At 72.4% G+C, this 53,027-nt stretch carries 58 protein-coding genes and 1 other RNA gene (1 of these 59 running past the window's edge); 21 read left to right on the top strand and 38 right to left on the bottom strand.

What is annotated here, in order from left to right:
- Together ACK8OX_RS17775 and ACK8OX_RS17770 are read right to left on the bottom strand one after the other, a co-directional pair.
- On the bottom strand, nt 1-99 hold the 5' portion of the coding sequence (locus ACK8OX_RS17775) for a hypothetical protein (protein ID WP_430665565.1). It extends 222 nt beyond the left edge of the window; only the first 99 of its 321 coding nucleotides appear in the window; the start codon lies at nt 97-99; its stop codon lies beyond the left edge, outside the window.
- Nucleotides 100-197: 98 nt separating this feature from the next.
- On the bottom strand, nt 198-1,745 hold the full coding sequence (locus ACK8OX_RS17770) for a UxaA family hydrolase (RefSeq protein ID WP_430665564.1): 1,548 nt from the start codon (nt 1,743-1,745) through the stop codon (nt 198-200).
- A 155-nt stretch (nt 1,746-1,900) separates the two neighbouring features.
- Here ACK8OX_RS17770 and ACK8OX_RS17765 point away from each other — a divergent pair, with 155 nt between their 5' ends.
- Both ACK8OX_RS17765 and ACK8OX_RS17760 read left to right on the top strand, forming a co-directional pair.
- Nucleotides 1,901-3,121, top strand: a complete 1,221-nt coding sequence (locus tag ACK8OX_RS17765) for an MFS transporter (protein ID WP_430665563.1) — start codon at nt 1,901-1,903, stop codon at nt 3,119-3,121.
- 56 nt (nt 3,122-3,177) lie between these two features.
- Entirely contained in the window at nt 3,178-4,155 is a 978-nt protein-coding gene (locus ACK8OX_RS17760) for a Bug family tripartite tricarboxylate transporter substrate binding protein (protein ID WP_430665562.1), read from the top strand.
- A 43-nt stretch (nt 4,156-4,198) separates the two neighbouring features.
- Here the strand turns inward: ACK8OX_RS17760 and ACK8OX_RS17755 are convergent, their stop codons facing one another.
- From ACK8OX_RS17755 to ACK8OX_RS17725, 7 genes are read right to left on the bottom strand one after another with little or no spacing between them, the layout of a single operon-like run.
- Nucleotides 4,199-5,203 (bottom strand): TRAP transporter substrate-binding protein, encoded by a 1,005-nt coding sequence (locus tag ACK8OX_RS17755; protein WP_430665561.1) that lies wholly within the window; start codon nt 5,201-5,203, stop codon nt 4,199-4,201.
- 20 nt (nt 5,204-5,223) lie between these two features.
- Nucleotides 5,224-6,543, bottom strand: coding sequence for a TRAP transporter large permease (locus ACK8OX_RS17750; RefSeq protein WP_430665560.1), 1,320 nt, complete (start codon nt 6,541-6,543; stop codon nt 5,224-5,226).
- A gap of 12 nt (nt 6,544-6,555) precedes the next feature.
- Nucleotides 6,556-7,092, bottom strand: coding sequence for a TRAP transporter small permease (locus tag ACK8OX_RS17745; protein WP_430665559.1), 537 nt, complete (start codon nt 7,090-7,092; stop codon nt 6,556-6,558).
- Nucleotides 7,093-7,097: 5 nt separating this feature from the next.
- On the bottom strand, nt 7,098-7,409 hold the full coding sequence (locus ACK8OX_RS17740) for a DUF4387 domain-containing protein (RefSeq protein WP_430665558.1): 312 nt from the start codon (nt 7,407-7,409) through the stop codon (nt 7,098-7,100).
- A gap of 4 nt (nt 7,410-7,413) precedes the next feature.
- Nucleotides 7,414-8,787: an acyclic terpene utilization AtuA family protein gene (locus tag ACK8OX_RS17735; protein ID WP_430665557.1), complete on the bottom strand. Its 1,374-nt coding sequence runs from the start codon at nt 8,785-8,787 to the stop codon at nt 7,414-7,416.
- Nucleotides 8,788-8,793: 6 nt separating this feature from the next.
- Nucleotides 8,794-9,396, bottom strand: coding sequence for an HD domain-containing protein (locus tag ACK8OX_RS17730; protein ID WP_430665556.1), 603 nt, complete (start codon nt 9,394-9,396; stop codon nt 8,794-8,796).
- A gap of 11 nt (nt 9,397-9,407) precedes the next feature.
- The gene (locus tag ACK8OX_RS17725; RefSeq protein ID WP_430665555.1) at nt 9,408-10,292 is read right to left on the bottom strand and encodes an isocitrate lyase/PEP mutase family protein; all 885 of its coding nucleotides are present in this window, start codon (nt 10,290-10,292) and stop codon (nt 9,408-9,410) included.
- A 186-nt stretch (nt 10,293-10,478) separates the two neighbouring features.
- Between ACK8OX_RS17725 and ACK8OX_RS17720 the strand changes: the two genes are divergently transcribed.
- Nucleotides 10,479-10,880, top strand: a complete 402-nt coding sequence (locus tag ACK8OX_RS17720; RefSeq protein WP_430665554.1) for a hypothetical protein — start codon at nt 10,479-10,481, stop codon at nt 10,878-10,880.
- Between the two features lie 7 nt (nt 10,881-10,887).
- On the opposite strand, the gene ACK8OX_RS17715 is transcribed toward ACK8OX_RS17720, so the two are convergent.
- A complete protein-coding gene (locus tag ACK8OX_RS17715) occupies nt 10,888-11,382 on the bottom strand; it encodes a Pvc16 family protein (protein ID WP_430665553.1) in 495 nt (164 codons plus the stop codon).
- A gap of 219 nt (nt 11,383-11,601) precedes the next feature.
- Here ACK8OX_RS17715 and ACK8OX_RS17710 point away from each other — a divergent pair, with 219 nt between their 5' ends.
- The 4 genes from ACK8OX_RS17710 to ACK8OX_RS17695 are packed head-to-tail and all read left to right on the top strand — an operon-like array spanning nt 11,602 to nt 15,363.
- Complete coding sequence (locus tag ACK8OX_RS17710) at nt 11,602-12,516, top strand: branched-chain amino acid ABC transporter permease (RefSeq protein ID WP_430665552.1); 915 nt, start codon at nt 11,602-11,604, stop codon at nt 12,514-12,516.
- A complete protein-coding gene (gene livM / locus ACK8OX_RS17705) occupies nt 12,513-13,796 on the top strand; it encodes a high-affinity branched-chain amino acid ABC transporter permease LivM (RefSeq protein ID WP_430665551.1) in 1,284 nt (427 codons plus the stop codon). Before ACK8OX_RS17710 ends, livM begins: the two co-directional genes overlap by 4 nt.
- Nucleotides 13,796-14,647 carry an ABC transporter ATP-binding protein gene (locus ACK8OX_RS17700; RefSeq protein WP_430665550.1) on the top strand — a complete coding sequence of 284 codons (852 nt, stop codon included), beginning with the start codon at nt 13,796-13,798 and terminating at the stop codon, nt 14,645-14,647. The genes livM and ACK8OX_RS17700 overlap by 1 nt, the downstream gene beginning before the upstream one ends.
- An 8-nt stretch (nt 14,648-14,655) precedes the next feature.
- Entirely contained in the window at nt 14,656-15,363 is a 708-nt protein-coding gene (locus ACK8OX_RS17695; RefSeq protein WP_430665549.1) for an ABC transporter ATP-binding protein, read from the top strand.
- Nucleotides 15,364-15,376: 13 nt separating this feature from the next.
- On the opposite strand, the gene ACK8OX_RS17690 is transcribed toward ACK8OX_RS17695, so the two are convergent.
- From ACK8OX_RS17690 to gluQRS, 9 genes are all read right to left on the bottom strand, one after another.
- Complete coding sequence (locus ACK8OX_RS17690; protein ID WP_430665590.1) at nt 15,377-16,186, bottom strand: aspartate/glutamate racemase family protein; 810 nt, start codon at nt 16,184-16,186, stop codon at nt 15,377-15,379.
- Nucleotides 16,187-16,191: 5 nt separating this feature from the next.
- The gene (locus ACK8OX_RS17685; RefSeq protein ID WP_430665548.1) at nt 16,192-17,181 is read right to left on the bottom strand and encodes a Bug family tripartite tricarboxylate transporter substrate binding protein; all 990 of its coding nucleotides are present in this window, start codon (nt 17,179-17,181) and stop codon (nt 16,192-16,194) included.
- A 30-nt stretch (nt 17,182-17,211) separates the two neighbouring features.
- Nucleotides 17,212-17,793, bottom strand: coding sequence for a cysteine hydrolase family protein (locus tag ACK8OX_RS17680; RefSeq protein ID WP_430665547.1), 582 nt, complete (start codon nt 17,791-17,793; stop codon nt 17,212-17,214).
- Nucleotides 17,794-17,878: 85 nt separating this feature from the next.
- Nucleotides 17,879-18,856, bottom strand: a complete 978-nt coding sequence (locus tag ACK8OX_RS17675) for a Bug family tripartite tricarboxylate transporter substrate binding protein (protein ID WP_430665546.1) — start codon at nt 18,854-18,856, stop codon at nt 17,879-17,881.
- A 13-nt stretch (nt 18,857-18,869) separates the two neighbouring features.
- The gene (locus ACK8OX_RS17670) at nt 18,870-19,838 is read right to left on the bottom strand and encodes a Bug family tripartite tricarboxylate transporter substrate binding protein (protein ID WP_430665545.1); all 969 of its coding nucleotides are present in this window, start codon (nt 19,836-19,838) and stop codon (nt 18,870-18,872) included.
- Nucleotides 19,839-19,871: 33 nt separating this feature from the next.
- Nucleotides 19,872-20,699 (bottom strand): aspartate/glutamate racemase family protein, encoded by an 828-nt coding sequence (locus ACK8OX_RS17665; protein WP_430665544.1) that lies wholly within the window; start codon nt 20,697-20,699, stop codon nt 19,872-19,874.
- 1 nt (nt 20,700) lies between these two features.
- Nucleotides 20,701-21,441 carry an SDR family NAD(P)-dependent oxidoreductase gene (locus ACK8OX_RS17660; protein WP_430665543.1) on the bottom strand — a complete coding sequence of 247 codons (741 nt, stop codon included), beginning with the start codon at nt 21,439-21,441 and terminating at the stop codon, nt 20,701-20,703.
- Nucleotides 21,438-22,892: an FAD-binding protein gene (locus ACK8OX_RS17655; RefSeq protein ID WP_430665542.1), complete on the bottom strand. Its 1,455-nt coding sequence runs from the start codon at nt 22,890-22,892 to the stop codon at nt 21,438-21,440. The genes ACK8OX_RS17660 and ACK8OX_RS17655 overlap by 4 nt, the downstream gene beginning before the upstream one ends.
- A 265-nt stretch (nt 22,893-23,157) precedes the next feature.
- Nucleotides 23,158-24,012 carry a tRNA glutamyl-Q(34) synthetase GluQRS gene (gene gluQRS / locus ACK8OX_RS17650; protein ID WP_430665589.1) on the bottom strand — a complete coding sequence of 285 codons (855 nt, stop codon included), beginning with the start codon at nt 24,010-24,012 and terminating at the stop codon, nt 23,158-23,160.
- Nucleotides 24,013-24,053: 41 nt separating this feature from the next.
- Between gluQRS and ACK8OX_RS17645 the strand changes: the two genes are divergently transcribed.
- On the top strand, nt 24,054-24,716 hold the full coding sequence (locus ACK8OX_RS17645; protein WP_430665541.1) for an alpha/beta hydrolase: 663 nt from the start codon (nt 24,054-24,056) through the stop codon (nt 24,714-24,716).
- A gap of 153 nt (nt 24,717-24,869) precedes the next feature.
- The gene (locus ACK8OX_RS17640) at nt 24,870-25,457 is read left to right on the top strand and encodes an HNH endonuclease (RefSeq protein ID WP_430665540.1); all 588 of its coding nucleotides are present in this window, start codon (nt 24,870-24,872) and stop codon (nt 25,455-25,457) included.
- A 12-nt stretch (nt 25,458-25,469) separates the two neighbouring features.
- On the opposite strand, the gene ACK8OX_RS17635 is transcribed toward ACK8OX_RS17640, so the two are convergent.
- The gene (locus tag ACK8OX_RS17635; protein ID WP_430665539.1) at nt 25,470-26,027 is read right to left on the bottom strand and encodes a demethoxyubiquinone hydroxylase family protein; all 558 of its coding nucleotides are present in this window, start codon (nt 26,025-26,027) and stop codon (nt 25,470-25,472) included.
- Nucleotides 26,024-26,497: a disulfide bond formation protein B gene (locus ACK8OX_RS17630; RefSeq protein WP_430665538.1), complete on the bottom strand. Its 474-nt coding sequence runs from the start codon at nt 26,495-26,497 to the stop codon at nt 26,024-26,026. Before ACK8OX_RS17630 ends, ACK8OX_RS17635 begins: the two co-directional genes overlap by 4 nt.
- An 86-nt stretch (nt 26,498-26,583) precedes the next feature.
- Here ACK8OX_RS17630 and ACK8OX_RS17625 point away from each other — a divergent pair, with 86 nt between their 5' ends.
- Complete coding sequence (locus ACK8OX_RS17625) at nt 26,584-27,210, top strand: glutathione S-transferase family protein (RefSeq protein ID WP_430665537.1); 627 nt, start codon at nt 26,584-26,586, stop codon at nt 27,208-27,210.
- A gap of 127 nt (nt 27,211-27,337) precedes the next feature.
- Here ACK8OX_RS17625 and ACK8OX_RS17620 read toward each other — a convergent pair whose 3' ends face one another.
- The 5 genes from ACK8OX_RS17620 to ACK8OX_RS17600 all read right to left on the bottom strand — a co-directional run bounded on the left by ACK8OX_RS17620 (nt 27,338) and on the right by ACK8OX_RS17600 (nt 34,413).
- Nucleotides 27,338-27,898 (bottom strand): cob(I)yrinic acid a,c-diamide adenosyltransferase, encoded by a 561-nt coding sequence (locus ACK8OX_RS17620; protein ID WP_430665536.1) that lies wholly within the window; start codon nt 27,896-27,898, stop codon nt 27,338-27,340.
- Nucleotides 27,892-28,869, bottom strand: a complete 978-nt coding sequence (locus tag ACK8OX_RS17615) for an energy transducer TonB (protein WP_430665535.1) — start codon at nt 28,867-28,869, stop codon at nt 27,892-27,894. Before ACK8OX_RS17615 ends, ACK8OX_RS17620 begins: the two co-directional genes overlap by 7 nt.
- Nucleotides 28,866-29,753, bottom strand: a complete 888-nt coding sequence (locus ACK8OX_RS17610) for a cation diffusion facilitator family transporter (RefSeq protein ID WP_430665534.1) — start codon at nt 29,751-29,753, stop codon at nt 28,866-28,868. The genes ACK8OX_RS17615 and ACK8OX_RS17610 overlap by 4 nt, the downstream gene beginning before the upstream one ends.
- 189 nt (nt 29,754-29,942) lie before the next feature.
- A complete protein-coding gene (metH, locus tag ACK8OX_RS17605) occupies nt 29,943-33,446 on the bottom strand; it encodes a methionine synthase (RefSeq protein ID WP_430665533.1) in 3,504 nt (1,167 codons plus the stop codon).
- Between the two features lie 16 nt (nt 33,447-33,462).
- On the bottom strand, nt 33,463-34,413 hold the full coding sequence (locus tag ACK8OX_RS17600; protein WP_430665532.1) for an ArsR/SmtB family transcription factor: 951 nt from the start codon (nt 34,411-34,413) through the stop codon (nt 33,463-33,465).
- A 93-nt stretch (nt 34,414-34,506) separates the two neighbouring features.
- Here ACK8OX_RS17600 and ACK8OX_RS17595 point away from each other — a divergent pair, with 93 nt between their 5' ends.
- Nucleotides 34,507-34,839, top strand: a complete 333-nt coding sequence (locus tag ACK8OX_RS17595) for a hypothetical protein (RefSeq protein WP_430665531.1) — start codon at nt 34,507-34,509, stop codon at nt 34,837-34,839.
- A gap of 12 nt (nt 34,840-34,851) precedes the next feature.
- Here ACK8OX_RS17595 and ACK8OX_RS17590 read toward each other — a convergent pair whose 3' ends face one another.
- From ACK8OX_RS17590 to ACK8OX_RS17570, 5 genes are all read right to left on the bottom strand, one after another.
- Nucleotides 34,852-35,553: a hypothetical protein gene (locus ACK8OX_RS17590; protein WP_430665530.1), complete on the bottom strand. Its 702-nt coding sequence runs from the start codon at nt 35,551-35,553 to the stop codon at nt 34,852-34,854.
- Nucleotides 35,553-36,968, bottom strand: a complete 1,416-nt coding sequence (locus ACK8OX_RS17585) for a TRAP transporter large permease (RefSeq protein WP_430665529.1) — start codon at nt 36,966-36,968, stop codon at nt 35,553-35,555. The genes ACK8OX_RS17590 and ACK8OX_RS17585 overlap by 1 nt, the downstream gene beginning before the upstream one ends.
- Nucleotides 36,969-37,102: 134 nt before the next feature.
- A complete protein-coding gene (locus tag ACK8OX_RS17580; RefSeq protein WP_430665528.1) occupies nt 37,103-37,876 on the bottom strand; it encodes a TRAP transporter small permease subunit in 774 nt (257 codons plus the stop codon).
- A 73-nt stretch (nt 37,877-37,949) separates the two neighbouring features.
- Nucleotides 37,950-39,089, bottom strand: a complete 1,140-nt coding sequence (locus ACK8OX_RS17575) for a TRAP transporter substrate-binding protein (protein WP_430665527.1) — start codon at nt 39,087-39,089, stop codon at nt 37,950-37,952.
- Between the two features lie 114 nt (nt 39,090-39,203).
- A complete protein-coding gene (locus tag ACK8OX_RS17570; protein ID WP_430665526.1) occupies nt 39,204-40,019 on the bottom strand; it encodes a ferredoxin--NADP reductase in 816 nt (271 codons plus the stop codon).
- 114 nt (nt 40,020-40,133) lie between these two features.
- Between ACK8OX_RS17570 and ACK8OX_RS17565 the strand changes: the two genes are divergently transcribed.
- From ACK8OX_RS17565 to ACK8OX_RS17550, 4 genes are all read left to right on the top strand, one after another.
- Nucleotides 40,134-40,835 (top strand): GNAT family N-acetyltransferase, encoded by a 702-nt coding sequence (locus ACK8OX_RS17565; protein WP_430665525.1) that lies wholly within the window; start codon nt 40,134-40,136, stop codon nt 40,833-40,835.
- 63 nt (nt 40,836-40,898) lie between these two features.
- Entirely contained in the window at nt 40,899-41,075 is a 177-nt protein-coding gene (locus tag ACK8OX_RS17560; RefSeq protein WP_430665524.1) for a hypothetical protein, read from the top strand.
- A 180-nt stretch (nt 41,076-41,255) separates the two neighbouring features.
- The gene (locus ACK8OX_RS17555) at nt 41,256-42,452 is read left to right on the top strand and encodes an amidase (RefSeq protein ID WP_430665523.1); all 1,197 of its coding nucleotides are present in this window, start codon (nt 41,256-41,258) and stop codon (nt 42,450-42,452) included.
- A gap of 52 nt (nt 42,453-42,504) precedes the next feature.
- Nucleotides 42,505-43,026: an N-acetyltransferase family protein gene (locus tag ACK8OX_RS17550; RefSeq protein WP_430665522.1), complete on the top strand. Its 522-nt coding sequence runs from the start codon at nt 42,505-42,507 to the stop codon at nt 43,024-43,026.
- 30 nt (nt 43,027-43,056) lie between these two features.
- Here ACK8OX_RS17550 and ACK8OX_RS17545 read toward each other — a convergent pair whose 3' ends face one another.
- On the bottom strand, nt 43,057-43,440 hold the full coding sequence (locus ACK8OX_RS17545) for a hypothetical protein (RefSeq protein WP_430665521.1): 384 nt from the start codon (nt 43,438-43,440) through the stop codon (nt 43,057-43,059).
- A 116-nt stretch (nt 43,441-43,556) separates the two neighbouring features.
- Nucleotides 43,557-43,967, bottom strand: coding sequence for an Rrf2 family transcriptional regulator (locus ACK8OX_RS17540; protein WP_430665520.1), 411 nt, complete (start codon nt 43,965-43,967; stop codon nt 43,557-43,559).
- 143 nt (nt 43,968-44,110) lie between these two features.
- Here ACK8OX_RS17540 and ACK8OX_RS17535 point away from each other — a divergent pair, with 143 nt between their 5' ends.
- On the top strand, nt 44,111-44,635 hold the full coding sequence (locus ACK8OX_RS17535) for an MmcB family DNA repair protein (RefSeq protein WP_430665519.1): 525 nt from the start codon (nt 44,111-44,113) through the stop codon (nt 44,633-44,635).
- 8 nt (nt 44,636-44,643) lie between these two features.
- Here the strand turns inward: ACK8OX_RS17535 and ACK8OX_RS17530 are convergent, their stop codons facing one another.
- Together ACK8OX_RS17530 and ACK8OX_RS17525 are read right to left on the bottom strand one after the other, a co-directional pair.
- Nucleotides 44,644-45,804 carry a hypothetical protein gene (locus ACK8OX_RS17530; RefSeq protein ID WP_430665518.1) on the bottom strand — a complete coding sequence of 387 codons (1,161 nt, stop codon included), beginning with the start codon at nt 45,802-45,804 and terminating at the stop codon, nt 44,644-44,646.
- Nucleotides 45,801-46,721: a hypothetical protein gene (locus ACK8OX_RS17525; protein ID WP_430665517.1), complete on the bottom strand. Its 921-nt coding sequence runs from the start codon at nt 46,719-46,721 to the stop codon at nt 45,801-45,803. Before ACK8OX_RS17525 ends, ACK8OX_RS17530 begins: the two co-directional genes overlap by 4 nt.
- Nucleotides 46,722-46,785: 64 nt before the next feature.
- On the opposite strand from ACK8OX_RS17525, the gene ACK8OX_RS17520 reads away from it, so the two are divergent.
- The 5 genes from ACK8OX_RS17520 (at nt 46,786) to ACK8OX_RS17500 (ending at nt 51,866) form a co-directional block, all read left to right on the top strand.
- Nucleotides 46,786-47,499, top strand: a complete 714-nt coding sequence (locus tag ACK8OX_RS17520; protein ID WP_430665516.1) for a metallophosphoesterase — start codon at nt 46,786-46,788, stop codon at nt 47,497-47,499.
- Nucleotides 47,500-47,575: 76 nt separating this feature from the next.
- Entirely contained in the window at nt 47,576-49,066 is a 1,491-nt protein-coding gene (rfaE1, locus tag ACK8OX_RS17515) for a D-glycero-beta-D-manno-heptose-7-phosphate kinase (protein ID WP_430665515.1), read from the top strand.
- Nucleotides 49,067-49,114: 48 nt separating this feature from the next.
- Nucleotides 49,115-50,407, top strand: coding sequence for a family 1 glycosylhydrolase (locus ACK8OX_RS17510; protein WP_430665514.1), 1,293 nt, complete (start codon nt 49,115-49,117; stop codon nt 50,405-50,407).
- Between the two features lie 40 nt (nt 50,408-50,447).
- Nucleotides 50,448-51,080: a histidine phosphatase family protein gene (locus ACK8OX_RS17505; protein WP_430665513.1), complete on the top strand. Its 633-nt coding sequence runs from the start codon at nt 50,448-50,450 to the stop codon at nt 51,078-51,080.
- Nucleotides 51,081-51,191: 111 nt separating this feature from the next.
- Complete coding sequence (locus ACK8OX_RS17500) at nt 51,192-51,866, top strand: lipid-binding SYLF domain-containing protein (protein ID WP_430665512.1); 675 nt, start codon at nt 51,192-51,194, stop codon at nt 51,864-51,866.
- Between the two features lie 183 nt (nt 51,867-52,049).
- On the opposite strand, the gene ssrS is transcribed toward ACK8OX_RS17500, so the two are convergent.
- The 3 genes from ssrS to ACK8OX_RS17485 form a co-directional block, all read right to left on the bottom strand.
- A non-coding RNA gene (ssrS, locus tag ACK8OX_RS17495) (6S RNA) lies at nt 52,050-52,207 on the bottom strand.
- Nucleotides 52,208-52,216: 9 nt separating this feature from the next.
- Nucleotides 52,217-52,549: a cell division protein ZapA gene (locus tag ACK8OX_RS17490; protein WP_430665511.1), complete on the bottom strand. Its 333-nt coding sequence runs from the start codon at nt 52,547-52,549 to the stop codon at nt 52,217-52,219.
- Nucleotides 52,549-52,695: a hypothetical protein gene (locus ACK8OX_RS17485; protein ID WP_430665510.1), complete on the bottom strand. Its 147-nt coding sequence runs from the start codon at nt 52,693-52,695 to the stop codon at nt 52,549-52,551. Before ACK8OX_RS17485 ends, ACK8OX_RS17490 begins: the two co-directional genes overlap by 1 nt.
- Nucleotides 52,696-53,027: the final 332 nt, after the last annotated feature.

Below are 53,027 nucleotides of genomic sequence, written 5' to 3'. Positions count from 1 at the left end.
CAGCGCCGCCGTCAGCAGCGTCCCCAGCCCGAAGCCGACCAGCGCATGGATGACGAAGAAGCGCACCGCGATGGGAATGCGCCGCCAGGTCCGCCTCATCGCCGCCCCTCCTCCGTCACCGGCCCGCGGTTCGTCCCGCCGGCGCAGGGTGGCGGGGCCGGGCGGCGCCGTCCTTGATGCGCGTCAACGCATCCGCCTCATCCCGTGATGCCGATCTGCCAGGGCGCGAATTCGTGCTTGCCGAGGCCGAGTTCCTCGCTCTTCGTCCGCTCCCCCGACGCCACGCGCAGCATCAGGTCCAGGATCCTCTCCCCCATCTCCGCCAGGGTCGCGGTGCCGTCCAGGATCTCGCCGCAGTTGATGTCCATGTCGTCCATCAGGCGGCGGTACATCGGCGTGTTGGTGGCCAGCTTGATGGAGGGCACGGGCTTCGCCCCGTACATGCTGCCGCGGCCGGTGGTGAAGGCGATCATGTTCGCGCCCCCCGCGACCTGGCCGGTGGCCGAGACCGGGTCGAAGCCCGGCGTGTCCATGAACACGAAGCCCTTCGCCGTCACCGGCTCGGCATAGCGGTAGACGCCCATCAGCGGCCCGGTGCCGCCCTTCATCATCGCGCCGAGCGACTTCTCGAGGATGTTGGCGAGCCCGCCGGCCTGGTTGCCCGGGCTGACCACGCCGTTGATCTGCGTGTCGCGACCCGCGGCGTAGACATCCTTCCACCAGCGGATGCGCTCCAGCAGCTTCTCGCCGATCTCGCGGCTGGCGGCGCGGCGCGTCAGCGTGTGCTCCACGCCGTAGATTTCCGGCGTCTCGGACAGGATGCCGGTGCCGCCGTGGCGCGCCAGCAGGTCGATCGCCGCACCCAGCGCGGGGTTGGCGGTGATGGAGGAGAAGCCGTCCGAGCCCCCGCATTGCAGCCCGACGCAGAGATGCGAAGCCGGGACGGTGCTGCGCGTCGCGCGGTTGGCCTCGGGCAGCATCTCCCTCACGGCGGCGATGCCGGCCTCGATGGACTTCTTCGTGCCGCCGACCTCCTGCATCACCATGGTCCGCAGCAGCGGGCCGGGCGAGAGGCCCTGTTCGGCCAGCAGGCCGGCAATCTGGTTGCGCTCGCAGCCGAGGCCCACCACCAGCACGCCCGCCACATTGGCATGGCGCATGTAGCCGCCGAGGGTGCGGCGCAGCAGCTGCATCGGCTCGCCCGACAATTCCATCCCGCAGCCGGTGGAATGGGTGAAGGCCGCGACGCCGTCCACGTTCGGCCATTCGGCCAGCCGTTCCGGCGTGAACCAGTCCGCCACCGCATGCGCCACGGTGGCGGAGCAGTTGACGGTGGAGACCACCGCGATGGTGTTGCGCGTGCCGACGCGGCCATCGGCGCGGACGAAGCCCTGGAAGGTCTTGCGTTGCGCGTCGGGGATGGGATCGACCGGGCGGTAGTCGCGGCCGATGGCGGGGTCGCGGTCGAATTCGCGGAACTCGATGTTGTGGCCGTGCAGCATCGTGCCCGCGGGCATGTCCTCGGCCGCGAAGCCGATGGTGACCTGGTATTTCAGCACCGGGTCGCCCTTGCGGAGGTGCCGGGTCGCGATCTTGTAGCCGGCCGGCGCCTTCTGGCGGGCCACCACGTTCTCCCCGGGGATGGAGGTGCCGGGCTCGACGTCGACGCGGGCGACGACGACGTTGTCCTCGGGGTGCAGGCGGATGACGGGCCCGTTCATCTGCTTGGCGTGAAGATCGATCATCGGGCCCTTCCCCCTGGCGTCACCGCGGGACTTTGCCCCGACGGGGCCGGTCCGGGCCAGCCCCCCGGCCGGGCGTTTCCGCCGGCGGCAGCCAGGCCCTATGCTGGGCCGGCCGGCGCCGCGGGCGCGATCCGGCGGGCCTGGAAAGGGGCGGGATGCGAAGCAAGACGGCCAACCTGCTCCTTCTCGTCCTCGGCGCGATGTTCCTGCAGCAGACGGTGGCCACGGTGGGGCGGAACCTGCCTTCCGTCATCGCGCCGGCGATCCTGGACGATCTGCGGCTCGACCCCGCCTGGCTCGGCATCTATGTCGCGATCGGGGCGGCGGCGTCGCTGGTGTTCCAGCTGGGCTGCGGCGGGTTCATCCTCCGCCACGGCGCGATGCGGCTGAGCCAGGCGGCGCTGGCGATGCTGGCCGTGGCCTCGGTGGCGGCGGTGGCCGGTCCGCTCTGGCTGTTCGCGCTGTCCGCGATCATCGGCGGCGGCGGCGGCGCGGTGTCCACCCCGGCGAGTTCCCACCTGCTCGGCCGCTATTCGCCGCCGCGCTACGCGCCGCTCGTCTTCTCGCTGAAGCAGACCGCGGTGCCGGTGGCGCTGCTGCTGGCCGGGCTGCTTGGCCCGCTGCTGACGCAGTGGTGGGGCTGGCGGGGCGCGATGCTGGCCACGGCCGCTGCCTGCGCCGCCCTCGCCCTCGCGCTCCAGCCGCTGCGGCGGGAATTCGATGCGGACCGCGTGCCCACCCATCCGATCCGCCTGTCGGATTTCCGCACCACCCTGCTGGCCGTGACGCGCGGGCGGGAGTTGCGGCGCCTGTCGCTGGCCTGCTTCGCCTGCAACGGGCTGCAATCGGTCTTCATCGCCTATTTCGTCGTCTACCTGACGGCACTGGGGCATGGGCTGGCGACGGCTGGCTTCGTCTTCTCGATGGCGTCGCTGATCGCGGTGCCGGGGCGGGTCTTCTGGGGCTGGGTCGGCAGCGTGCTGGTCCCGCCGGGGGTCCTGATCGCGTCGCTGTCGATCGGCATGGCGGTGGGCGCCGCGCTGCTCGGCGTCGTCGGCTCGATCTCGCCGACGCCGGTGCTGTGGGTGCTGGCCGCCTGCCTCAGCATGACGGCGCTGTCCTGGAACGGCGTGCTGCTGGCCGAGGCCGCGCGCCTGGCGCCGCCGGACCGGCGCGGCGCGGCGACCGGCGGCGTGCTGTCCTTCGGCCAGATCGGCGGGCTCGGCCTGCCGTTGCTCTACGCGCTGACGCTCGGCCTAACGGGCAGCCACGGCGCGGGCTTCGTCGCCTGTTCGGTTCCCTCCCTGCTGATCGGCGTCGCGATGCTGCGCGATGCGCGGGCCGAGGCGGCGCCGGCGGAGCATGACCGCGGCTGACGGCTTGCGCTTCCCCTGCCCGCCGCATCACCCTGCGCGCAGGAGGAAACCGAACCATGACGACCATCGCCCTCGGCCGCCGCGGCCTGCTCTCGCTCGCCGCCGGCCTGCCTGCCTCCGCGCTGGCGCAGCAGCCGGCCTGGCCGCGCGGGCCGGTGCGCTTCATCTTCCCCTTCACCCCCGGTTCCGCCGTCGATGTCGTCGCGCGGCTGGTCGCGCAGGACCTGTCGGAACGGATGGGCGCCAACTTCTTCGTCGAAAGCCGCACCGGCGCGGGCGGCAGCATCGGGACCGAGGCGGCGGCGCGGGCCCGGCCGGATGGCGACACCTTCCTGGTCGGCTCGCCGGGCAACATGGCGATCAACCCCGCGGTGATGCCGAACCTGCCCTTCGACGTCGCGCGCGACTTCGTGGCGGTGACGCACATGGTCAGCTTCCCGCAGGTGCTGGTCATCTCCCCCACCCTGCCCGCGCGCACGCTGGCGGAGCTGGTGGAGCATTCCAAGGCCAATCCGGGGCGGCTGAACTACGCCTCCTCCGGCGTCGGCGCGACCAACCACCTGGCGATGGAGATGATCCGCGCGGCCACGGGGCTCAACGCGACGCATGTGCCCTATCGCGGCGGGCTGGTGACGGTGCAGGCGATCCTGTCGGGCGAGGTGCAGATGTGCATCGAGGGCATCCTGACCCTGCCGCCCTTCCTGGCCGACAACCGCGTGCGCGCGCTGGCGATCACCGGGGCCGAGCGGTCGCCCCTGCTGCCCGGCGTGCCGACGGTGGCGGAGACGGTGCCGGGCTTCGATGCCGGCGCCTGGGTGATGTTCTTCGCCCCCGCCGGCACGCCCGCGCCGATCATCGAGCGCCTGTCGGCCGAGACGCGCGCGACGCTGGCGAAGCCCGCGATCCGCGCGCGGCTCGCCGAGCTCGGCGCGACGGTGACCGGCACCACCCCGGCCGAGGCCGCGGCCTTCCATGCGAGGGAGCTGGTGAAGTGGCGCCAGGCGGTGGAGGCCGCCGGCGCGCGGCAGGGATGAAGCGGCCGCCCGCCCCCTTTCAGGAAGGGGGCGGGCGGGACGCTCAGCTCGTCGCCTCGCCGATCTGCGCCAGGCGGCGCATCACCGCCTCTCCCACCAACGGGTTGCCGACGCGGCTCCAGGTCGGCTTCATCGCCTCCTTCCACTCCGCCAGCTGCGGCGGGGTCAGGGTGTGGATGGTGGCGCCGAGCTGGGCCATGCGTGCGTAGCTTTCCTCGTTCACGCGTTCGGTGTTGGTCCAGTTCCACTCCGTCGTGCGCTGCATCACGCGGCGCATGACCTCCTTCGTCGGCGCCGGCAGGCGGTCCCACCAGACCTTGTTCGTGGCGACGACGTAGAAGTCCAGCACGTAGCCGACGCGGGTGATGTGGTTCGCGATCTCGTAGAGGCGGCTGCCGAGCCAGGCATTCGCCACCGGCTCCACCGCGTCGATCACCCCCTGGGACAGCGCGGCCGGCACTTCGCCCCAGTCGATCGTGACGACATTGGCGCCGAGCTGGCGGAACGCCTCGACATAGCCCGGCCCGGGCGGGACGCGGATCTTCACGCCGCGCATGTCGCCCGGGCGCAGGATGGGGGTGCGCGGCCGGCCGACGTCGCGCGCGCCGTTCAGCCAGAAGGCCACCGGCTCCATCGCCTTCGACCGCAGGTCGCCGAACAGGTTGCCCGCCAGCGTCTCGTCCTCGGTCACCGCCTGCACCGCGCGCGCGGTCGGCAGCAGGTAGGGCAGGCCGAGCACCGCGAGCTTCGGCGCGGTGGCGGCGTAGACGCCGGTGACCGGCGAGATGAACTGGATGGCGCCGAGCTGCAGCGCCTGCACCTGGCTGCGCTGGTCGTAGAGCGTGCCGGAATGATGCACCTCCACCCGCACGCGGGGTCCCATCTCGGCTTCCAGCTCGCGCTTGAAGTAGTCCCAGGACTGTCCCTTCAGCGTGCTCTGCTGCGTCTCGTTGGTGATGATGACGCGCAGCGGCTGCTGCGCCCGCACCACCGCGGGCGCGGCCAGCGCCGTGCCCAGGGCGGCGGCGAGGGTGCGTCGGTTCAGCATGGTCGTTCCTCCCTTCTCGTTCAGAACAGGATGCCAGGAAGCCAGGTGGACAGCCAGGGAACGTAGGTGACGATCACCAGCATCAGCGCCACCACCGCCACCCAGGGCAGGCAGGAGACGACGACCTCGTGGATCGGCACGCGCGCGATGGTGGAGGAGACGTAGAGGTTGATCCCCACCGGGGGCGAGATCAGCGCCAGCTCGATGTTCACCACCACGATGATGCAGAGATGCAGCGGGTCGATGCCGAGCGAGACGGCGGCGGGGAAGATCATCGGCATGAACAGCAGGATCATCGGCACCCCGTCCATGAAGATGCCGGCGACGATCAGCACCAGGTTGACCAGCAGCAGGAACAGCCATTGCGGCATCTGCATCTCGACCAGCCACTCGGACAGCGCGGCCGGCACGCCTTCCTGCGTCAGCAGGAAGGAGAACAGGATGGCGTTGGTGGTGATCCAGAAGATCATGCCGACGCGGGGCGTGACGTCGAGCATCGTGCGGATCAGCCCGGGCAGCGTCACCTCGCGGTAGACGAAGATGCCGATGATCGCGGACAGGGCGGCGCAGACCACCGCCGCCTCGGTCGGCGTGAAGATGGCGCCGCCCGTCACCTTCAGCGGCCCGAGTTCGAAGGCGGGGAAGCCGTAGATGCCGACCAGCAGGAAGGCCGGCAGGCTGAGCGCGGGCAGCGCATCCACGAAGGCGCGGCGGCGCTCCGCCCAGTCCTGCTGCGGCGCCGGCGGCACGCCCTCGCGGATCGCGAGGTGGCGGGCGAGGACCATCAGCATCAGCCCCAGCACGATGCCGGGCAGGATGCCGGCCACGAACAGCTTCGGGATCGAGGTCTCGGTGAGGAAGCCGTACAGCACCATGGGGATCGAAGGCGGGATGAGGATGCCGAGCGACCCGGCCGTGGTCATCGACCCCACCGCGTAGCGCTTGGAATAGCCATGCGCGATCATTGCCGGGATCATGATGCCCCCCACGGCCGCGACGGTGGCGCCGGAGGAGCCGGAGATGGCGGCGAAGAACATGCAGGCCAGCACGCCGGTCATGCCGATGCCGCCGCGCAGGTGGCCGACCATTGCGGTGGCCAGCCCGACCAGCCGCCGCACGATCCCGCCCGTCTCCATGAAGGCCGCCGCGAGGAAGAAGAAGGGCACGGCCATCAGGGTGGTGTTGTCGATGTTGGCCAGCAGCTTCTGGCCGAGCAGCGGCAGCGGAATGGGGTCGAACAGCGCCAGCGCGACCATGGTGGCGGCGCCGAGCGTCACCGCGATGGGCAGGCCAAGAAGGGTGAGGAGGGTGAAGATCGTCACCGCCGCGATGGTGGCCATGCGCGCCGCCCCTCAATGCACCGAGGGGGCGGGCGGCGCGCGCTCGCCCGGCGCCACGTCCGGCTTCCACGGGTCCCCCGACCGCGACCGCGCCGAGACGGGGATGAGCGCCGCGTAGCGCAGGCACATCAGCGCCAGGAAGGTCGGCGTGATGAGGAAGGCGATCCATTCGGGAAGGCCGCTGTCGATGTTGGTGGTGCCGACCATCATCAGGAAATCCGTGTAGCCGATGGCGGCCCACAGCATGGCGCCGCAGAAGGCGATGTTGACGAGGAGGCCGAGCATCTCGACCGGGCGGCGCGCGGCGGGCGGCAACTGGTCCAGCACCACGTCCACGCGCACATGCAGCCCGTCCCGCACCGCGCGGGACGCGCCGAACAGCGCCGCCCAGATGGTGAACTTCACGAAGGCCTGGTCGGACCACATGACGCCCGTGTTGAAGACGTAGCGCGCGACCACCTGCCCCGCCCCCACCAGCAGGGCTGCGGAGAAGAAGAAGGCCATCGCGAAGGTCTCGATCCGGTCGACCAGCCGCAGGATCATGCTCATCGCGGTCAGCCCGGCACGTCGAGGTCGACGAGCGGCGCGTGCTGCTGCCCGCCATAGGCGTCGCCGTCGTCGAGGTCGCATTGCACCGTCGGGCGCGGGATCGAGATCTTGATGGCGCGCGCCTGGTCGTGCTCGAAGAACATCACCTCCGCCGGGGGCAGGCGGTAGATGCGCGCGAAGACCTCCTTCGTCAGCACGCCGCTGGCCAGCACGCGGCGATAGGTCGCCTCGTCCTCGAACATCACGTCGAAGGTCAGCACGAAGGGGCCCGCGTTCTTGCTGCGGATCAGTCGCGCGAGCTCGCCGAGTTTCGCCATGCGCTCAGACCTCCAGCATCTCGGTGCGGAACATCTCGGTCGGGCCGTCGGGCACGACGACGTGGTGCAGGTTGAAGCGGTAGACCGGCCCGCGCTCGATCTCGGCCGGGGTGAAGGGAAAGGCGAGCCCGCTGATCAGGCCGCGCCATTCCGGGATGGGGTAGTGCAGCGCGAAATGGCTGAAGGACTTCGCGATGGACCTCGACACCGCCTGCGTCTGCGCGGTGACGGAGAAGACCAGGCAGGCCTCGTGCCCGATCTCGTGCGCCAGCGGCTCCAGCGCGCCCATCACGCCGTCGCGTCCGTAGATGCGGACGCGGATCGCGTAGTCTCCCGGCCCGACGCGGCCGCCGAAGATCTCCCCCACGCGGTCGGCGAACTTCGCGAACATGCCCTCCAGCCAGGTGTCGACCTGGCGGAGGATGTAGGGCTCCCGCACGCCAGCCACGATGATGGTCTGGTAGCCCGCGAGCTCCGCCCCTTCCAGCTTGATGGTCACCCGGTCCGAATGGCGGAAGGCCGACCCGCTGACGCGCACCGTGCGGTCGTCGAGCGCGGCGTAGACCGCGGGCTCGGTGTCGATGACGCCCGAGGGCTCGATGATGCGGAAGGGATCGGCGTTCTCGTAGAGCGTGTGGGAGGCGACGCTCTGCGGCGAGCAGCGGCTTTCCGGGTCGAGCGGGGCCACGTCGAAATGATCGTCGCGGATCCAGGCAAAGAGGCTGTCCGGGCGCTTGCGGCTGACCGTGGCGGCCGTGCCGCATTCCAGCGTCTTTGCGGCATGCCAGGCCGGGCCCGCGCCGGCGCCCCGCATCAGCGGCACGGCGGCGTAGAGCGCGGTGTCCGTCGCGCGGCCGGTCAGCACCACCTCGGCCCCCTGCCCGAGCACCTCCTGGATCGGCTCCTGCCCCATCACCCCGACGATGCGGGCACTGCGGTCGATCACGCCCTCGTCGAGCGGGGGCGCGGGGCTGAGCGGCAGGATGCGCCCTTCCCCCAGCCGCCGCTTCAGATACGCCTTGTCCTGCTCGCTCCGGATCAGGCCGAGGCGGAAGCGCAGCCCCTCCTCCCGCGCGATCTCGAGCACGATGTCGCGCATCCATTCGAGGCCGGGATCGCTGCCGGAGAAGCCGGCGGAGCCGACGATCATCGGCGCCTTCGCCCGATTCCGCCCCAGCAGCATCAGCCGCAGGTCGCGCTTCGTCGCCTCCTTCGAGAAATAGGGCAGCCCGGTGCCGAGATAGGACGGGCCGCCATCGGACGACCCGGCATCGCAGGCGATGACGTGGGGCTGCAGGTCGATGCCGCGCATGAAGCTGGATTCCAGGAAGCCGGACCCCAGCATCCCGGTGGCGGCGATGACGCGGACCTCGGCCATCGCGCGCTACTCCATGTGCCAGCGGCTGACGAACCCCTTGCCGGTGGCGGGCACCAGCACGGCGTCGCTGTCGGCGTAGTCGGCGTAGAACACGTAGGCGCCCTCTACCGTGATGCTGCGCACGGCGGACTGGTGTGTGTGGGTGTTCACCACATGCGCGACCTCGAGCGGCAGGCCGTGGGCGAAGCACTTGTGGGTCGCGTAGACGGCATGCTGGATCATTTTGCCCAGCTTGCTCTTGCGCCCCGCCAGCACGCGGTCGCTGCCGGGCCTGCCATCCGGGTCCGGCTCGCATTCCAGCGGCTTGCTGACATCGTGCAGCAGGCACATGGCGATCAGCGCGTCGCGGTCGTACTCCGTGCCGCTGTGGTCCTTCGCCGTCTCCGCCATGGACAGCGCGATGCGCGTGACGCCGCGCACATGGTCCACCAGGCGGCGACCCTTCTCGGCCTCCAGGTTCTTCGGGATGTCCTCCAGCCGGGACCAGGCGCATTCCTGCGCGATCTCCAGCCAGATCGCGACCACGCCGCGGCGCAGCGCAGGGTCGCGGATCCCTTCGATCTCGGGGAAGATGGTGACGAGCCCGGCCTCGTCGATGTTGATCGGCATGGTGCGTCCCCTCAACGGCCTTCGACCGTCTCTTCCTCGATGCGGTAGAAATCCTCGAGCCCGATGATGTCCTCCACCGCCTTGCGCGCGGTGCGGAACCCGGCCTCGTCCATGCCCGTGAATTGGCCGGTCTCGCGCAGTTCCGTCAGCATCCGGCGCTGCGCCTCGAAGGCGGGCAGCAGCATCACCTGCGCGTCGATGCAGGCGACGTAGCCCATCCGCTTCAGCTCCGAGATGGGGAAGATGGGGCGGCCGTCGCGGTTGCCGCGGCTCATCACATAGACCAGCGGCAGGCGGCATTCGCGCACCGCACGCTCCGCCTCCTCCGCGTTGCGGGGGAACAGCAGGCCGAGATCGGCGCCCTCCTCCGCCGCGCGGTTCAGCCGCGGCACCGCCTCCTCCAGGCCGTGCTCGCGGCAGGTGTCGGTGCGGGCGATGATGACGAAGTCGCGGTCCGTCTCGTCCCGCGCGCGGCAGGCGTAGCGGATCTTGAGGGCGAATTCCTCCATCGGCACGCCATGCACCTGGTATTTGTGGTAGTGCGCGCGCTTCGGGTAGAGCTGGTCCTCGATGTGGATGCCGGCGATGCCGGCGCGGGCGAATTCGCGCACCGTCCGCATGGTGTGCAGCGGGTCGCCGAAGCCCGCCCCCGCATCCGCGACGAAGGGGATCGGCACGGCAGCGGCCGCGAGCCCCGCGATCTCCACCTGTTCCGTCATGGTGATCAGCGGTTCCGACACGGCGCGCGAGGCGCCGCTGACATAGCCGCCGACATAGGCCGCCTCGAACCCCGCTGCCGCGACCAGGCGGGCGCCGAGCGGGTCGTAGACCGCGGGCATGTGCAGGAAGGTCCCGGAATCCAGCAGGGCGCGCAGCGCCGAGGTCCTGGCTGCCATCTCTCGTCCCATCCCCCGTCGGCGCGGCCTGGCGGCGCCGTTCCGGCGAGAGTGCGGTTACCGGCGAGTAAGTGTCAATATCGGCCGGTCGGCACCTCCCCCTCGACAGCCGGCGAAACCCGCGCGCAGTGATGCATCCGCAGGGCGCCTCGCGCGCTCCCGCCGCGTCACCACCGGAGAGCCGCCATGTCCGACAGCGCCGCCAGCCCCGTCTCCATCGCCGTCACCCCGATGCACCGGACCGAGGAGGGCCAGTGGGAATCCGGCCCGCGGGAGGGTGCGAACTTCTTCCTCGTCGAGGTCGTCCAGGGCGACGGCGAGGATGCCGAGATCGTCGTCGAGTGCCGGGACGAGCGCGCGGCCGCCCTGTCCGCCCGCGTCGCGGCCGCGACCGTCGCGGCGCTCGGCATGGCCACCCCCGGCCCGGATGGCGCCGAGGTCGTGCCCGCCTTCGACGAGCAGACCGCGGCCATCCTGGCCGAGAACCCGACGCCCGAGGTGGAGTTGGCCGCCGGCGAATGGCGCGAGGAGGACGAGGACGAGGACGAGGAGGACGAACCCGGCGAGGGCGCGCCCGGCCGGGCCTGACCGCCGTTCATCCCCCCGGCGGGCGCAGGCGCACGCTGCGCACCAGGTAGGGGACGACCAGCGGCGGCGGGTCACCGCAGGCCTCGGCAAGGCGCAGATACGCCTCGTCGGACGGCGCCTCGGTCGTCAGCACCAGCGCCTCGGCCATGATGTCGGCCGGGTCGCCGGCGCCGCCCACCACCGGATTGGCGTCCAGCAACGCCATGCAGCGGCCGAGCAGCGCCTGCTCGGCCGGGCCGTCCTGGCCGCGGACGGTCAGCAGGTAGCGCAGCCGCAGCCCGCCCCCGTCCGGCGGGTCGCCCTTCGATGCCTGGCGCTGCGGGAATGTGTCGCCGGCGGACTCGTCCGGCTGCACCCGCCACAGCACCAGGGCGATGCCGTGGCCCGGCCGGGTCCTCGCCTCGGCCAGGGTCATCACTTCCACCCCGCCGCCATCCCCGCCCGGCCCGAGCAGCGACTGGAGGTGGCGGCGGATGGCCTCGCTGGCGGCTGCGATGGGCATGGGCGTCTCCTCGCTGGAGGTCCGCCAACGAACCGGAGGGGGCAGGCGTTGCCGGCGGTCCGCGGCGGCCGGCGCCGGGGACGCGCCGCGCGGGGTGGGCATGACGCCTTCTTCACTGGGGGCGGCCGGGCCGGGGCGGGGGGGGTGTCCATCTCGGCCCTTGCACCGGCGGTCGGGTTAGGTGACCGTCACGGTGCCACCCGGGAAGGACATTCGCGCTTGGCCTATGCGCTGCAGCAGCTGATCAACGGCATCAGCCTCGGCATGATCTACGGCCTGATCGCCGTGGGCTACACGATGGTCTACGGCATCATCGGCATGATCAACTTCGCCCATGGCGACATCTTCATGATCGGCGCCTTCGTGGCCCTCGTCTCGATCGTGATGCTGCTGTCGGGCGGCTTCATGGACGGCCCGGCGGGGATCGTGCTGGTGCTGGCCATCTCCATGGCCTTCACCGCGCTCTACGGCTGGTCGGTGGAACGCATCGCCTACCGCCCGCTGCGCGGCAGCTTCCGCCTGGCGCCGCTGATCAGCGCCATCGGCATGTCGATCGTGCTGCAGAACTTCGTGCAGATCAGCCAGGGCGCCCGGGTGAAGCCGCTGGAGCCGCAGGTGCGCGGCGGGATCGAGCTGATGCGCGAGGGCGACTTCGTGGTCCAGCTCTCCTACATGCAGCTGCTGATCATCTGCACGACGCTGGCGGTGCTGGCGGTGTTCACCTGGCTGGTGACGCGCACGCCGCTCGGCCGCGCCATGCGGGCCTGCGAGCAGGACAGGAAGATGGCGTCCCTGCTCGGCGTCGACACCGACCGCACCATCAGCCTCACCTTCGTCATCGGCGCGGCGCTGGCGGCCTGCGCGGGCACGATGTACCTGCTGCGCTACGGCGTCATCGACTTCTACATCGGCTTCCTCGCGGGGGTGAAGGCCTTCACCGCGGCCGTGCTCGGCGGCATCGGGTCGCTGCCCGGGGCGGTGCTCGGCGGGCTGCTGATCGGGCTGATCGAGACCTTCTGGTCCGCCTATTTCAGCGTGCAGTACAAGGACGTCGCGGCCTTCTCCATCCTCGTGCTGACGCTCATCTTCCTGCCCACCGGGCTGCTCGGCCGGCAGGAGGTCGAGAAGGTATGACCCCTCGCCTCGTTGCATCGCTGAAGGAGGCGGGGGTCGCCACCCTCGTCGCCCTCGGGCTGTTCGTCGTGATGGTCGGGCTGCGCACCGATGTCGGCCCGACCGGCGCGCTGTTCCTGCGCACCCGCTGGGCAGAGGTGGCGGGGCTGTGCGGCCTGGTCTTCGCCGGGCGGCTGGCCATCTCGCTCTGGGGGTTGCGGCCGCAGGGCGGCGGCGCCTCGCCCCGGCGCGCGGCGGCGCTGGCGCGGCTGGGCGCGGTCTTCGCCCCGGCGCTGCTGGCGGCCGCGCTGGTGCTGCCCTTCGTCCCCGGCGTCAACCGCTACGAACTCGACCTCGGCATCCTCGTGCTGACCTATGTGATGCTCGGCTGGGGGCTGAACATCGTGGTCGGCCTCGCCGGCCTGCTCGACCTCGGCTATGTCGCCTTCTACGCGGTCGGTGCCTATTCCTATGCGCTGCTGGCGCAGTATTTCGGGCTGTCCTTCTGGATCTGCCTGCCGCTGGCCGGCATCCTGGCGGCCTTCTGGGGCGTGCTGCTGGGATTTCCCGTGCTGCGCCTGCGCGGGGACTACCTGGCCATCGTCACGCTCGCCTTCGGCGAGATCATCCGCATCGTGCTGCTGAACTGGGTGGAGCTGACCGGCGGGCCGAACGGCATCGGCGGCATCCCGCGCCCCAGCTTCTTCGGCCTGCCCTTCAACATGTCGGGCGAGCCCGGCACCTTCGCCGGCTTCTTCGGGCTGACGCCCGACCCGGTGCACCGCGTCATCTTCCTGTACTACCTGATCCTCGCGCTCGCGCTGCTGACCAACTGGGTCAGCATCCGCATCCGCCGCCAGCCCATCGGCCGCGCCTGGGAAGCCCTGCGGGAGGACGAGGTCGCGTGCCGCGCGCTCGGCATCAACGTCACCACGACGAAGCTGACCGCCTTCGCGCTGGGCGCCATGTTCGGCGGCTTCGCGGGCGCCTTCTTCGCCACGCGGCAGGGCTTCATCAGCCCGGAGAGCTTCACCTTCATCGAAAGCGCCATCATCCTGGCGATCGTCGTGCTCGGCGGCCTCGGCAGCCAGATCGGCGTCGCGGTCGCGGCCATCGTCATGATCGGCGGGTTCGAGCTGTTCCGCGACCTGGAGGAGTGGCGGATGCTGGTCTTCGGCGCGGCGATGGTGGTCATCATGGTACTGCGCCCGCGCGGGCTGGTCGGCAGCCGCACGCCTTCCGTCGCGCTGGGGGAGAAGCGGGCGATCGGCGCCGACCATGTGAGCGAGGGGAAGGGCTGATGTCCGCCGCCCCCGCCGCACCCACGCCGGCCGCCGCCGGCGCCGGCCCCATCCTCGAGGTCGACGCGCTCTGCATGCGCTTCGGCGGGCTGCTCGCCGTGGACACCGCGACCTTCACCGCCCGCCGGGGCGAGATCACGGCCCTGATCGGCCCGAACGGCGCGGGCAAGACCACGGTCTTCAACTGCATCACCGGCTTCTACCGGCCAAGCGCGGGCGCCATCCGCCTGCACGGCCCGGGCGGCGTGGCGGAGCTGCACCGGCTGAAGGACCACCGCATCGCCCGCGCGGGCGTCGCGCGCACCTTCCAGAACATCCGCCTGTTCCCCGGCATGACGGTGCTGGAGAACCTGCTCGTCGCGCAGCACGCCCCCCTGCAGGCCGCGACCGGCTTCGGCATCGGCGCGCTGCTCGGCCTTGGCGGCTACCGCGCGGCGGAAAGGGCGGCGGTCGCACGCGCGGTCGAATGGCTGCGCGCCACCGTGCTGCTGGAACGCGCCGACGACCCGGCCGGCGCCCTGCCCTATGGCGCGCAGCGGCGGCTCGAGATCGCGCGGGCGATGTGCACGGGGCCGTCCCTGCTCTGCCTCGACGAACCGGCGGCGGGGCTGAACCCGCGCGAATCGGATGACCTGGCGCGGCTGCTCATCGCCATCCGGGACGGCACCGCGGCGCCTTCCGCCGCCCCCACCTCCGTCCTGCTGATCGAGCACGACATGGGCATCGTCATGCGCATCTCGGACCATGTGGTGGTGCTGGACCACGGGAAGAAGATCGCGGAGGGACCGCCCAGCCTGGTCCGCAACGACCGCCACGTCATCGCCGCCTATCTCGGCGAGGAGGAGGAGTGAGCGCGCCGATGCTGGAGGTCACGGACCTCGTCGCCAGCTACGGCGCCGTGCAGGCGCTGAAGGGCGTGTCGCTGCATGTGGAGCGGGGCGAGATCGTCACCCTCATCGGCGCCAACGGCGCGGGCAAGTCCACGCTGCTGATGACCATCTGCGGCGACCCGCGCGCGCGGTCCGGCCGCGTGGTGCTGGACGGGCAGGACATCACGGCGCAGCCTACCCACCTCATCATGCGCGGCGGCGTCGCGCAGTCGCCCGAGGGGCGGCGCATCTTCCCCCGCATGACGGTGCTGGAGAACCTGCTGATGGGCGCGCAGGCCATCGGCCATGACCCGGCGCCGGAACTCGCCCGCGTCTTCGCGCTGTTCCCGCGCCTTCAGGAACGCCAGGCGCAGCGCGGCGGCACGCTGTCGGGCGGGGAACAGCAGATGCTCTCGATCGGCCGGGCGCTGATGTCCCGCCCGCGGCTGCTGCTGCTGGACGAACCCTCCCTCGGCCTCGCGCCGCTGGTGGTGCGGCAGATCTTCGCCGCGATCCGGGAACTGAACGAGAAGGAAGGCCTGACCGTGCTGCTGGTCGAGCAGAACGCCAACCAGGCGCTGAGGCTGGCCCATCGCGGCTACGTGCTGGTGACGGGCCGCATCACGATGAGCGGGACCGGCGCGGAACTGCTGGCGCGGCCGGAGATCAGGGACGCCTATCTCGGCGGGGGCCACTGACCGCAGCCGCGCCTCACCCCGGCCGGACCTTCGGATAGACCGGCCCGTAGTAGCGCCGCAGCTCCTCGATCTGCCCCGCGGGCGGCTGGGCGTAGGCGCCGCGGCGGCTGGCGAAGCGCCCGCCCATCAGCCCGTGCAGCTTCACCGCCGCCTGCCCCGCCTGCACCAGCGCCATCGGGCCGCAGAGCACGGGGGTGTCCTTCACCGTCTCGTGGATGCCGGCTTCCGCCAGCAGCACCATGGCGACGCCGACGGCGGGGATCACCACCTCCGCCCCCCGCGCCACGCAGGCTTCCGCCGCCGCGTGGAACTGGCCGAGGATGCGGTCCCGCACCGCGCCCTCGCGGAACGCCTCGTCGAGGTCGACCAGCCGGTCCACCGCCATGCGTTCCACCGCGACGACGCGCGTGGTCATGCCGTAGAGCGCGACATTCTCCTGCACGCGGCTGAAATGCTTGTCGTTCGACACCACCAGCCCGACCGAGACGCCCATCTGGCAGGCGGTGAACAGCGAGGTCTCGCACAGGCCCACCACCGGGATCGTCGCCATCTCCCGCGCCGTGCGCAGGCCGGGGTCGGCGATGTTGCCGAGCAGGACGGCGTCATAGCCCTCCGCCTCGGCGCGGGCGACGTTGTCCAGCACCTCGATCGTCTCGATGAACTCCAGGCGCCGGTACTGGTCGCCGACGCCGCCCCGCTGCTCGATCCCGTGCACGTCGACCTGCGTGCCCGGATCGGCCGCGCGCGCCAGCACGCGCAGCAGCGCCGCCTGGTATTCCGGCCAGGCATCCGGGCGCGTCAGCGACTGGTACCACAGCTTCATGCCCGTCACTCCGCCCGGATGCCGGCGCCGCGGATCACCGCGCCCCAGGACCGGCCCTCGGTCGCCATGCGCTGGGCAAAGGCGTCCACGCTGCCGCCGATCGGCGTCGCGGTCAGCCGGTCCAGCGCGCCGCGCATGCCTTCCGACGCGAGGGCCTCGTTCAGCACGGCGTTCAGGCGCTGCACCAGCTCGGGCGGCATCCCCGCCGGGCCCATCAGCCCCCACCAGACGCTGACATTGAGGTCGGCGACCCCCTGTTCCGCGAAGGTCCGCACCTCCGGCAGCGCGGGATGCCGCCGCGGCGCGAGGACGGCCAGCGCCCGGAACTGCCCGCCGCGGATCAGCGGCAGCGCCTGCGCGATGTTGGTGACCATGACGGAGACGCGGCCCGCCGCCACGTCGGTCATCGCCGGCGCGCCGCCCCGATAGGGCACATGCACCAGGTCGATGCCCGCGCGCAGCTTCAGCAATTCGCTGCCCAGGTGCTCCGTCGTGCCGGACCCGCCGGAGCCATAGGTGAAGTGCCCCGGCCGCGCCTTCGCCAGGGCGACGAAGGCCGCGCCGTCCGCGGCCTCGAACCCCGGTGCGCAGACCAGCACCGACGGCACCTCCCCCACCAGGAAGACCGGCGCAAGCTGCGTCGCGGGGTCGTAGGTCAGCCCGCTGTAGAGATGCGGGTTCGTCACCACGGAAGGGGACGCCATCAGCAGCGTCGTGCCGTCCGGCGCGGACCGCGCGACATGCTCCATCGCGATGTTGCCGCCGCCGCCGGTGCGGTTCTCCACCACCACCGTCTGGCCCAGCCGCTGCGTCAGTTCCTGCGCGACGAGGCGCGCGACGATGTCGACCGCGCCGCCCGCGCCGAAAGGAACGACGATGCGCATGTTGCGCCCGCCCGCGACCTGCTGCGCCTGCCCGCGTGCGACCGGCAGCACCGTGGCGGCCGCGGCCAGCACCGCGCGGCGGGTCACGCCCGCCCGCATCAGAACCTGCATCGTCGTCCCCTCCTCAAGGTCCCGTCCGGCTCAGGCCGCGAAATCCACCGCGTCCGAGGTGGTGAAGGTGGCGAAGCGCTGCATCGTGCGGATCGCCGCCTCGTGGTCCTCGGCCGTGGCCGAGGCGCAGCAATCCTCCAGCACCGTCACCACGTAGTCGCGGTCATGCCCGTCCCGCACCGTGCCCTGCACCACCGCCACGGTCGAGACGCCGGAGCAGACGATGCGCCCGATGCCGTGCGCGCGCAGGATGGCTTCCAGGTTGGTCGCGTAGAAGGGGCTGACGCGGTGCTTCACGATGTCGAAGTCGCCCGGCTGCGGCGCCAGGTCCTTGTGAACCTCGGTCCCCCAGGTGCCGAGCTTGAACAGCCCGTGCTGCTTCGCGCCGTTGAAGATGGCGGAGGTGGACGGCGCCTCGCGGTAGTCGGGCGAGAAGCCGACGCGGACATAGCCCACCGGCACGCCCGCCGCACGCGCCTTCGCGATGGCCTTCGCGGTGCGGCCGATGATGCCGCGCGACTGCACCTGCTGGCCCAGCGGCCCCTTCCCGTTCGGCCCGTCGGCGGAGACCAGGTCGTTCTCCATGTCGAGGACCAGGTAGATCGAACGCATCGGCGATATCCCTTGTGTGATGGCAGTCGGTTGAAGCGTACGCCGCCGGCCCCGGCCAGCCCGGGCGTGCCGGCGCGCCGCTCCTTCAGTCGTCGAGCCGGATGCCCAGCCGTTCCACCCGCGCGCGCCACACCGCGTCATCCTCCGCGATGTAGCGGATGAACCCGGCGCGGTCCTGGCGGTCCGCCACCAGGCCGTTCGGCGTGAGGAAGGCCAGCGCCTCCGGCGCGCGGACGAAGGCCTGCGTCTCCTGCGCGATGCGCTCGGCCACCGCCGCCGGGGTGCCAGGAGGCGCGAGCAGCGCGAGCCAGAGGTCGCCCGCCAGGTTGATTCCCTGTTCGGTCAGCGTCGGCACGTTCGGCACCGCGCTGAAGCGCTGCGCGGTGGCGACGCCGAGGATGGGCAGCCGCCCTCCCTGCCCGATCGCCACCGCGACGGGCAGCATCATCGCATCCACCTGGTCGCCCAGCAGCGCCTGCACGGCCGGGGCCGCGCCCTGGTAGGGGACGTGCTGCATCTCCGTCCGCGTCTCGAACTTCAGCGTCTCCATCATCACCTGGGAGGTGCTGGCCACCCCCCAGGAGGCGAAGGTGAGCGGGTTCGCCGCGCGCGACCGCGCCAGTTCCACGAAGGCCGGCGCCGTCTGCACGCCGAGCCCGGGACGCGTGACGAGGGAGAAGATCAGCCGCGCGACGGCGGAGACCGGCACGAAGCTCTGCGGCTGGTAGGGCAGGCGCCGATAGACGACCGGGTTCACCGAATGGGTGTCGGCCGTCGTGAAGATCAGCGTATGGCCATCGGGGGCCGCCTGCTGCACCGCCTGGCTGCCGAGGATGCCGTTGGCGCCCGGCCGGTTCTCCACCACCACCGGCTGGCCGAGCCGGGGCGAGAGTTCCCGCGCCACCCAGCGCGCGACGAGGTCGGTGGCCCCGCCCGGCGGATAGGCGACGACGAGGCGGATGGGCCGCGTGGGCGCCCAGGCCTGGGCGCTCGCCGCGCGCGGCAGGGTCGCGATGGCGGGCGCGGCGAGCAGGATCGCGCGGCGGGTCGGGTGCTGCGTCATGGATCGGCCTTCCCTATTCGGCGGTGATCCGCGCGGTGCGGATCAGCTCCCCGGTCTCATCGAGCTTGCGCTGGATGTAGGCGCGGAAATCGGCGGGCGTGCCGCCGGCCGGCTCGATGCCGAGATCGGCGAGCCGCGAGGTCACCGCGGGCGTGCGGATGCCAGCATTCACCGCGGCGTTGATCGCCTCGGTCGCGGCGGGCGGCGTGCCGGCGCGGGCGAACAGCCCGAACCAGGACGTGCTCTCGTAGCCCGGCACCCCCGCTTCGGCCACCGTCGGCACGCCCGGCAGCAGCGCGGAGCGCCGCGCGGCGCCGAGCGCGAGCACGCGCAGCTCGCCCGAGCTGATCTGCCCCTGGACGGAGGGATAGTTCTCGAACATCGCATCCACCCGTCCGCCGATGATGTCGGTGGCCGCCGGCGAGGTGCCGCGATAGGGGATGTGGGTCATGTCGAGCCCGCCGCGCCACTTGAACAGCTCCCCGCTCAGATGCGCGAAGGACCCGATCCCGGCCGAGGCGTAGGTCATCCGCCCCGGCGCCGCCTTCGCCTGCGCGACCAGGTCCTGCAAGGTGCGGATCGGGCTGTCGCGTCGCACCACGATGACGGCGGGGCTGTCGCCGACGAAGACCACCGGTTCGAAGTCGCGCAGCGGCTGATAGGGCAGGCGCGGCTGGAGATGGGGGTTGATGGTGACGGGCCCGGGCGTGCCGGCCATCAGCGTGTAGCTATCCGCCGGCGCGTCCAGCACGCGCTGCGCGCCGATGGTGCCGCCCGCGCCGGTCACGTTCTCCGCCACCACGGGCTGGCCCAGGCGCTCGGTCAGGATCTGGGCGCAGAGCCGTGCCAGGATGTCGGTGCTGCCGCCGGCGGCGAAGGGGATGACGATGCGGACCGGCCGCACCGGGAAGCGGTCCTGCGCGGCGGCGCCGCGCGCGGCGAGCGCGGCGGCCGCAAGGCCGAGAAGGGTGCGACGTTCCATCTGTCCTGTTCCTCCCTTGGTCATCACCCCTGCCTACCGATCACCCATCGAGGAGAGGCCGTAGAAATCCAGCAATTCCTTCACCCTGGCGCGGGGCGGCTGCGCCTGGAAGTAGCCGCGGCGGGACGGCTTCGCGCCGGCGATCCGGCGCAGCCCCACCATCATCTCGGCCGCCTTCACCGTGGCCGTCACCGCGTCCAGCACAGGCACGCCGTCCACCTCCGCCACGCCGGCCTTCGCCAGCAGCAGGCAGAGCGGCGCCTCGCCGGGGATGATCACATCGGCGCCGCGCGCGATCAGCGCGCGCGCATCGGCGCGGAACTTCTCCACCAGCGGCGCGGGGTCGCTGGCATAGGCGGCCAGCACGTCGTTGAAGGTGAAGCCCACCTCCTGCGCGCCGAGGAAGCGGGAGGAGAGGCCCATCCGGTCCACGTTGCGCTCCACCGTGCCGGCCATGCCGCGGATGAACAGCAGCACGCCGATCCGCTGGCCGAGCATGGAGGCGGCGAGCATCGCGCTCTCGCCGTAGCCCACCACCGGGATGTCCACCAGGCTGCGGATCTCCTGCAGCGACGGCTCGGGCAGCGTGGTCAGCGCGAAGGCGTCGAAGCCCTGCTCCTCGGCGGCGATGGCGCCCAGCACGAATTGCTGCGAATGCAGCGTCTGGAAATACGCGTACATGATGTCGTTGCCGGGATATTCGGTCTGGTAGCTGCGCGGGTGCATCCCGTGCATCGCCACCTCCGTCCCCGGCGCGCAGGCGCGGGCCAGGTGCGCCTGCATCGCCGCGGCATAGGGCGGCAGGTTCTCCAGCACCGTGAAGCTGTGGTGCCAGATGCGGATCGGCTTCGCTTCGCTCATCTCAGTCGCTCCACATGCCGCCATTGACGTCGAGGACCTCGCCCGTGATGAAGCCGGTCTCCGGCCCGGCGAGGAAGGCGATGGCGGCCGCCACCTCCTCCGCCCGGCCCATCCGCCCGACCGGGATCAGCGCCTTCAGCGCGGCGGGGAAGTTGGTTGTCATGGCCGAGGCGACGGGTCCCGGCGCCACGGCGTTCACCGTGATGCCGTCGGGCGCGAGTTCGCGCGCCAGGAAGAAGGTCATGGCATGGACGCCGGCCTTGGACACGCCATAGGCCACGTTGCTCGCCCGGTCCTGCTCCGCGCGGTCGATCCAGGGGCGGGCATTGCCGCCGTTCTTGCCGATGATCGAGCCGATGTTGACGATCCGCCCATGGCCGTTGGCGCGCATCGCCGGAATGGCCGCCTGGCAGCAGAGAAAGGTGCCCTTGAGGTTTACCGCGATCACGCGGTCCCACTCCGCCTCCTCCAGCGTCGCCGCCGCGCCCATCGAGACGGTGCCCGCGACGTTGACGAGGATGTCGAGCCGCCCGTGATGCGCGACCGTGGCCGCCATCATCGCCCGCACGCTGTCGCTGCGGGTGACGTCCACCGCCAGGTTCAGCGCGCCCGCGACCTGCGGCGCGCGCAGGTCCGCCAGGGCCAGCCGCGCGCCGCGGGCCGCCAGCGCCGCGGCCGTCGCGCCGCCGATGCCGCCCGCGGCGCCGGTGACCAGCGCGACCCGGCCTTCGAGCGTTCTCATGCGTCGTTGCGCCGCGCCAGTGCATCGGCGCCCGCGATGCGCCCGAAGACCAGTCCCTTCAGCACCGATGTCGCGCCGGTATAGGTGCCGTAATAGGTGCCGACGATCTCTCCCGCCGCGTAGAGCCCGGGGATGGGATCGCCGCCGCCGTCCAGCACGCGCGCCTGCTGGTCGATCTTCACGCCGCCGAAGGTGAAGACATTGGCCGAGATGATGGGATAGGCGTGGAAGGGCGGCTCGGCGATCGGCACCGCCCAGTTGGACTTGCGGGGATCGAGCCCCTGGGTCGCGAGGCCGTCGAGTTGCAGCGGCTTCCATTCGCCCGCCACGCAGGCGGCGTTGTACTCGGCGACCGTCCGCGCCAGCGCGGCTTCCGGCAGGCCGATGGCGCGGGCGAGGCCCCCGATGCTGTCGGATGCGATCGGCGGCTGGTCGGTGCGAAGGCCGAGCCGGTAGTTCGGGATGGCCTGGTGGCGCGCATCCAGCACCACCCAGGCGATCCCGTCGCGCTGTTCGAAGATGCGGCGCGTCACGCTCTCATAGGTCGCGTCCACCGTGCCCGGTGCCTCGTCCGTGAAGCGCCGGCCGTCCTTGTTCACCAGGATGCCGTAGGGGAAGATGAAGACCGAGGGTTCGGCGATGGAGGAACGGGGATCGACCGGCTCGGCATGGTAGCTGCCGAAGTCGCCACCGCCCGCGGCGCCGATCTCCAGCGCCATCTGGATCCCCTCGCCGCGGTTGAAGTGCCCGCCCTTGCAGATCGGGCGCAGGAAGACGGAGCGCGGGCCCATGTAGCGGGACAGCATCTCCGGATTGCCCTCGAAGCCGCCGCAGGCCAGCACCACCGCGCCGCGCAGCGTCTGCGCGCGCCCCGCCCGGCGCACCACCAGGCCGGTGACGCGCCCGTCCTCGTCCACCGCCAGCCTCTGCGCCGAGGTCTCGTAGCGGAACGCGACGCCAAGCTGCTCGGCCCGCGCCGCCAGTGCCTCCACCAGCGCGGCGCCGCCGCCCACCGGCAGAAGCCGAGGCTGCGACTTCGTCAGGAACTGCGTCGGCAGGAAGTCGAAGCGCACGCCCATGCCCTTGAGCCAGGCGATGGTCGGCCCGGCCTGGGCGGCGAATTCGCCCACCACGTCGGGATCGACCGAGGAAAGCGCGCGCGCATGGCCCGCGCGGTCCCGCGCCGGGCGTGCCAGCTCCATGGCCAGGGCGGGTTCGGCATAGGGAAGCGCGCCGTTCTCGGCCAGGTGGGTCTCGAAGTCGTCGGTGACCTCGCTCTCGCTCTTCATGCGGAGATAGGCCTCGGTGTAGCGGCTCTGGCCGCCGCGCTCCTCGCGCGGGGCGCGTTCCACCACCACCACGCGGCCGCCGGCCTCGGCGGCGCTGACGGCGGCCGAAAGCCCTGCCACCCCGCAGCCCGCGACGACCAGGTCGAAGACATCATCCGCCATCAGCCGCCACCCGCCTTCCCGTGCGTTCCCCCGCAGCCCCCCGCTACACGGCGGGCCTGCGGCGCGGAGGCTAGCACCGGGCGCGCGCCGGCAAAGCCCGGCCCGCGGGCGAAAGGTGCTTTCGGAATTCCCGTGCTTGCGCCGGGACCTGGACCCGAGTGGCCCAGACTGTGTCCGGGCCACTCGGGTCCAGCCCCTCGTGAGCCCGGCGATTCACGCCCCCACCATGCCCGCCTTCGGCGTGCAGGGTGGGGGCGATCGCGGGCTAGCCGTCCGGCAGCCCAGCCATCGCCCGCACCTCCGCCGGGCTGCGGCCGGCATCGCGCAGATCCCGCAGCGTGGCCGCGCGGTCGCGCTTGGCCAGCCGCCGCCCGCTCGCATCGGTCAGCAGGGGGTGGTGGGCATAGGCGGGCTCCGGCCAGCCCATCAGCGACTGGATCAGCCGGTGCAGGTCGGTCGCGGCTTGCAGGTCCTCCCCGCGGGTGATCAGGGTGACGCCCTGGCGCGAATCGTCATGCGTGACGCAGAGATGGTAGCTCGCCGGCGCGTCCTTGCGGGCCAGCACCGCATCGCCGAAGCGCGCGGGGTCGCAGCGCAGCCTTCCCCGCCCCTCCTCGTGGAAGGAAAGGTCGGGCGGCGATTCGGCCAGGGCGCGCGCCATGTCGAGCCGCAGCGCATGCGGCTCCCCCGCCGCGACACGCGCCGCCCGCGCCGCGGGGGATAGGCGCCGGCAGGTGCCGGGATAGGGCGCGCCATCCGGCCCGTGCGGCGCCGCCGCGCTCGCCGCCACTTCGCGCGCGATGTCCGCGCGGGTGCAGAAGCAGGGATAGAGCAGGCCGCGCCCCGCCAGCCCGTCCAGCGCCGCGCGGTACTCCGCCAGGTGGCGCGACTGCACCCGCACCTCCCCGTCCCAGTCGAGGCCGAGCCAGGCCAGGTCCTCCAGGATCGCCGCGGCGAAGTCTGGGCGGCAGCGGCCGGGGTCGATGTCCTCGATCCGCAGCAGGAAGCGGCCGCCGGCGGCACGGGCCCTCCGCCAGCCCCGCAGCGCCGAATGGGCGTGGCCGAGATGGAGGAAGCCCGTCGGGCTGGGCGCGAAGCGGGTGACGATCTCGGCGGGCATGGCCATGTTGCGGGGGTTAGGGCAAGCGGGACGCGAAGGCGATGGCGGATGCGTGGCAGGGGCCGTCCTGGGGCCCGGCGGCGGGCGGCGCCCCGCGGAAGCTGGTGCTGCTGCTGCACGGGCTCGGCGCCGACGGGTTCGACCTGATCGACCTTGCCCCCGGCTGGGGCCGGGCGGTGCCGGAGGCGCTGTTCCTCGCGCCCCATGCGCCGGAGCCCTGCGACCTCGCCCCCCATGGCCGGCAGTGGTTCAGCCTGGCGGACCGGACGCCGGCGCGGGTGCTGGCGGGGGTCCGGGTGGCGGCCGATGCGCTTGGCGCGCGGATCGACGCGGAGCTTGCGCGGCATGGCCTGCGCGACGGCGACATGGCGCTGATGGGCTTCAGCCAGGGCGCCATGACGGCACTGTTCACGGCGCTGCGGCGCCGCGCCACGCCGGCCTGCGTGCTCGCCTTCTCCGGCGCGCTGCCGGGGGCGGAGCTTCCGGCCGCCGAGGTCACGGCCCGCCCGCCGGTCCTGCTGGTGCATGGCGAGGCGGACGAGGTGGTGCCGCCCGCCCGCGGCCGGGAGGCCGAGTCGGCCCTGCGTGCGATGGGGGTGGAGGTGGAGGCGGCGTATCGCCCGGGTCTCGGCCACGGCATCGACGAGGTGGGGGTGAGCCTCGGCGCGCTGACGCTCCAGCGCCATCTCGGGGCCGGAAGGTGAAGCCTGCATGACGTGTTGACCCTGGCCCGTTGCGCGCTGCGGCATGGGCTGGCATGAAGGTCGCAGCAACGCGGTGATGCCACAGTATCTGGGGCCATCCTGACGTGTTCGGCCCCAGGGCTTGGCGGACCGCCTCGGAACGGGGAGCGGCGCTTGCCTGACGGCGGTCACATCGCATCCGGGTTCAACGGCAGCCAGACCTTTCCTGCGCTCGTGCTGAACGCCGATTTCCGGCCGCTGTCCTATTTCCCGCTCTCCGTCTGGGCATGGCAGGACGCGGTGAAGGCCGTGTTCCTCGACCGCGTCTCGGTCCTGTCGGAATACGAGACGCTGGTCCATTCGCCGAGCCTGACGATGCGCCTGCCCAGCGTGATCGCGCTGAAGGACTACATCCCCGCCGCGCGGCGGCCGGCCTTCACCCGGTTCAACGTCTTCCTGCGCGACAGCTTCGAATGCCAGTACTGCGGCCGGCCGCAGCCGACCCAGGACCTGACCTTCGACCATGTCATCCCCCGCAGCCGCGGCGGCCGCACCACCTGGGACAACGTCGTCACCGCCTGCGGCCCGTGCAACCTGCGCAAGGGCAACAAGCTGCCGCGCGAATGCCACATGCTGCCCCGCCTGCAGCCCCGCCAGCCGACGAGCTGGGAGTTGCAGGAGAACGGCCGCAGCTTCCCGCCCAACTACCTGCATGAAAGCTGGCGGGACTACCTGTACTGGGATTCGGAACTGGAAAGCTGAGGGAAGCCGGGCCTACACCCGCTCGCTCACCCGGATCGCCACCCGGCAGCCCGCCTTGATCGCGGCGCTCAGCAGCCGGTAGGCGGGGGCCTGCTCGGCCTCGTGCTCCAGGCCGATGTCGCGGTGCTCCAACTCCTCGGCGCGGAACCGCTCGATCGTGGCGCGCAGATCCACCTCGTCCTCGCCCAGCGCCTCGGCCTGGGCGCGGTAATGCTCGTCGATCGCCTCCTCCACCGCCACCGTGCAGGCCATGGCGGCGCGGTGGCCAAGCAGCGCGGTGCCGGCGCCGAGCACGAAGCCGGCCACATGCCACAGCGGCAGCAGCGCGGTGGGGCGCACGCGGCGGCGGCCGATGGCGCGGCTGAAATAGTCCAGGTGGACCTGTTCCTGCGCCTTCATGTGCTGCAGCACCGGCCCGTGCCGCGTGCGGCCGAGCACGGCGAGCTGCCCTTCGTAGATGCGCTTCGCGCCGTATTCGCCGGCATGGTCCACGCGGATGGTGCGGGCCACCACCTCCCTCGGCGTCGGGTCGCCCGGCAGCCGGTCCTCGGCGGTACGTCTCGCGCTCATGCCCTTTTCCCCGCGGCGCGGAAGGCGAAGGCCGCCAGCGCCAGGGCATAGATCAGGTTCATCGCCGGGATGGAAAGGGGCAGGCCGGGGATCAGGTAGGTCGGGGCGTCGCAGGGCTTGTCAGGCCGCGGGGCGAGGCTGCGCATCAGGTCCTCCACCGTCGCGCCGGGGGTGGCGCCGGCGGCCTGGCAGGAAGGCAGCGGCGACGGCCACCACCCCTGCTCCACCCCGACATGCAGCACCGCGATGGCGCCCGAGGCCAGCACCGCCAGCGCGGCCGCCCTCAGCGCCCGGCCCTGCCACGGCGCCGGCAGCGCCGCCGCGGCCACCGCCAGCCCCGCCGCCACCCAGTAGGGCCAGCGCTGCCAGAGGCACAGCGCGCAGGGCGCAAGGCCGGGCCAGATCTCGCTGCCGCGGGCGATCAGCGGCGCCGCGGCGGCCAGGGCGGCGACGAGAAGGGCGGTTGGCATGCGCGGAAGATGCCGCCTGACCCGGCGTTGCCGCAACCGGACCCCACCCCTACCCTGTGCAACGAACCGCAACGGGGGGACCGTCCATGCTGCGCATCTGGGGCCGCAACAACTCGTCCAACGTGATGAAGGTGCTCTGGCTGTGCGAGGAGCTGGACATCCACTTCGAACGCATCGACGCCGGCGGCGCCTTCGGCCGCACGCGGGAGCCCGAGTACCTCGCGAAGAACCCCAACGCCCTGGTGCCGACCATCGAGGAGCCGGACGGCTTCACCCTGTGGGAGAGCAACGCCATCCTGCGCTACCTCGCCCGGACGCGCGCTCCGGGGCACCCGATCTATCCCGCCGATCCGCGCATCGCCGCCGATTGCGACCGCTGGATGGACTGGCAGCTCGGCACGCTGAACCCGCCGATGACCACGGTCTTCTTCACCTATGTCCGCATCCCCGAGGCCGAGCGCGACTACCCCGCCACCCACAAGGCGCGCGACGCGGCCGAACGCCTGTGGCGGATGGTGGAGGCGCAGCTGGCGGGGCGGGACTTCCTCTGCGGCGCGGGGCTGACGACCGCCGACATCGCGCTCGGCATCTACGTCCATCGCTGGTTCGAACTGCCGATCCAGCGCCCGGACCTGCCGGCGCTGCGCGCCTGGTACGACCGCATCCGCGCGCGCCCGGGCTATGCGAAGCACTGCGCCGGCCGGCTGAGCTGAGGCGCCCGCGCTGGACCCGAGTAGCCACGACTGTGTCCGGGCCACTCGGGTCCAGCCTTTCGCGAGCCCGGCGATTCACACCCTCACCATGCCCGCCTTCGGCATGCACGGTGGGGGCGATCGCGGGCTACCGCGCGGCGCCGGGCACCCAGGCGACGTCGCCCGCGCCGTTGCCGTTCAGGCGCCGCGACAGCACGAACAGGTGGTCCGACAGGCGGTTGAGGTAGCGCACGGCTGCGGGGTTCACCTCCTCCGCCGCGGCGAGCGTCACCACCAGCCGCTCCGCCCGGCGCACCACGGTGCGCGCAAGGTGCGCCTGCGCCGCGCCCGGCGTGCCGCCGGGCAGCACGAAGCTGCGCAGCGGGGGGATGGCCGCGTTCATCTCCGCCACCTCCGCCTCCAGCCGCAGGCACTGGGAATCGCTGACCCGCAGCCGGTCGCCGCCCGTGCCCGGCACGCAGAGATCGGCGCCGAGGTCGAACAGGTCGTTCTGCACCCGCGCCAGCATCGCATCCGCGGCCATGTCGCCCGCCAGGTGCAGCCGCACCAGGCCGATCGTGGCATTGGCCTCGTCCACCGTGCCATAGGCCTCGACCCGCAGCGCGTCCTTGCGCACCCGCGACCCGTCGCCGAGCGAGGTCTCCCCCCGGTCGCCGCCCCGTGTCGTGATCACGTCCAGCTTCACCAACGGCGTGTCCCCTCAAGCGTGAAGATCACCGGCACCGAGACGACGGCCGGCACCGGCCTGCCATCCTGCATCGCCGGCTCGAACCGCCAGCGCCGCACCGCCGCCTCCGCCGAGCGGTCGAGCGCGGCGAAACCGGAGGTGGCGAGCAGCGAGACTTCGGCAACCCTCCCCTCCCCGTCCACCCGTACCAGCAGCGTCACCCGCCCCTGTTCGCCCCGCAGGCGGCTGGCATGGGGGTATTCCGGCGCCGGGTTCACCGCACCGCCGAGCGGCCTTGCCTGGCTGACGGCGCCGAGCGCGAGCGCGGCGCCCGCCGCCTGCGGCGGGGACCAGACCGCCTCGGCCGGTGCCGTCCCGGCCGGTGCGGGGGCGGCAGGCCGCGGCGGCGCCGGCGCGCGTGGACGCGGCGTGGCGGAAGGCCGCGGCGGCGGTTCGGCTGGCGGGGGCGGGATGGGTGCGGCCGGCCCGGCCACCGGCGGGGCTTCGGCCGGGCCAGGCGGCCGGGTGGGTGGGGGAAGCGCCGCCAGGGTGTTGGGCGGCAGCATGGCCGGTGGCGCCGGCAGCGGGTCCGGCGGCGACGCGCCAGGGGCAGCAGGCATGGCAGCAGGCATGGCAGCAGCCAGGACAGCGGGAGGCAGGGGTGCCGCGGGCTGGGGTGGGGCCGCCGCGACGGGCGGCTGCGGCGGGGCCTGCGGCAGCGGTGGCGCCGGCGGAAGGTCGGGCGGCGGCGCGGGCAAGGGACCGGCATCGGCCACATCCCCGGCGCCCTCCTCCGGCCGGTCCCAGACCAGCGTCACCCCCTGTTCCGCGACCGGCGCCGGCCGCGGCTGCGGCGCAGGCAGCAGCATCGCCGCCAGCGCCGCGCCGTGCAGCGCCAGCGAGGCGCCGATCCAGCCGGCGGCGCGCCGGCCGGCCGGGGCTGCGACGGCCGGCCCTGGGGGCCGGGGCGCATCCGCGGCCCGCGCGGTCACAGCACCAGCACGCCCCGGTGCTTCGCCTTGCCCTCGGGCTCGACATGGATGGTGATGACGGCGGTCTCCAGTTCCGCCTTCAGCGCGCCCTCGATCCGGTCGCAGATCTCATGCGCCGCCGTCACCGTCATGTCGCCCGGGACCACCAGGTGGAACTCCACGAAGGTGAAGCGGCCGGAATGGCGGGTGCGGAGGTCATGCGCCTCGATCGCGCCTTCGGCATGCCCGGCGACCAGGCCGCGTATCCGCGCCAGGCGATCGGCCGGCACCGCCTCGTCCATCAGGCCGCCCACGGATTCGCGCATCAGCCGCCAGCCGGAAAACAGGATGTTCACCGCCGTCAGCGCCGCCAGCAGCGGGTCGAGCCACAGCACCCCGGTCAGCGCCACCAGCGCCACCCCCACCAGCACGCCGGCCGAGGTCACGACATCCGCCAGCAGGTGCCGCGCATCGGCCAGCAGCGCCGGCGACCGCGCGGCCCGCCCGCGGCGGAACAGCACGCCCGACCAGATGGCGTTCACCGTGGTGGCGACCGCCGCGACCAGCAGGCCCGCCGGCGCCTGGCCGGGTGCGCGGGGATTCTGGTAGGCGACCCAGGCCTCGTTCAGGATCAGCAGGGCGGCGAGGACGATCAGCGCGCCTTCCAGCACCGCCGAGAAGTATTCGGCCTTTGCGTGGCCATAGGGATGGTTGGCATCGGGCGGCAGGGCGGAAAAGCGCACCGCCGCCAGCGCCGCCACCGCCGCCGCCACGTTCACCACCGATTCCAGCGCATCGGCGAACAGCGCCACGCTGCCCGTCAGCCACCAGGCCCCGGTCTTGAGGGCGAGCACCACCAGGGCCACCACCACGGAGGTCGCGGCGATGCTCTCGGTGCGGGTCATGGCAGGCGGCTCGGCACGCGGCGGGCTCCGTTCTGGCGGCGCTTGATGCCCCGCCGGGCGGCCGCGGGGCAAGCGCGGGACGGGGCATGGCTGCCCCGCCCCGCGCCCCCCCTTCGTGGGCGGGACCCTGGCGACTGATCCGCGAAGGCGGAATCGCCGGAGCGGTGGATCAGCCGCTTGGACAAGCAGCTAGACCGTGAAGTACTTCGCCCGCGGATGGTGCAGCACGATGGCGCTCGTCGACTGCTCGGGGTGCAGCTGCCACTCGTCGCTGATCGAGACCCCGATGCGCTCCGCCCCCAGCAGCCGCAGCAGCGGCACCTGGTCCTCCAGCCGCGGGCAGGCGGGGTAGCCGAAGGAATAGCGGCCGCCGCGGTAGCCCTGGCTCAGCATCTTCTCGATGTCGCGCTCGTCATCCGCGGCATAGCCGAGTTCGGCGCGGATGCGCTTGTGGACGTATTCCGCCATCGCCTCGGCCATCTCCACCGAAAGGCCGTGCAGGTAGAGGTAGTCCTGGTAGCGGTTCTCCTCGAACCATTCCCGCGCCATGTCGGACGCCTTCTGGCCGACGGTGACGACCTGCAGCCCGATGACGTCGCGCGCCTCCGGCCCGTCGGCGATGTCGCGGACGAAGTCGGCGATGCACTCGCCATCCTCCTTCGGCTGGCGCGGCAGGGTGAAGCGGCAGGCCTCGGTGGTGCCGTCCTGCTCGAACAGCACCAGGTCGTTGCCGACGCCGGCGCATTTCCAGTAGCCGTAGATCGCCTGCGGGCGGAGGATCCGCTGCTCCTCGCTCAGCGCCAGCATGCGCTTCAGCACCGGGCGCAGCTCCTGCTTCGCCCAGCCGAGGAAATCCTCCAGGCTGCGGCCCGCCTTCCGGAAGCCCCACTGGAATTGGTACAGGCTGCGTTCGTTGATGAAGGGCACCACCGCGCGCGGGTCGGCCTCCATCACGCGCGCGCCCCAGAAGGGCGGCACGGGCACCGGCTCGGCCGCCGTCTCGCGCCGGCGCCGGGCCTGGGCGTAGCCGGCATCGACGGGGGCGAAGCCGCGCGGGTCGGCGGTGCCGAGCACGCGCTTCTCGTTCCTCGACTTCCCCTTCCGCTTCGCCTGCAGCGCGGCGAGGTAGTCGTCGAAGCCGTTGCCCATCACCTTGTCCATCAGGTGCAGGCCGTCGAAGGCGTCCCGCGCATAGGCCACGCGGCCGCAGGCATAGGACTTCACGCAGTCGTCCTCGACGTAGTTGCGCGTCAGCGCCGCCCCGCCGAGCAGCACCGGCAGCTCGATTCCCTGGCGGGACATCTCCTCCAGGTTCTCGCGCATCACCACGGTGGACTTCACCAGCAGGCCGCTCATGCCGATGGCATGCGCCTTGTGCTGCTTCGCGGCGCTCACGATGTCGCCGAGCGGCACCTTGATGCCGAGGTTGACGACCTTGTAGCCGTTGTTGGTCAGGATGATGTCGACCAGGTTCTTGCCGATGTCGTGCACGTCGCCCTTCACCGTGCCGAGCACGATGATGCCCTTCTCCTGCCCCTCCACGCGCTCCATGTGGGGCTCGAGCCAGGCGACGGCGGCCTTCATCGTCTCGGCGGATTGCAGGACGAAGGGCAGCTGCATCTTGCCCGCGCCGAACAGCTCCCCCACCACCTTCATGCCGTCGAGAAGGACGTCGTTGATGATGGACAGCGGCGCGAGGCCCTTGGCCAGCGCATCGGCCAGCTCATCCTCCAGCCCCTTGCGGTCGCCGTCCACGATGCGGTCCTTCAGGCGCCCCTCCACCGTCTCGGCGCGCTTCTTCGCGGCCGCGTCGGCGGCCTTGCGGCCGGCGAACATCTCCAGCATCCGCTGCAGCGGGTCGTAGCCCTCGCGCCGGCGGTCGAAGATCAGGTCCTCCGCCACCTGCACCTCCTCGGGCGGGATCTGGTGCAGCGGCTTGATCTTGGAGACGTGGACGATGGCGCCCGTCATCCCCGCCTTCACGGCGTGGTCCAGGAAGACGCTGTTCAGGACGTGCCGCGCGGCCGGGTTCAGGCCGAAGCTGATGTTCGACAGGCCGAGGATGATCTGGATGTCCGGGAAGGCGTCGCGGATCATCCGGATGCCCTCCAGCGTCCAGAGGCCGAGCTTGCGGTCGTCCTCGTTGCCGGTCGCGATGGTGAAGGTCAGCGGGTCGATCATCAGGTCGGACTGCGGCAGGCCGTGCCGCGTGCAGGCGAAGTCCACCAGCCGCGCCGCGATGCGCAGCTTGTCCTCGGCGGTCTTTGCCATGCCGACCTCGTCGATGGTGAGTGCGATCACCGCCGCGCCGAACTTCCGCGCCAGCAGCATCCGGTCCCGCGCCGCCCCTTCCCCGTCCTCGAAGTTGATGGAATTGATGATGGGCTTGCCGCCATGCAGCTTCAGCGCGGCCTCGATCACCGGCGTCTCGGTGCTGTCGATGACGAGCGGGCTGTTCACGCTGGAGGTGAAGCGGCGGACCACCTCGTTCATCTCGCCCATCTCGTCGCGGCCGACGAAGGCGGTGCAGACGTCGAGGCTGTTCGACCCCTCCGCCACCTGTTCGCGCGCGATCGCCAGGCAGCCGTCCCAGTCATGCGCGGCCTGGCGTTCCCGCCACGCCTTCGACCCGTTGGCGTTGCAGCGTTCGCCGATCGAGAAGTAGCTGTTCTCCTGCCGCAGCGCCGTCTGGCTGTAGAGGCTGGCGACGGAGGGCATCCACACCACCTTCCGCGCCACCGGCGCCGGGCGGAAGCGCCCGCCATCCAGCCGCCGCAGCAGGCCGTCCAGCGCCTCGATATGCGGGGTGGAGGTGCCGCAGCAGCCGCCGATCAGGTTCAGCCCGTCCTCGCGGATGAAGCGCTCCATCCAGGTCGCGAGCTCGGCGGCGCCGAGCGGGTAATGGGTCTTCCCATCCACCAGCTCCGGCAGGCCGGCATTGGGCTGCACGCTCAGCAGGCCGGGCCAGTTGCGCGACAGCCAGCGGATGTGCTCCGCCATCTCCTGCGGGCCGGTCGCGCAGTTCAGCCCGATCAGCGGCACGTCGAGCGCCTGCACCACCGTGGTCGCGGCGGCGATGTCGGGGCCGACCAGCAGCGTGCCCGTGGTCTCGACCGTCACCTGCACGAAGACCGGGATGTCGGACCCCGCCTCGGCCTTCGCGATCTTCGCCGCGTTCACCGCGGCCTTGATGTAGAGCGTGTCCTGGTTCGTCTCGGTCAGGATCGCATCCGCCCCGCCCGCGATCAGCCCGCGGCACTGCACCACCAGCGCCGCTTCCAGCGCGTCGTAGCCGATGTTGCCGAGCGAGGGCAGCTTCGTCCCCGGCCCGATGTCGCCCACCACCCAGCGGTGGCGGCCATCGGCGAAGCTCTCCGCCGCCTCGCGCGCCAGCTCGACGGACAGCCTGTTGATCTCGAACGCCTTGTCCTCCAGCTCGAACTCGCCGAGCGTCACGGGGCTGCCGCCGAAGCTGTTGGTCAGCACCATGTCGGACCCCGCCGCGTAGTAGCTGCGGTGGATCTCCCGCACGATGTCTGGGCGGGAGAGGTTCAGCACCTCCGTGCAGTTCTCCTTGCCCCAGAAATCGCGCTCCACGTCGAGCGTCATCGCCTGCACGCGCGCGCCCATGCCGCCGTCGCAGAGCAGCACCTGGTCACGCAGCGCATCGAGGAGATGGGGGCGGGAGGTCATGGTCGTTGTCCTGGGGTCAGAGGGCGACGGCGGGGGAGGCAGGGGCGAAGCCCGGCACGCGATGCGCGGGCCAGAGCCGGACGGCGAGCGGGCCGGGCACGTCCACCGGCGCGCCCGGGGCGCATCCGGCCGCGCCCAGCCAGCCCGCGATGGCGGCATCGTCGAAGCCTGGCCAGCGATGGGCGTGCCGCTGCATCAGCTCGGCGCGGTCATGCGGCGCCAGGTCGGCGACCAGCAGCAGCCCTTCCGGATGCAGCACGCGCGCGGCTTCCGCGACCGCGGCGGCCGGGTCCTCGGCGTAGTGCAGCACCATCTGCAGCGTCACCACGTCGAAGGCGCCGTCGCCGAAGGGCAGGCGGTACATGTCGGCCTGCCGGACCGCGCAGCGATGTGCAAGGCCGCGTTCCGCGATCCGCGCACGGGCCAGGGCCAGCATGTCGCGGCTTGCATCGACGCCGATGGCGCGCCCCGCCCGGTCCGCCACCAGCTCCAGCAGCCGCCCCGTGCCGGTGCCGATGTCGAGCAGCGCGCCCACGCGCGGCGGCATCGCGGCCAGCAGCGCCTGTTCGGTGTCGGCCGCGGCGAGGCCGAGGGCCCGCATCTCGTCCCAATCCATGCCGTGGCTGCGGAAGGCCTCGCTCGCATGCCGCGCGCGTTCGGCGGCGAGCCGCGCGGCGGCGCGCCGGTCGGCCGAGAGGCGCGGGTCCTCCTCCGGCAGGCGGGCCAGCAGCAGGCGCGCGAGCTCGGCGCCGGCGGGCAGCTGGAAATAGGCGTTCGACCCTTCGGGGATGCGCTCCAGCAGCCCGGCCTCGACCAGCAGCTTGAGGTGGCGCGACAGCCGCGGCTGGGACTGGCCCAGCACGTCGCAGAGATCGCTCACGCAGAGCGGCTGCCGCGCGCAGAGCGCCAGCAGGCGAAGCCGCGTCGGCTCCGCCGCGGCGCGGAGCTGCATGAGCAGACGGTCCATGGGCACCCCTTCAGGCGCTTGCAAATGACATAAACATATCCTTATGTCCAGCGCATGGCATGGTCGATCGACGCCCGTATCCCCCTTGTGACCGTGGCCGACGAAGCCGCGCTGCGCGCCGCCCTGGCGGGCGGCAGGCCGGCCGCCGTGCTGGCGGAGGCGCCGCCTCCGGACCGGCCGGCGGGCGCGGTGGCGCTCGTCAGCTTCGACCTCAGCGGCCCGTCCCACCTGCCGGCGTGCAGCTGCTGCGCCGGCCGCGGCCCGGCCGCGACCGCGCTCGACCGCCTGTTCCAGGCGCGGGTGCGCGGCGACTGCGGCTGGTTCGACCGCGTGGTGGCGCTGGCGGAGACGGAGGCGGCGCGGGCGGAGGTGGCGGCGGCGCTGCGGGACGACCCGGTGACGGCGGCGCGCTTCCGCGCCGGGTGACGCGCCGCAGGGTTAGGAGAAGAGGACCTCCGCGCCGCCCAGCGCGCCGAGCGAGGCGCGCAGCCGCCCCTCGGCAGCGGCGGGCGGGGTCAGCCCCGCGACGACCAGCAGCGCCCCGGCGGGCAGCCCGCCCCAGGCGCGCGCGGCGCGCCCCGCCTCGGCCAGCGCGGCGGCGATGTCCATCTCCTGCCCGCGACGCCGGCCTTCCTTGAGGCCCAGCGCGATCCGGAGCGGGCCGGGGGGCAGCGCCTTCCCCTTCCCTGCCACCACAAGGCCGAGCCGCCCGAGATCGGCGGTCAGCGCGACGGCATCGGCCGGCGCCTCGGTGAAGCGCGTGGCGGCGATGTCGATGGCGGGATGCAGGCGGGCGAAGGCCGGCGGTGCGTCGTCCCCCGGCTCCAGCGGTGCCGCCAGTACGCCGACCACGGCCGCCGTCGCGACGGGATGGCGGATCGAGCGCAGCGCGACCGCGGCGCCAGAGGGGACCAGCCGCCCCTCGACCATCGGGCCCGCCAGGACGGTGCCGTCCTCCCGCCGCAGCAGGCGCAGCCCGCATGGTGCGATGCCGAGCGCGTCGAGCACCGCGGCCGAGACCTCCTCGGCCTGCGGCAGGTCGCGCGGGGCGATCTCCTCCGGCAGGGCGGCGAGCGGATTGCCCGTCTCGACCGCCTCGGCCAGCCAGCGCGCCGCCGTCTCCGGGCTCCAGCCCCCCATCAGTTCAGCGGCGGGAGGCTGAGTTCCTCCTGCTCCTGGAAGCCGCCGGCCGGCGGCGCATCCAGCATCGTCGGAGAGCCGGGCGCGACCGGGGCGCTGCTGTAGAGCGTCTCCGGCAGCCAGGTGACCAGGCCGGGGAAGATGTAGACCATGCTCATGCAGAACACGACGATGTAGATGAAGGGCATGCAGCCCTTGAAGATGTCCTCCAGCCGGACATGCGGCGGCGCCACGCCCTTCAGGTAGAAGGCGGCCATCGCGACGGGCGGGCTGAGGAAGCTGGTCTGCAGGTTCAGCGCCACCAGGATGCCGAAGAACAGCGGGCTGATTCCGAAATCGTCCAGCAGCGGCAGGAAGATCGGCACGAAGATCACGATGATCTCGGTCCACTCCAGCGGCCAGCCCAGGATGAAGATGATGACCTGCGCCAGCAGCATGAAGGTGAAGCTGTTCAGCGGCAGCGACTTGACGAATTCCTCCACCACCGACTGCCCGCCGAGATAGCCGAAGACGGAGGAGAAGATGTAGCTGCCCACGAACAGCCAGCACACCATCGCGCTGGTCCGCGCCGTCAGGAACACGCTTTCCTTCAGCTTCTGCCAGGTGAAGGCGCGGTAGGCGATGGCGAGGATGATGGAGCCGAGCGAGCCCATCGCCGCCGCCTCGGACGGCGTCGCCAATCCCATGATGATGGAGCCGAGCACCGAGGCGATCAGCAGCGCCAGCGGGAAGAAGGACGTCAGCAGCGCCCAGATGATCGTCAGCGCCGGCACGTTACGTTCCTCCGGCGGCAGGCGCGGGGCCATCTCCGGCCGGAAGATGCCGACGCCGACGGCGTAGAGGATGTAGAGCAGCGCCAGCGACACGCCGGGGATGAAGGCCGCGGCGTAGAGCTGCACGACCGAGACGCCCGCCGTCGCGCCATAGAGGATCAGCATGATCGAGGGCGGGATGAGGATGCCGAGGCAGCCACCCGCGCAGGTGACGCCCGCGGCGAGCTTCGGGTCGTAGCCCGCGCGCAGCATCGCCGGAAAGGCGAGCAGCCCCATCAGCGTGACCACCGCGCCGACGATGCCGGTTGCGGTGGCGAACAGCGCGCAGGTCGCCAGCGTCGCGACCGCGAGCGATCCCGGCAGCCCGCCGGACGCCAACTGCAAGGACCGGAACAGCCGGTCGAGGATGTTCGCCCGCTCGATGATATAGCCCATGAACACGAAGAGCGGGACGGAGATCAGAACGTCGTTCGCCATCACCGCGTAGGTGCGCTGCACCAGCAGGTCGAAGACGCGTTCCTGCATGCCGAGATAGCCGAAGAACAGGCCCATCGCCATCAGCGTGAAGGCGATCGGGAAGCCCAGCATGATGAAGAACAGGAACAGCAGGAGCTGCGTGAGCCCGAGCGCGGCGTCAGACATTCTTCTTGCCCCCGATCGCCGGATGCGCGCATCGGCGCGGCCGGCCATGCGCCGCGGCGCCGGCGCGGCGCCCCCCGCAGGCGTTGCGGGCCGGCCATGCCGGCGGTGTGCCCTTGGTCATCGCGCGCCCCGCGTCAGGAATGGTCGCGGGCGTGCGGGTTCGGATCGCGCGAGACGCGGTCCTCGACCGCATGCGCGGCCTCGATCACCGCGGCTTCCCCGCCGCGCGCCATCTCGGCGGCCAGCGCCTCGGCCCCCTTCGCCTCGGCCGCGGCGAGGATCTGCTTCTCCAGCTCCTCCACGTCGGACAGGCGCTGCGGCCAGGCGCCGCTGCGGATGCACTGCACGCAGCGCACCACCTCCACCAGCCCCTGCAGCAGCAGCAGCACGCCGACGGCCGGGATCAGGCCCTTGAAGGGCCAGATGATCGGCCCGGTCGGGCTGACGCTGCTGCGCTCGTTCTGCATCCAGGACTGTTCGAAGAAGTGGTAGCCCTGGACCATGAAGGCGACGATCGCGGGGAAGAAGAACAGGATGTAAAGCGTCAGGTCGAACTTGGCCTGCAGCGCCGGCGCGAAGTTGCGGTACAGGAAGTCGCCGCGCACATGGCCGTTGCGGCTCAGCGCATAGGCGCCGGCCAGCATGAACAGCGTGCCGTACAGCATGTAGGAGGTGTCGTAGGCCCAGTCCGTCGGCGCGCGGAAGAAGCGCCGCATCGTGACGTCGTAGGCGATGACGAAGGTGAGCGCGAGGATCGTCCACGCCCCCGCCTGCCCCACGAAGGTGGACAGCCGGTCGATGCCGAGCAGCGCGCGCTGCACCGCGGGCCGGTTGGCGAAGATGATTCCCACCAGGATCGCCGCCGCCACCACGGCGATCAGCAGGAAGACGGTGCCCCGGTCGGTCATGCGGCAGTGTCCCCGACGATGAGGGGCCGATCCGTCGCCGGACCGGCCCCCGTTCCCGCGCCCGCGCCCGGCGTCAGCCGCGCGCGAAGAAGTGGTTGTAGGAGATGACCGCGCTCGCCTCGTAGCGGAGGTAGAAGCCGCCCACCCGGCGGCACCACTCGCGCTGGCTGTCGCAGATCTTCTTGAACAGCGGTCCGTTGGCGGGGGCGGAGTTGTCCGCCTCCAGCCGCTGGATCACGCGGTCCCAGGCCTGGAGCTGCGCGTCCAGCACGGGGCGCGGCGTCGGGCGCACGTTCACGCCGCCCTGGGCGAGGGCGACGAGGTCGCGGGAATAACGGTCCTGCTGCTTCCACGACATGTCGGCCGAAGCCGCTTCCGCGCCGTGCCGCAGGATGGCCTGCAGCTCGGCCGGCAGGCCTTCGTAGCGCTGGCGGTTGAACAGGATCTCGAAGCACTCCACGCGCTGATGGAAGCTCTGGATCATGTAGTTGCGGGCGACGTCGGCGAAGCCCAGGACCCGGTCCGAGGACGGGTTGTTGAATTCCGCCCCGTCGATCACCCCGCGCTCCAGCGCCGGCACGATCTCGCCGCCCGGCAGCGCGACCACGGCGGCGCCCATCTCGTTGAACAGGTCCGTCGCCAAGCCCACGGTGCGGTAGCGCAGGCCGCGGATCTGGTCGGCGCGCTCGATCGGGTTCTTGAACCAGCCGAGCGGCTGCGTCGGCATCGGGCCGGTCATGAAGCCCACCGCGTTCATGCGCAGCACGTCGTGCATCAGCTCGCGGTACAGCGCCTCGCCGCCGCCGTAGTAGAACCAGCCGATCATGTGGTTCGCGTCGTTGAACCAGGGCGGCGTGGTGCCGAACAGGCTGAACGACTTGTTCTTGCCGAACCAGTAGGCGGACACGCCATGGCCACCGTCGAGGGTGCCGGCATGGACGGCGTCGAGGAGCTGGAAGGCGCCCACCACCGCGCCCGCCGCCAGCAGTTCGAGCCGAAGGCGCCCGCCGGCCATGCGGTTCACGCGCTCGACATAGTCCTGGGCGAATTCATGGAAGATGTCGCGCTGCGGCCAGGTAGACTGGAAGCGCAGCGTCGTCGTCTGGGCGCGGCTGACATTGGGGGTGGCCAGCACGGCAGTGCCCGCGGCACCGATGGCCGCGGCCTTCAGCAGGCCACGGCGGGCCGGAGCCGGGACGGTGGTCTCGGTCATTCGTTTCCTCCAGACGAGGCCGCCGGCGTTGGCCGCAGGGCGGCAGGTGGTCCTGCCGCCTCATTACGTAGGCTTCGAACCATACGCAATGCCCGGACTAAATTTTGTATAGCCCTATTTTGTAACGAAGGCCTTTTCGACCACGTAGGTGCCGGGGCTGCTGTTCGATCCCTCGGTGAAACCGCGCGCCTCGAGCAGCGCGCGCACATCCGCGTTCATCGCCTCCGACCCGCAGAGCATCGCGCGGTCCCTCTCCGGCGAGAGCGGGGGCAGGCCGAGATCGGCGGTGAGGCTGCCCGATTCGATCATCGTCGTGATCCGCGACTGCCGGGCGAAGGGCTCCCGCGTCACCGAAGGCAGGTAGGTCAGGCGGTCCCGCACCAGCTCGCCCAGCAGCTCATGCGCAGGCAGGTCCTTCGAGATCAGCTCGCGATAGGCAAGCTCGGCCGCCTGCCGCACGGTGTGGACCAGCACGACGCGGTCGAAGCGGTCATAGGTCCCGGGCTCCCGCAGCAGCGACATGAAGGGGGCCAGGCCCGTGCCGGTCGCGAAGAACCAGAGCACACCCCCGGGCGCGAGGTTGTCCGTCACCAGCGTGCCGGTCGCCTTGCGGCCGATCAGCACGCGGTCCCCCGGCACGATGTGCTGCAGCCGCGACGTCAGCGGCCCGTCCTGCACCTTGATGGACAGGAATTCCAGGTGATCCTCCCAGGGGGGGCTCACCATGGAATAGGCGCGCACCAGCGGCTTGCCGCCCACCATCAGCCCGATCATCGCGAACTGGCCTGCGGTGAAGCGGAAATGCGGGTCCCGCGTGCAGGTGAAGGAGAACAGCCGGTCGGTCCAGTGATGGACGGTCCGCACCGTCTCCAGGAAGAAGCCGGGCGGGGCGACGACGGGCGCGGCGAGATCGGAGGCGTCGGTGCTCATGGCGGTGCTAGATGCCCTTGGCGGCGCCATGCTGCAACGCGAAAGCGCGCCCGGCCTTGCGATGGCGCAACCGGGCGGACCGCGCCATGCTGGCGCGCAACCCGGACGCACGCGATGACCGAACCCCCGATTGGCCCCGAGCTGGACGCCACCCCCCGCCCCCTGCCCGCCCGCATCCCCCATCGCGGCCAGTCGGTCACGCTCGAGCCGCTCGCGGTCCGCCATGCGGCGGAGCTGTGGAGCGCGGCGCAGGCCGACCCGGCGGGCCATGGCTGGGCCTATCTGGGCTATGGTCCTTTCGCGGACGAGGCCGCGATGCGCCGCCACGTCGCGGCCTTCGCCACCCAGCACGACCCGATGGCCTGGGCGGTGCGGCCGCATGCCAGCGGCGTCGCCTCCGGCTGGCTGACGCTGATGGAGATCCAGCCCGCCAATGCCGCGATCGAGATCGGCCATATCTGGTTCTCGCCCCGCCTGCAGCGGACCCGCGCCGCGACGGAGGCGATGTTCCTCCTCATGCGGCACGCGATGGACGACCTCGGCTACCGGCGCCTGGTCTGGAAGTGCAACGCGCTGAATGCGCCGTCCCGGCGCGCCGCCGCCCGGCTCGGCTTCGTGGCCGAGGGGGTGCTGCGCGCGCATCTGGTGGTGAAGGGCCGGCGCCGCGACACGGCCTTCTACTCCATCCTCGACAGCGAATGGCCGGCGCGGCGGGACGCGATCGCCGCCTGGCTGGACGACGCCAACTGGGACCATGCCGGCCGGCCGCGCCGGTCGCTTTCCGTGCTGACCGCGGGGCTCGGCGCGGACGCATAATCCGGTCGATTCCGGCACGGACATGGCGTAGGCTTCATCCGCCGGCAAGCGGAGGATCATCACATGCCCGGTCTGGAATTGACGGCGGAATTCAGCGAGGTCGTGGCCTGGGGCCTGATCGCGGGTGCCCTGGTCTATGCGAAGCTCGTCGCGGTGCGCGGCATGCCGTCCGGCGCCGCGGTGGCGCTCGGCACGCTCGCGGCCCTGGTGACCAAGGCGGCGCTGCTTCCCTGGACCTGACGCCGTCCGGCTGACGCAGGACCGCTATCGGCCATTCCGCGCCTTCCCGCGCGCGCGGAAGGGCATGGCTGCCATCGTCCGCCGGCAGGCAGCCTGCCGCATCCCCGCCACGCCGCTGTTGCGTTCGGCGCGATCCTGTCCCATTTTATTCTACTTTCGCGATGGTTGGGGGATGGGGCCATGCCGCGCGTGATCGAGGATCGGGTCGGCGCCTTCGTGCCAGGCCCGCGGGTGGACATCCCCGGCGCGGCGGAAGGCCCGCTCGCCGGCATCGACTTCGCGGTGAAGGACCTGTTCGACGTGGCCGGCGCCACCACCGGCTACGGCAACCCCGACTGGGCCCGCACCCATGCCCCCGCCGCCGCCACCGCCCCGGTGGTGCTCGCGCTGCTGCAGGCCGGTGCAAGGCTGCGCGGCAAGACGAAGACGGTCGAACTCGCCTATGGCCTGACCGGGGAGAATGTCTGGTACGGCACCCCCACCAACCCCGCCGCGCCGGACCGCTTCCCCGGCGGGTCCTCCTGCGGGTCGGCCGCGGCGGTCGCGGCGGGGCTGGTGGATGTCGCGCTCGGCAGCGATACCGGCGGCTCCGTCCGCATCCCGGCCAGCTATTGCGGCATCTTCGGCATCCGTCCCTCCTGGGGCGCGGTGAACCTGACAGGCGCCTGCCCGCTCGGCCCCTCCTTCGACACCTGCGGCTGGTTCGCGCCCACCGCTTCCCTGCTGCGGCGGGTGGGCGAGGTGCTGCTGCCGCATGGCGGGGAAGGCGCGCTCGGCCCGCTGCTGAAGGTGCAGGAAGCCTGGGTGAACGCCGTGCCCCAGACCGCCGCCGCCCTGGTGCCCGCCCTGGCGGGGGCGGAGAAGGTGCTCGGCCCCGCCCTGGCCGTCCATGTCGCGCCGGAAGGGCTCGACGAACTGTTCGAGCATTTCCGCCATGCCCAGGCCGAGGAGGCCTGGGCCAGCCTCGGCTCCTGGATCGAGGCGATGCGCCCGGCGCTCGGCCCCGGCGTGCAGGAACGCTTCGCCGCCGCGAAGGCCACCGACCCCGCCCGCGCCGCCGCCGCGCGGCGCTTCCGCGAGGTGTTCCGCGGCCGCATCCGGGCGCTGCTGGCCGGCGGCGCCGTGCTCGCCTACCCCACCTCCCCCGTGCCGGCGCCGAAGCTCGACATCGGGCTCGAGGTGCAGCAGGCGGTGCGGGAACGCTCGATGGGCGTCACCGCGATCAGCGGCTTGGCCGGGCTGTGCGAGGTGACGCTGCCGGCGGCCAGGGTGGACGGCGCGCCGGTGGGCCTCTCGCTTGCCGCGGCGCCGGGGCGCGACCGCGCCCTGCTTGCCCTGGCCGAGCGCGTGGCGACCGCGCTGAAACTGCCGGCCTGACGCGGCGCGGACCACGCTGACCGCGCGCAACGGGCAGGCTATAAGCAGCGCCATGCAGATCCGCGACGCCACCGCCGCCGACCTCCCGGCCATGACCGCCATCTACGCCCACCACGTCGCCACCGGCACGGGCACCTTCGAGGAGGAGGCACCCGACGAGGCCGAGATGACATCGCGGCTGGCCAAGGTGCAGGGCGCGGGCTGGGCCTGGCTGGTGGCGGAGGCGCCGGATGGCACCGTGCTCGGCTATGCCTACTTCACCCAGATACGCGACCGCTCCGCCTATCGCTTCTCGGCCGAGGATTCGATCTATGTCCGCGACGACGTGCGCGGACAGGGCGTCGGCAAGGCGCTGGTCGAGGCGCTGCTGGCACGGGCGGAGGCCTGCGGCTTCCGGCAGATCTTCGCCGTCATCGGCGATTCCGAGAATGCGGGCTCCATCGGCCTGCACGCCTCGCTCGGCTTCCGGCAGGTGGGCGTGCTGCGCTCCGCCGGGATGAAGTTCGGCCGGTGGCTCGACGTGGTCTACATGCAGCACTCGATCGGCGCCGGCGACCGCACCCTGCCAGACTGAGGCGATCGGTCGTCGCGGGTGGACGGTCCGTCAGCCGCGCAGGAGGCCCGCCACCAGCGCGATCGCCCAGAAGGTCACCGCCACCGCGCCGATCCGCTCGGCGTGCCAGACCAGGCGGCGGCGCATGGCTTCCGAAAGCAGGCGCTGCGCCTCGGGGCGCGGCAGGCGGCCCGCGAAATCCGGGCGGAAGGAGGACAACTCGGCCCAGGCTTCGCTTCGGCGGTGGTCGCGGTGCGGCGCGCGCCAGGCGGCGACCAGCAGCACCACCGCGGTCAGCCCTAGCATGTCCGCCCCGACCCGCAGCGCCAGCACCAGGTCGAAGGACAGGGCCAGCATCACCGTGCCGATCGCCAGGCCCGCAAAGCCCAGTCCGCGGCGGATGCAGTGGTCGACCACGGCGTCGATCACGTCCATCGGGCAACTTCCCTCGACACGCTCCGGCCGCAGTCTGGACAGGCGACCGGACGATTGCCAGCCCACATGGGGCGATCCCTGCTAAAGGCCCGAGGGGCGCGCGGGTTGCGGCCCGGTCACGCAGCCTGCAGCCGCGCCACCATGGCGCCGAGCGTGGTGGCGGCAAGGCGATGCTGCATCGCCTGCTCCGCCTCGTCGAGCACGCCGCGCAACAAGCCGAGCACATCCGCCGATTCCACCCCCTGGACCCCGCGATGCGCGGGCAGCAGCGGCGTGCCGGGCCGGCGCATCGCCTCCCAAACCTCCGCCAGGGTGATGGCATCGGCCGGCCGCGCGAGTTCGGCGCCGCCGGGGCCGCGGCGGATGCGGATGAGGCCCGCCCGCGCCAGTTGCCCCGCAAGGCGGCGGATCACGACGGGATTGGTGCCGATGCTCTCCGCCAATCGTCCGCTGGTGGATTGGCCGGCCGGTTCCCGGGCGAGGAGCAGCAGGATGTGGATGGCAACTGCGAAGCGGGTGGCGACCATGATGTTCCAAACACGCGCCGGGTTGGCGCCGGTTCCTCAAGTTCCTTTCCCAAGCGCCGCGCCTTGGCAAGTTTCCGCGGGCGCGGTCCCGCCATGCAGGGGCGGGGCTTGACGGCAAACTGAACGGATGGCGAACATCGGGTATGTCGTATGCCAATGCCGCCGCCGAGGTCCTTGATGGGGCAGCCGCACCCGTCGCCGAAGACCGCCCGGCAGCGGAACGCACGGCCGCGGTCTGCCGGGCCGCCACGCGGTTCTGCGCGCTCCGTGGCTGGGCACCTGTGGTGGAGATGCCGCTGCCCAACGGGCGCCGCGCCGACATCCTCGCCCTGCTGCCCGATGGTGGCTTCGTGGTGGTGGAGGTGAAGTCCTGCGCCCGGGATTTCCTGACCGACGGCAAGTGGCCGGAATACCGCGACTATTGCGACCGCCTGTTCTTCGCCGTGGACCTCGACTTCCCCCGCCACCTCCTGCCGGAGGAGGTGGGGCTGGTGGTGGCCGATGGGCCGGATGCGGTGATGCTGCGCGATGCGCCCGCACATCCCCTGGCCCCCGCACGGCGCCGGGCGCTGCTGCACCGCTATGCCGTCACCGCCGCGGGCCGGCTGGCCGCGCTGCAGGACCCCGCGGGACGTGCCGAGAGGCGCGCCGCCCTTCGCGTCGAGTAGCAGCGGCCCTACCCCGCCCGCCAGCGCCGTTCCACCAGCGCCCCCTGGAACTGCCGGATGCCGGCTTCCCAGCCCCAGGCGATTGCCGCCGGGCGGTCCACGCCCGCCAGCACGATCCGCCCCGCCCGATCTTCCGCGCCCAGCACCCGCGCCAGCGCCGGCGGAACCGCCACCGGCAGGTCGGGCGACCAGCGCAGCCGGATCAGGTCGAGCCCGAGCCGCTCGGGCGGCAGCACGTCCAGCGCCGCCGGGGCCGCGTCGTCGAGGGCGAGGCGGTAGCCCCGCCCGCGCGCGGCATCGCGTGCCGCGCGGAAGCCGGCGGGATCGGCCAGGATGTCGGCAGGGCGGAAGCCGATGGTCACCTCCTGCCGGCGCCCCGCCGGCAGCGCCGCGTCGAAGCGCCGGAAGGCGGCGCCGGTGACGAGGGCGGGCGACAGCGCGACCCCTGCCGGCTTCCAGCCGAGCTGCGCGGCCGGCCGGGCCAGTTCCGCCAGCAGCCGCGCCTCCGCCACGCGCGCCAGCCGCGCCGGCAGGCCTGGCGCGGGGCCGAGCGCCACGCCCGGCAGCACCGCGGCCGACAGGGCCGGCCAGTCGATCCGCAGGTCCCGCCACAGCAGGTCCGGCGCCGCGCCCTCCGGGTCCAGCCGGCAGACCGCGTGCCGGGTGGTCACCGGCTCCAGGTCTGCCTGCGCCAGGTCGCGTTCGGCCACCGCGAGCGCCGCCGAGGACAACGCCCGCCCCGGCCCCGCCGGTGCCGCGCGTTCGGGCGCGAGCCCGAGGCTGTCGGCCGCGGCCGAGAGAAGCTGGGCCGCCGCCTCCGGCAGGCGCAGCCGCCGCAGGCCGGCATCCCCGCTGAGGTCGAGGGTGCGGCGCAGGGCCTCGGCCGCCGCTTCCAGCGCCGGGGCGGGCGGTGCCGCGATGGCCACCACGTCGCCGTTCGGCAGGTCGAAGACGCGGGTGCGGGCGGCGGCGAGCGCGGGCTCCAGCGCGTCGCGCAGCAGCCGCTGGTGGTGCGGCCGGCGGAGATCGGCGCCGAGTCCCGCAAGCCGCAGGTGCAGCACGTCCCGTGCCGCATTCGCCGCCACGCTCTCCCGCACCAGGGCGGCGAGTTCGGCGGCCGCGCGGGCACCGCCGGGGCGGCGGTCCTCGGCGGGGTCGGGCCGGGTCATGGCGGCGTCTCCGACTCGATCTGGACGATGCCCTGCCGCCGCGCCCAGTCCCGCGCCTCGGTCCCATCCGCGCCGGCGAGCACCAGCCGCGCGGGATCGACCCCCGCCAGCGCCCGCCGCGGCCCGTCCGCGGCCAGGGCGGGCGACCAGGCGAGGCGGAGCAGGTCCATCGGCAGTGCCGCGGGCTCCACCAGCGTCAGCGCCTCGGCGTCCAGCCCTTCCATCTCCAGGCTGCATCCCGCGGCGGCGAGGGCGGCGCGGCGTGCGGCGAGCGTCACCGGGTCCGCGGCGGCGGCGAGCGGCACGGTGACCACCAAGCCCTGCGGCAGGGCGGCACCCGATTCGGCCGGCAGCTTCAGGTGCAGCCGCCGCACCGGCCCGGCGCCGAGCAGCGCCTGCCGCAGCCGCGCCTCGGCCAGCGCCGCGAGCAGCCGCGCCTCCATCCGGCGCTGCGCGTGGTCGAGCAGGTCCGCATCCGCGCCGTACGTGCCGAGCAGTCCCGCCAGCACGTCCCGCGCCACGTCGAGCCGCAGGAAGCCCGGCACGGCCCCGCCCTGCGCGTCCAGCCGCCAGCCCCGCCGCCGGCGCGCCACCAGCAGCGGGTCCAGCGCGTCGAGCCAGGGATCGAGCGCGGCGAGGTTCGCGGGCGGCGCCGGCGTGGCGGGCGCCAGCGGGGGCGCCGGCCAGGGCGTGAGGACGGCGCCGCCCAGCAGGCGGTCCAGCAGGTCCCGCAGGCGCCCCGCGCGGCCTGCCTCGGCGCCCACCAGGCACACTTCCCCGGCCGCCTCCTCGACATGGCCGCCCGCGCCGCGCGCCGCCTCGGCCAGCAGCGCATGGGCGACGCGGCGGCGCTCCGGCGTGGCGGCGGCCAGGCGAAGGGTCGCCCTGGGGGCCGGCGTGGCGAATCCTTCGCGCATGTGTCTCCGCCCGCGCGGAGGTGAGGACGACGCGACTCCGGCGGCAGGGTAGGGTCGCGCGATCATGCTTGCGGAATCGTTAGGACCCGGCTGGCTGCCGGACGGGGTGCGGATCTATGCGGTGGGCGACAGCCATGGCTGCGCCGAACGGCTGGAGGAGCTGCATGCCCGCATCGCCGACGACATGGAGGACCGGCCGGTGGACCAGGCCCTGCTCGTCCATCTCGGCGACTATGTCGATCGCGGCCCGGATAGCGCCGGCGTGCTCGCCCGGCTGCGGGACAGCCCGGTGCCGGGCGTCGCCACCATCAACCTCGTCGGCAACCACGAACAGATGATGCTGGCCGCCCTCGCCCCCCGCGCGAGCCAGGAGGTGGTGGGCTTCTGGCTCGACAATGGCGGGGGCGCCACGCTGGAGAGCTACGGCGCCGACCCGCGCGACCGCCGGGGCTGGGCGGCGGCGGTGCCGGCGGGCGACCTCGCCCTGCTGCGCGCGCTGCGGCCGAGCTTCGGGATGGGCGGCTACTTCTTCGCCCATGCCGGGGTGCGGCCGGACGTGCCGCTCGACCGGCAGGACGTGATGGACCTGGCCTGGATCCGCGAACCCTTCCTGTCCTGGCGCGGCCGGCTGCCCGCGGTGGTGGTGCATGGCCACACCCCGGCCGAGGGACCGGAGGTGCTGCCCCACCGGATCGGCATCGACACCGGCGCGGTGTTCGGCGGCGCGCTGACCTGCGCCGTGCTGGAGGGCGAGATGCTCGGGTTCCTTTTCGCGTGACGCGGCAGCCCCGCATGGCGGCATTCGGCATGCACGCGCCTTGCGCCCCCCGACGGGGTTGGGCTAGGGCGTGACCATGCAAGGCCCAGCGCCCGCCGACCGCCCCCTTCCGGAGATTCCCGTCGGCGACCTGACCGAGGCGGTGAAGCAGCTCCGCCGCGCCTCCGTCCTCGTCGTCGGCGATGCCATGCTGGACCGCTACGTCTATGGCCGGGTGCAGCGTGTCAGCCCGGAAGCCCCCGTCCCCGTCGTCGCCGTCCAGCGGGAGGTCGCGATGCCCGGCGGCGCGGGCAACGTGGTGCGCAACCTCACCGCGCTCGGCGCCGCCGTCGCCTTCGTCTCCGTGGTGGGCGACGACCAGGCGGGCAGCGACCTGACCGGGCTGATCGGCGGCCAGCCGAATGTGGAACCCTGGCTGCTGGTCCAGGGTGGCCGCGCCACCACCACCAAGACCCGCTTCATCGCCGCCGGCCAGCAATTGCTGCGCGCCGACCATGAAGTGGCGGCGCCGATCCACCCGCGCCTGGTGGACCGCATGGTCCGCATCGCCGCCGATGCCGTGGCCGCGACCACGGTCATGGTGCTGTCCGACTACCAGAAGGGCGTGCTGGCCGGCGACACCTGCCAGCGCCTGATCGCCGCCGCCCGCGTCGCCGGGCGCCGCGTGGTGGTGGACCCGAAGGGCACCGACTATGCCCGCTATGCCGGCGCCGACCTGGTCACGCCGAATCGCGCCGAACTCGCCCAGGCCACCGGCCTGCCGGTCGACACGGAGGAGGCGCTGGTCGCCGCCGCGGCAAGCCTGCGCGACGCGCACGGCTTCGGCGCCGTGCTGGTCACCCGCAGCGAGGACGGCATGACCCTGGTGGATGCCGAGGGCGCGCGCCACTTCCCGGCCGAGGCGCCGGAGGTCCATGACGTCTCCGGCGCGGGGGATACGGTGGTTGCCGTGGTGGCGGCCGGCCTCGCCGCCGGGCTGCCGGTGCCGACCGCCGCCCGGCTGTCGAACATCGCCGCCGGCATCGTGGTGGGCAAGGTCGGCACCGCCGTCGCGCGGGAAGGCGACCTGCTGGAGGCGCTGACCCCCGCCCGCGGCAGCGCGCGCAAGGTCGTCTCCCGCACCGGCGCGGTGGAACAGGTGGAACGCTGGCGGCGCCGCGGCTGGCGCGTCGGCTTCACCAATGGCTGCTTCGACCTGCTGCATCCCGGCCATGTCCACCTGCTGGCCCAGGCGCGCGGCTGGTGCGACCGGCTGGTGGTGGGCCTGAACGCCGACAGCTCCGTCCGCCGCCTGAAGGGCCCGGAACGCCCGATCCAGGACGAGGCGGCGCGCGCCGCGGTGCTCGCCTCCCTCACCACCGTCGATCTCGTGACGGTGTTCGAGGAGGACACGCCGGTCGAGCTCATCCGCCTGCTGCGGCCGGAGGTCCTGGTGAAGGGCGCCGACTACCGGGTGGACCAGGTGGTGGGCGGCGAGCTGGTGCAGGCCTGGGGCGGCCAGGTGAAGCTGGCGGAGCTCCTGCCGGGCCAGAGCACGACGGCCACCGTGGCGAAGCTGAAGGGGTAGCGTCCCGCCGCCGCGGAAACCCCCCCCGCCCCGCGCGTTGCGCGGGGCATGAGCCCTGCGCCCCCACCCTTCCTGTTCGCCACCGGCATCGAGAACTCGATCCCCCGCATCCAGGGCGGGCGCGTCCGCGTGGACGAGATGGAGCGCTGCCACCACTACGCGCGCTGGCGCGAGGATTTCGCCCTGGTGCAGGAGATCGGGCTGAACTTCCTGCGCTACGGCCCGCCGCTGCACACCACCCTGACCGGCGCCGGCCGCTTCGACTGGTCCTTCGCCGACGAGACCTTCGGCGAGCTCTACCGGCGCGACATCGTCCCGATCGTCGATCTCTGCCATTTCGGCGTGCCGGACTGGATCGGCGATTTCCAGAACCCGGACTTCCCGGCGATCTTCGCCGACTACGCCAGCGCCTTCGCGCAGCGCTTCCCCTGGGTGCAGCTCTACACGCCCGTGAACGAGATGTACATCTGCGCCCTGTTCTCCGCCCGCTACGGCTGGTGGAACGAGGAAGGCCGGACGGACCGCACCTTCGTCACCGCGCTGAAGCACATCGTCGCCGCCAACGTGCTGGCGATGCGCGCCATCCTGGCGGTGCGCCGGGACGCCATCTTCATCCAATCCGAGAGCAGCGAGTATTTCCACGCCGAAAGCCCCGCCGCCATCGCGCCTGCCGAGCACCGCAACCAGGAACGCTTCCTTTCGCTCGACCTCAACTACGGCCGGCGCGTGGACAGCGGGATGTACGAATACCTGCTCGACAACGGCATGACGCGGGAGGAGTACCATTTCTTCCTCGCGAATTCCCCCCTGAAGCGCCATTGCATCATGGGCAACGACTACTACTGGACGAACGAGCACCTGGTGATGCCGGATGGCGCGACGCGCGCGAGCGGGGAGGTCTTCGGCTATGCCGTGCTGACCCGCCAGTACCACGACCGCTACGGCCTGCCCGTGATGCACACCGAGACCAACATCCGCGACGACGGCGACGGCGCCGCCGAACGCTGGCTGTGGAAGCAGTGGGCCAACGTGCTGCGCGTGCGCAACGACGGCGTGCCGGTGATGGGCTTCACCTGGTATTCGCTGACCGACCAGGTGGACTGGGACACCGCGCTGCGGGAGGTGAACGGGCGCGTCGACCCGGTCGGGCTGTTCGACCTCGACCGCCGTATCCGGCCCGTCGGCCGCGCCTACAAGCGCCTGGTGGAGCAATGGCGGGACGTGCTGCCGACCCAGTCGCTCTGCCTGCAGGTGCCCGTCGTGATGCCCCAGCAATATGCGCATGAGGACCTGCCCGAAGCCTACTGGACGCAGCAGGCGCGGCGGCGCAGGTCGGGCTGATCCCCTCGCCAGCCGGGCGCGGCCGCAGTAAGGGGGCGGGGTGAGCACCACGACACGCCTCTTCCTCGTCCGCCACGCGCTGGTCGAGCCCTCCGCCCGCATGACGATGTACGGCACGATGGATGTCGGGCTGTGCGAACTGGCCCTGGCGCAGGAGGCCGCGTCCTATCGCTGGCTGGCGCATCGCCTGCCGCAGCCGGCGCGCTGGTTCGTCACCCCCCTGTCGCGCACCCGCTTCACCGCCGCCGCCATCTTCGCCGCCGGCTACCCGGAGGCGGAACTGACGGTGGAGCCCCGCCTGATCGAGCAGGACCTCGGCGAATGGCAGGGCCTTCCGCACGACGCCTTCGCCGGGCGTCTGGTCCACAAGCCGCATCCCTTCTGGTCCATCGCCAGCCAGGAACGCCCGCCGGGCGGAGAGAGCTTCGCCGATGTCGTGGCCCGCGTCGGGCCGGAGGTGGAGCGGCTGGTGGAGGAGCACCGGGGCGGAGACGTGGTGATCGTCGCCCATGGCGGCTCCATCCGCGCCGCCATCGCGCATGCCATGGGGATCGAGCCGGGGGCGGCGCTGTCCTTCTCCGTCAAGAACCTGTCGCTGAGCCGGCTGGAGAAGCAGGGCGAGGACTGGCGCGTGGCCGCGGTGAACGAGGAACCCTTCACCCTTCCCGCCTGACCGGCGGCAGGCCGCCACAGCAAGACCACGGCACCGCCGCGCCTCGGCCTTGGACACCCGAGTCGCGACCCTGTAGAGTCAGCCGCGACAACGATTTGCCGGAGGCGGCTGATGTTCCGTGCGATGATCCTGGCCGTGGCCCTCCTGGCCTCCCTGCCCGCCGCGGCGCAGCAGGAGCAGCAGGCGCTGGTGGATCGCGCCACGCTGGCGGTGCAGGAACTGATGACCACCGGCGACGGGGTGCAGGACGCGCAGGCCTATCTGCGCCGGGCGCGTGCCGTCATGGTCTGCCCCCGCGTCTTCCGCGCCGGCTTCATCCTGGGCGGCGAGGGCGGGAGCTGCCTGCTGGTCGGGCGCGACGGCGCGGGCAGCTGGTCCTCCCCGGCCTTCTACACGCTGGGCTCGGGCAGCTTCGGGCTGCAGATCGGCATCCAGGACGCGATGGTGATGATGATGATCATGACCGACCGCGGCCTGCAGGCGGTGATGGACAGCCAGTTCAAGGTGGGCGCAGATGCGGCGCTGTCGCTTGCGACCATCGGCGGCAGCGTGCAGGGCGCCACCACCGCGGCGGCGGGCGCCGACATCATCGCCATCGCGCGCGCCCGCGGGCTGTTCGCCGGCATCTCGCTGCAGGGCTCGATCCTGTCCTACGAGCCCCGCTCGGCGCAGGCCTATTACGGGCGGGAATATTCGGCGCGGCAGGTCGTGGTCGCGATGGAGGCCCACAATCCCGGCAGCGACCCGCTGCGGGCGATGCTGCTGCGCTTCGGCAGCGCCAACTGATCCGATCGGTCGAATGCTTCGACCGATCGCATGCGTTTGCTGTGCCCCCAGACGCCGGGCGCCGGCATCCGCCGGCTGGGCTGCGCGCCACTTGGTGCGGCGGCCGTTCGGCCGCTCGACCCACCCGTGGGCCGCATGGGTCGGTGCATGATGCCGGGCGTATGATCCGGCGGGGAGGGATGCTGCGAAGCCGCCCTGGCCGTTGGCGTTGTAACCCTCCTGAGACCTGCTGAGGCAGGTGGGCGCCGGTTCACCGGACCACGGTCCGGCAAGAGCCAGCTCCCGGAGGATGCACATTGGCCCCGGGGGTTCGCGTTGCCTGACGCGCCGGGCAGCCTCGCCCGGATGATTTAGGTGCGGTCGAGCGTCTGGGCAATGCCCTCGATGCGGTCCGCGATGCGTGCCAGTCGGTCCGCGACGCGGGGGTCCGCGGCGGGCGGCGGCACCGGCTGGCCGGCGCGGGCCTGGGCCAGCGCCACCTTCAGGTCATGCACCTCGTCGGCCAGCAGCAGCGCGCCGAGCAGCAGCAGCCGCGCCTCGTTGAACTGGCCGCCGCCCATCGCCTTGATGGAGGAGACGCGCTTGTCCACCTCGCCGGCAAGGGCGACCAGGTGCGCCTCCTGCCCATCCTCGCAGGAGACAGGGTGGCTGTAGCCGCCGACGCGGACCGTCACCTGACCCATCAGTGTTCCTCTCCGAGTGCCGCGCGCAGGCGGGCGATGGTCTCGTCCAGCCGGTCGGCGATGGCCTGCACCTGGGCGCGGGGAACACCCTCGCCCGCCACCGCCATGGCGCGGGGGCGGGCAGCCGCCTGGGCCAGCCGTTCCACCGCGGCCTCCAGCCGTGCCAGCGCCCGACCGGTGGGATCGCCCCCCGCAGAATCTCCGCGTGCGCCAGACACGTCCGCCCCGCTGCCCCCGAAAAAAGCCCCCCTGCCGGGCGGGCTGCGGCGCGGCGGCATTCGCAGCCGGTTGCCGCAGCCGTGGCCGGCATGCTGGAACGCTTCTCATGCGCGGCGCGGCGGGTCAACGGTGAGCAGGGGCGGCTTGCCTCCGGCGGTGGTGGTGGTGGGCGCGGCGGATGCCGCGGCCGCGCTCGCGCTTGCCGCCGCGCGGCCGCTGCTGCTGCTGAGCGCGCCCGGCGCGGCGGGGTTCCTGGGCG

It is taken from the genome of Falsiroseomonas sp. CW058 (genome assembly GCF_050563535.1).
Lineage (GTDB): Bacteria > Pseudomonadota > Alphaproteobacteria > Acetobacterales > Acetobacteraceae > Falsiroseomonas.
Note: the sequence above shows the minus strand (reverse complement) of the source record. Positions and strands in the feature narration are given on the sequence as shown.

Bases quoted from the DNA above. Each gene is read 5' to 3' on its own strand.
- ACK8OX_RS17770 (WP_430665564.1), bottom strand. From the start codon at position 1,745: ATGATCGATCTTCACGCCAAGCAGATGAACGGGCCCGTCATCCGCCTG.
- ACK8OX_RS17765 (WP_430665563.1), top strand. From the start codon at position 1,901: ATGCGAAGCAAGACGGCCAACCTGCTCCTTCTCGTCCTCGGCGCGATG.
- ACK8OX_RS17760 (WP_430665562.1), top strand. From the start codon at position 3,178: ATGACGACCATCGCCCTCGGCCGCCGCGGCCTGCTCTCGCTCGCCGCC.
- ACK8OX_RS17755 (WP_430665561.1), bottom strand. From the start codon at position 5,203: ATGCTGAACCGACGCACCCTCGCCGCCGCCCTGGGCACGGCGCTGGCC.
- ACK8OX_RS17750 (WP_430665560.1), bottom strand. From the start codon at position 6,543: ATGGCCACCATCGCGGCGGTGACGATCTTCACCCTCCTCACCCTTCTT.
- ACK8OX_RS17745 (WP_430665559.1), bottom strand. From the start codon at position 7,092: ATGAGCATGATCCTGCGGCTGGTCGACCGGATCGAGACCTTCGCGATG.
- ACK8OX_RS17740 (WP_430665558.1), bottom strand. From the start codon at position 7,409: ATGGCGAAACTCGGCGAGCTCGCGCGACTGATCCGCAGCAAGAACGCG.
- ACK8OX_RS17735 (WP_430665557.1), bottom strand. From the start codon at position 8,787: ATGGCCGAGGTCCGCGTCATCGCCGCCACCGGGATGCTGGGGTCCGGC.
- ACK8OX_RS17730 (WP_430665556.1), bottom strand. From the start codon at position 9,396: ATGCCGATCAACATCGACGAGGCCGGGCTCGTCACCATCTTCCCCGAG.
- ACK8OX_RS17725 (WP_430665555.1), bottom strand. From the start codon at position 10,292: ATGGCAGCCAGGACCTCGGCGCTGCGCGCCCTGCTGGATTCCGGGACC.
- ACK8OX_RS17720 (WP_430665554.1), top strand. From the start codon at position 10,479: ATGTCCGACAGCGCCGCCAGCCCCGTCTCCATCGCCGTCACCCCGATG.
- ACK8OX_RS17715 (WP_430665553.1), bottom strand. From the start codon at position 11,382: ATGCCCATCGCAGCCGCCAGCGAGGCCATCCGCCGCCACCTCCAGTCG.
- livM (WP_430665551.1), top strand. From the start codon at position 12,513: ATGACCCCTCGCCTCGTTGCATCGCTGAAGGAGGCGGGGGTCGCCACC.
- ACK8OX_RS17700 (WP_430665550.1), top strand. From the start codon at position 13,796: ATGTCCGCCGCCCCCGCCGCACCCACGCCGGCCGCCGCCGGCGCCGGC.
- ACK8OX_RS17695 (WP_430665549.1), top strand. From the start codon at position 14,656: ATGCTGGAGGTCACGGACCTCGTCGCCAGCTACGGCGCCGTGCAGGCG.
- ACK8OX_RS17690 (WP_430665590.1), bottom strand. From the start codon at position 16,186: ATGAAGCTGTGGTACCAGTCGCTGACGCGCCCGGATGCCTGGCCGGAA.
- ACK8OX_RS17685 (WP_430665548.1), bottom strand. From the start codon at position 17,181: ATGCAGGTTCTGATGCGGGCGGGCGTGACCCGCCGCGCGGTGCTGGCC.
- ACK8OX_RS17680 (WP_430665547.1), bottom strand. From the start codon at position 17,793: ATGCGTTCGATCTACCTGGTCCTCGACATGGAGAACGACCTGGTCTCC.
- ACK8OX_RS17675 (WP_430665546.1), bottom strand. From the start codon at position 18,856: ATGACGCAGCACCCGACCCGCCGCGCGATCCTGCTCGCCGCGCCCGCC.
- ACK8OX_RS17670 (WP_430665545.1), bottom strand. From the start codon at position 19,838: ATGGAACGTCGCACCCTTCTCGGCCTTGCGGCCGCCGCGCTCGCCGCG.
- ACK8OX_RS17665 (WP_430665544.1), bottom strand. From the start codon at position 20,699: ATGAGCGAAGCGAAGCCGATCCGCATCTGGCACCACAGCTTCACGGTG.
- ACK8OX_RS17660 (WP_430665543.1), bottom strand. From the start codon at position 21,441: ATGAGAACGCTCGAAGGCCGGGTCGCGCTGGTCACCGGCGCCGCGGGC.
- ACK8OX_RS17655 (WP_430665542.1), bottom strand. From the start codon at position 22,892: ATGGCGGATGATGTCTTCGACCTGGTCGTCGCGGGCTGCGGGGTGGCA.
- gluQRS (WP_430665589.1), bottom strand. From the start codon at position 24,012: ATGCCCGCCGAGATCGTCACCCGCTTCGCGCCCAGCCCGACGGGCTTC.
- ACK8OX_RS17645 (WP_430665541.1), top strand. From the start codon at position 24,054: ATGGCGGATGCGTGGCAGGGGCCGTCCTGGGGCCCGGCGGCGGGCGGC.
- ACK8OX_RS17635 (WP_430665539.1), bottom strand. From the start codon at position 26,027: ATGAGCGCGAGACGTACCGCCGAGGACCGGCTGCCGGGCGACCCGACG.
- ACK8OX_RS17630 (WP_430665538.1), bottom strand. From the start codon at position 26,497: ATGCCAACCGCCCTTCTCGTCGCCGCCCTGGCCGCCGCGGCGCCGCTG.
- ACK8OX_RS17625 (WP_430665537.1), top strand. From the start codon at position 26,584: ATGCTGCGCATCTGGGGCCGCAACAACTCGTCCAACGTGATGAAGGTG.
- ACK8OX_RS17610 (WP_430665534.1), bottom strand. From the start codon at position 29,753: ATGACCCGCACCGAGAGCATCGCCGCGACCTCCGTGGTGGTGGCCCTG.
- metH (WP_430665533.1), bottom strand. From the start codon at position 33,446: ATGACCTCCCGCCCCCATCTCCTCGATGCGCTGCGTGACCAGGTGCTG.
- ACK8OX_RS17600 (WP_430665532.1), bottom strand. From the start codon at position 34,413: ATGGACCGTCTGCTCATGCAGCTCCGCGCCGCGGCGGAGCCGACGCGG.
- ACK8OX_RS17590 (WP_430665530.1), bottom strand. From the start codon at position 35,553: ATGGGGGGCTGGAGCCCGGAGACGGCGGCGCGCTGGCTGGCCGAGGCG.
- ACK8OX_RS17585 (WP_430665529.1), bottom strand. From the start codon at position 36,968: ATGTCTGACGCCGCGCTCGGGCTCACGCAGCTCCTGCTGTTCCTGTTC.
- ACK8OX_RS17580 (WP_430665528.1), bottom strand. From the start codon at position 37,876: ATGACCGACCGGGGCACCGTCTTCCTGCTGATCGCCGTGGTGGCGGCG.
- ACK8OX_RS17575 (WP_430665527.1), bottom strand. From the start codon at position 39,089: ATGACCGAGACCACCGTCCCGGCTCCGGCCCGCCGTGGCCTGCTGAAG.
- ACK8OX_RS17570 (WP_430665526.1), bottom strand. From the start codon at position 40,019: ATGAGCACCGACGCCTCCGATCTCGCCGCGCCCGTCGTCGCCCCGCCC.
- ACK8OX_RS17565 (WP_430665525.1), top strand. From the start codon at position 40,134: ATGACCGAACCCCCGATTGGCCCCGAGCTGGACGCCACCCCCCGCCCC.
- ACK8OX_RS17560 (WP_430665524.1), top strand. From the start codon at position 40,899: ATGCCCGGTCTGGAATTGACGGCGGAATTCAGCGAGGTCGTGGCCTGG.
- ACK8OX_RS17555 (WP_430665523.1), top strand. From the start codon at position 41,256: ATGCCGCGCGTGATCGAGGATCGGGTCGGCGCCTTCGTGCCAGGCCCG.
- ACK8OX_RS17550 (WP_430665522.1), top strand. From the start codon at position 42,505: ATGCAGATCCGCGACGCCACCGCCGCCGACCTCCCGGCCATGACCGCC.
- ACK8OX_RS17545 (WP_430665521.1), bottom strand. From the start codon at position 43,440: ATGGACGTGATCGACGCCGTGGTCGACCACTGCATCCGCCGCGGACTG.
- ACK8OX_RS17540 (WP_430665520.1), bottom strand. From the start codon at position 43,967: ATGGTCGCCACCCGCTTCGCAGTTGCCATCCACATCCTGCTGCTCCTC.
- ACK8OX_RS17535 (WP_430665519.1), top strand. From the start codon at position 44,111: ATGTCGTATGCCAATGCCGCCGCCGAGGTCCTTGATGGGGCAGCCGCA.
- ACK8OX_RS17530 (WP_430665518.1), bottom strand. From the start codon at position 45,804: ATGACCCGGCCCGACCCCGCCGAGGACCGCCGCCCCGGCGGTGCCCGC.
- ACK8OX_RS17525 (WP_430665517.1), bottom strand. From the start codon at position 46,721: ATGCGCGAAGGATTCGCCACGCCGGCCCCCAGGGCGACCCTTCGCCTG.
- ACK8OX_RS17520 (WP_430665516.1), top strand. From the start codon at position 46,786: ATGCTTGCGGAATCGTTAGGACCCGGCTGGCTGCCGGACGGGGTGCGG.
- rfaE1 (WP_430665515.1), top strand. From the start codon at position 47,576: ATGCAAGGCCCAGCGCCCGCCGACCGCCCCCTTCCGGAGATTCCCGTC.
- ACK8OX_RS17510 (WP_430665514.1), top strand. From the start codon at position 49,115: ATGAGCCCTGCGCCCCCACCCTTCCTGTTCGCCACCGGCATCGAGAAC.
- ACK8OX_RS17500 (WP_430665512.1), top strand. From the start codon at position 51,192: ATGTTCCGTGCGATGATCCTGGCCGTGGCCCTCCTGGCCTCCCTGCCC.
- ACK8OX_RS17490 (WP_430665511.1), bottom strand. From the start codon at position 52,549: ATGGGTCAGGTGACGGTCCGCGTCGGCGGCTACAGCCACCCTGTCTCC.